Here is a 45856-nt window from a genome sequence, read left to right as displayed (position 1 = left end):
TCGATCCCGAACATCTGATCCTTTCCCGTGCTGTCCCGATTCGTGGACAAACAGCTACCGCAAATGCGGAGCGTGCGCACGGCGAAAATGCGGAGGCCGCGTGATGCTGACGCGCGCCATCCGTATTGCCAATGCCGCGCGTCGGGCCGCGCTTAGCGCAGCATGGCCAGCAGATCGTCTGTTGACGGGCCTGGTGGATTTTGAAGAAACTGCTCTGAAACGTATCGCAGAGCTTTGCGATACCCCATGCCTATCGCCGACTGACAGGTTTCGGCTTCGCCTATTGTGCTGGCTGACCGGAGAGCAAGAAACAGAATGCCCGCCAGATAGGCAGGCCGTATTTCTGACGGCAACGCGGACCAAGCCTGTTGGTACGCCTTTGGGGCGAGGCCGAGCATCCGCGTCAGATCATCGCGTTACGCCGCGTCGAGATGCGCGAGGCCAGCAAGCGGCCCATCTGCGCGAATTAGAGCAACGGCTGTTCGACGCGTCGCCCTGTCCGCATTGTGGAGCGCCTCTTCGGCAATCGCCCGAAACGCATGCTGATAATGGCCCAGGCTCATTCCCGCCTCCTGTTGCTTGTGACGAGAGCAGGATGACCGAAGCGCCCGGGGCGTCAAGCTCCGGGCGTGGAGGGGCCGCGTGATGGCCAGCAAAAGCAGCACCCCTGACACTGCCGAAGCCACAGCCCCCGACGTTGTCGGCCAGATCATCCTGCTGCGCCCCGACGAGATCGAAGCGGGCGAGCGGCTGCGGCCCGTCGACCCGGTGTGGGCAGAAGCGCTGGCCGGTATCCTGAAGGCCGAGGGGCAGAGGACGCCGATCGAAGTGTGCCGCCTGCCCGGAAAGTCACGCTACACACTTGTCACCGGCGCACACCGCCATGCCGCCGCAGCGAAAGCGGGGCTGTGGCTACGGGCGGAGGTCGTCACCAATGATGCCGCCGAACGGCGGCTGCGCGAGATCAGCGAGAATATGCATCGGCGCGACCTCGCGCCGCTCGACCGTGCAGCGATGCTGGCCGAGCTGGTCGCGGTGCACAAGGTGCGGGCGGGCCTCGACCCCAATGCCGACGGACGCACTGCATCTGTCAATGCGCGGTGGCAAAAAGCCCTGCAAAATGAGGCGGTTGATACAAACGACACGATGACGTTTGTATACGGCTGGTCGGAGCAAGTGGCCGACGAGCTGGGCTTCTCCAAGCGCACGATTGAGCGCGACCTCCTCCTCCATCGCCGCCTGCCCGCCATGGGCGTGGCGCAATTGCGCGAGGTCGCCCACCCGATCCTGAACAACGCGGCGCAGCTGCGCGCGCTGGCCAAGCTGGACGACGGCACGCAGCGCAAGGTGATCCGTCGGCTGGCCGACGGCGCGCGGACCATCGCCGAGGCGATCGACGCAAAGACCGCCCAGCCTGCCGACGCCAAAAGGTTGTCGGCGTTCATCGGCGCGTTCGGGCGCATGAGCCTGTCCGAAAAGAAGGGCGCGCTGGCCCAGTTGGCCGGCATGCTGCCCGCGGGCTGGTCGCTGACGGGACCGGAGGCGGGCCAATGAACAGCCGTCAACTCACCTACCGCATACGCATGTTGCCCGAGCAGCTGGCCCGCGCCCGCGCCCGCGTGCTGATGCTCGAACACGAGGCAGAGCGGCTCGGCTTCCACGACCTTCTCTCACCCCAGTTTCCGGCCAGCCCCCACGGCCGGAACGGCGCGGCGGATGCACCCACATCCCCCAAGGCCCTGTGTCCGCCGCGCCACCCGACACTTGCCACCCAATCCGACGACAAGGCCAACGCAGGAGAAGCATGAGATGGTCCACTGTCTGATCGAGGCCGCGTTCGGCGCCATCGGTATCGCTGCCCTCGGGTCTATCATCCGCGACCTGACGCGGTCGGTCCGTTGAGCAACGTCGTGCCTGGACCCAACTGGCTTGCCCCCGTGCGCGTCGACCGCCTGTTGCTCGCGATCGACACGGCCGACGAAAGCCGCCTGCTGCGAGACGCCGGCTTCACGGATGACGAGATTGCCCGATTGACCACATTGGGTCGGTCAATGCGGATTGGCCCGCTCTCCGCCGCGCGTGAGATTGTGCGCTGTTCACTCGCCGTCATGGAGGGCGAGTTTTCATGAGCGGGGATTGGTTCACCGCAGCCGAGTTGGCGGAATTGAAGCTCTCGGGCCTGTCGGGCGCGAAGCGCAAGATCAATGCGCTGGCGGACGAGGGGAATTGGGCGGTCGCATGCGGCCCGAATGGCGAACCGCTGGCGCGGCGGCGCGTCGGGCGCGGCGGCGGGTATGAATATCATGTGAGCCTGTTGCCTGCCGCAGCGCGCGCCGACCTTGCGCGACGTGGCCACGAGGTCGAGCCGGCGGCAGACGGTGGCCAGCCGGGCGACGCCGACAGCGGGCTTTGGCACTGGTTTGCCCAGCAGTCGGACGCGGTCAAAGGCGAAGCGAAGCGGCGCGTTGCCATCCTCGACCGGGTCGACGCGTTTGTCGATGCCGGTATGTCCGCCTCCACCGCAGTGCTGGCTGTTGCCGAAGCTGAAGCGGTCGCGTCATCGACCATCTGGAACTGGCGCAAGCTGGCCCACGGCGTCACCGCTGCGGACCGGCTGCCCGCGCTGGCCCCGCGCCGTCAAGGCGGCGGACGCGAGTTGGAGATCGATGCCGAGCTGTGGCGCGAGCTGCTGTCGGACTATCTGCGCCTGTCGCAACCGCGCTGGTCTGAATGTTGTCGCCGGATCGAGACGATCGCCAAAGCGCGCGGCCTTGCCGTGCCGCACTGGCGGACGCTGTGGCGCAAATTCGAGCGCGAAGTGCCCGCCCCCGTCGTGATCCTGCGGCGCAAGGGTGACGAGGCGCTGCGGCGCGCGATGCCAGCACAGACGCGGTCGGTGGCCGATCTTCACGCCATGGAGCTGGTCAACATCGACGGGCACACCTGCGACGTGTTCGTCAATTGGGGCAACGACCCCAAGGGCAACCCGATCATCGCCCGCCCGACGCTGATTGCCATCCAGGACGTCTATTCGCGCAAGTTCCTCGCGTGGCGCATCGCACGCAGCGAGGACATGGTGACCGCGCGCATGGTGTTCGCGGACCTGTTCCGCAGCTGGGGCATCCCCAAGGGGCTGCTCGCCGACAATGGTCGCGCTTTCGCCTCCAAGTGGCTGACGGGCGGGGCAGCGACGCGCTTCCGCTTCAAGGTGCGCGAGGAGGACCCGGTCGGCCTGCTCACGGCGCTGGGCATCAACATCCACTGGGCCAAGCCCTATCGCGGGCAGTCGAAGCCGATTGAACGCGGCTTCCGCGACCTCGCCAGCGCCATCGCCAAGCACCCTGCGTTCGAGGGCGCCTACACAGGCAACAACCCGCTCGCCAAGCCCGACAATTATGCCAGTCGCGCGGTCGATCTCGACGCCTTTCTGGCTGTGTGGAACGCGGGCATGGAGGCGCACAATAATCAGGCGAACCGCCGCAGCGAGATGGCGCGCGGTGCCCTGTCCTTCGATCAGGTGTTCGCCGCCAGCTATGCGATCGCGCCAATCGGCAAGGCGACCGACGAGCAGCTGCGCATGGCTCTGCTGGCATCGGACCAGCTGACCGCCGACCGGCGCACGGGCGCCATCCGCCTCGGCGGTAACAGCTACTGGTCTGACGAGCTGATCGAGCTGGCGGGGCAGGGCGTCGTCGTGCGCTTTGATCCCGAAAACCTGACGCTGCCGCTGCATGTCCACGACAAGCAAGGCCGCTTCCTGTGCATGGCGCCGCTGCATGAGGCGACAGGTTTCCTCGACATGGCGGCCGCAAAGGAACGCCAGCGAAAGGAACGGCGCTGGAAGAAGGCCGCGAAAGAGGCGGCGCACGCGCTCGACCTCCTCAGCGCCGCCGAGCTGGTCCAGCGGCTGCCCGACCACGACACGCCCGAACCGACGCCGCGCCCGCGTGTCGTCCGCGCCATCCAGACGCGCGGCAATGCGGCTGTCGCCATCACCGAAACACCTGACCCGTCCGCCAGCGGACCCCAGCCTCGTGCGCAGGACACCAGCATAGACCGCATCGCCCGCATCGCCGCCACGCATCTGCGGGCGGTCGACTGACGTCGAACAGGAGAGAGCCAAGTGAACGACCCCAAGGACATGCCGATCGACGTTGCCGAAGTCCGCGCGTGGATGGCCGCGCACAAGGATATGACCGGCGCGAGCTGGAAGGCGATCGCCGACGCGAGCGGCATCAAGCAGGGGACGCTCTCTGCCTGGATTTACGAGAGCTATCAGGGCAACGCCGAGAATGTCGCGCGGCTGGTGATCAAATATCGCCAGCTGGTCGAGAGCCAGCGCGAACAGGCCGCAGCCGAACAGAAGGCGGGCCTGCGTGCCGAGCCGCCCTATCTCGAAACGCCGACGGCATTGCGGGTGCGCGCGCTGCTGACCATTGCACATCGCGGCGCAATGACACTGGCGGCGATGGGTCCGGGCACGAGCAAGACAGCAACGGCGCTCAATTATTCGGCCTGCATCGCCAATGTGCTGATGATCACGATCCGCCCGACGAAGAACAGCGTCGCGGCAATGGTCGCCGACGTCGTGCGGGCGATGGGTGGCAAAGCCGGGTCAGGCTGGGTGCGGCAATTGTCCGACCAGGTGATCGACCATGTCCGCGGCCGCAACATGCTGCTGATCGTCGACGAAGCGAACCATCTGGAAACCGCCGCGCTCGAAGAGCTGCGCGCATGGCATGACATCGCCGGTCTTGGCATCTGCCTGCTCGGCAATGAGGAGCTGCTTGCGCGCATCCGCAGCGGCGGACATTCGCGCCACGCCTTTGCGCGTCTCAACAGCCGCATCGCCATGAGCCACATTCAGGACCTGCCTCAGGACGAGGACGTCGACATGTATCTCGACGGCTGGGGCATCGCCAATGCCGAGCAGCGCGACCGGCTGCGGCGCATTGCGATGACGCCCGGCGCAGGCGGGCTGCGCGAGATCAAGCAGATCGTCTCCCACGCATCGATGCTGGCGCTCGACGACGGCGTTGCGCTGGCGCTCACGCACATCCGCGAAGCGATGGGCACCCGCGCGACCAGCCGCCTGCGGATCGTGAGCTGAGCCGCGGCTCCACCCATTCCCCCAAGAGCAAAGGAAACGACCATGACAGACGACATTGACACCAGCGGCTATGCCGATGACGGCATCACGCTGACACAGCCGGGCGCGATCGACGTTAACGGCCAGCCCTATATGCGCGACGCCAAGGGCAGCCTTGTGCCGCTCGAAGCGGTCAAGCCGACCGACCTCCTCATGGATGAGACGGTGCGCAAGATCGTCGATTTTGCGCGCGACCTGTCGGACCAGATCGCCCGCTTCCGCGGCCACACGTTCGAGGACGTCAACGCATTCCAGGCGCTGATCGCGCAGGAATATGGCGCCAGCGTCGGCGGCGCCAAGGGCAATATCACGCTCACCACATTCGACGGGCTGCAGAAGGTCCAGGTGCAGGTCGCCGACCTGATCGAGTTCGGGCCGGAGCTGCAGGCGGCGAAGGGCATCATCGACGAGTGCCTGACTGAATGGGCGTCGGACAGCCGCACCGAGCTGCGCGCGCTCGTCAACCGGGTGTTCTCGGTCGACAAGACCGGCCAGATCAACCGGGCCGAGCTGTTCATGCTGCTGCGCGTCGAGATCGACGATCAGCGCTGGCAGCAGGCGATGGCGGCGATCCGCGACAGCATCCGCATCATTGGATCGAAGACCTATGTCCGCTTCTATGAGCGCGATGCGGCCGATGCGAAGTGGCGCGCCATCACCATCGATCTGGCGGCCGCGTGATGGGCGCGCCCTTCCCGCCGCAACCGCTGGCAAAATGGACAGTGTCACCGGCTGACGATCTGGACGGCATGCGGCTGGTGACCCTCACGCTTGAGGGTGGCAACGGAACGCCGCGCTTCGCCGTCGAATTCTCGGGTGCCGAAGCAGAGCGGCTCGGCCACACCCTGCTGTCTGCCGCCACGGATCCCGAACTTCGGGTCCGCCACATGGCGTCCGTCGACTGATGGCGCGCCGTGTTGCCCTGTCGCTGGTGCTGGCGAGCGGCCTCGTGCCGTCGCCGGACCCCGTGCCGAGCTATGGTGCGCGCGCACGCTCCGACCGGCCAGCGCCGCCGCTCTATCATCCCGGCGAGGTCAACCACTGCCCGACCTGCGGCCAGACAGGTTGGCTGGTCGGTCGTGTGACGGCCGAGTGCAATGGGTGCGGCATGCCGCTTGCCGTCGCCCCGAGGGCCAGCCCCCGCCCGACACCCTGACATCATTGGAAAGGCCCCCATCCATGACCATCCACATCGACACGCTCGACGCCGGCCACATCGGGCTGCGCCTGCAGCTCGCCAACGGCTGGACCGTCACCATCCCGATCCCGGCGGAGGGGGAGGGGATCATGCCCCGCTGCTGGGCCAGCCACGACCATCATCCGCGCCCCGGCATCCTCAAGGCCTCGGCTGCGGATCCGATGACCGGCGACGAGCTGGTCGAGTTCATTGCGACCGTCGCTACCAACCCGCGCGTTGTGCAGCGGGCAGAGCAGGGAGAGGCGGCATGAAATTCCGTATCGATCTGCTTGGCGAGCTCCGCAACATCGCTGACCTGCTGGAAACAGGAAATGCAAAGGACCTCAAATTCTATCGCAAAATGTATGCCTTTGCTCTCCGTGAGGCGGCAGCGAACATCGAGGCATTGTTCCGCAATCGCGACCTCCTTGACCAGTTCGCCGATGTTTATTGTCTGACCCCCGACGATCTGGGTGCCGCCTCGACAGGGGCGCCGCAATGACCAACTCACCCCCTCGCAACGTCCTCGAGGTCGCCGATCTGGTCGAGCGGCTGATCGAGGAGGCTGACCAGAAGGTCGGCAAATACCACGACGCGCCGGACACCTGGCACGCTCGCCACAATCGCGCGATGGTCGACATCGCCGATCAACTGACCGGTGGTTACGCCGCCATTATCCGTCCCAGCTGGGACGGTGCACGGGTCAGGATGCTGGGCATTGCCGCCAGCAGCACATCGGGCGTGCGGCAGGCTCTGCGCAACTGGGTTGCTGCCGCCCGGCGGCGGGAGGGCGGGCAATGACCGCCGCTGCCATCATCGCGCTGGTCGTGTGCAGCGTCATCAACCGCACGCTCGGGATGCGGGTGACCGAAGTTCTGCCGCACCACAGCCTCGCCGACGATCTGGCGGTCGAAAGCATCGATCTCGTCACGATCGCCATGGAGGTCGAGGATCTGTTCGGCATCGAGGTGACCGACGACGAGGTCCCGGCCCTCGCCACCGTGGCCGACTGGATCGCGCTCGTCGAGCGCAAGACGGCGGAGCGCATCGCATGAGCGCGCGGCGGCGGAAGGGCGATGCCCACGGCCTGACCGCGCGCGAGGCCGAGGTGATGGACCGGTTCGACGGCGGTGAGGCTTGCACGGCGATCGCACGCAAGATGGGCTTGCCGCTGATCGACGTGAGCAAGATCGTCGGCCGCTATTACGAGGGCGACGAAACACGGCTCGCCCATGCCGCCATCGCCGACGCCAGCAATAGGCTTGGTGCCGCCATAACGGCGATGCTCCGGAGTGCGCCGGCATGACGCGCGCAGAGGTTCTCGCCAAAATCCGCAAGTGCCTCGCGCTGGCGGCCAGCGCGAACGAGCATGAGGCGGCGGCCGCGCTCGCCAAAGCGCGCGAGCTGATGGACGCCCATGGCGTTTCGGAGAGCGACGTTGCCCTGGCCTATGTGGTCGAGGAGCGGGTGCGTCGCGCCACCGCTGCCCAACGACCGCCCCAGTGGGAGGTCAACCTGATCCACGTCATCTGCGGCACATTCGGCGTTGCGCCGATGCTGGCCGGCCCAGAGGTGGTCTTCGCCGGTACCGGCGCAGCGCCGACAGTCGCCACCTACGCCTTCGCCATGGTCCGGCGCATCCTCTCGGGCAAACGCAAGGCCTATATCGCGACCGAACTGCGCCGCTGCAAACTGGCGACCAAACGCGCCCGGGCGGACCATTATTGTCGCGGCTTTGTGCGCGGCATCGAAATCGAAATGGCGACGCTGATGTCTGGGCCACTGCAGTGCCCGCTGGGCGAGCAATGGCTGGCAGAAAAATACAACGGGGTGACCGTGCGAGCACGCGCTCCAGCGGCCACACGCTCCAGCCGCATTCACAACGACTTTATGACGGGTTTCGACGCTGGGTCAGAGGTGAAGCTGCATCAGGGGCTGGGAGGCCGCCCAGCACCCGAACCGTCGCTGCTGGAACAGGGAGGCGCGGCATGAAGCCGAACCCTGGGCATTTGCCCGACGACGCGATCGGCAAGCGCGTGATCGTCGGGCTGCGCAACGGCAGCGTCTGCGGCCGGGTGCCGGTCACTGCGACAGCGCCGCTCGGGTGGGACGCCAAGCAGGCCCGATGGTCGCTGACCGGCCAGCCCCACGACATTGCTCAATATGAGGTGATCCCATGACACCCAAACAGCTCGAGCTGCTGCGCTTCATCCGGACCTTCATCGATGGACAGGGGTATCCGCCCACCTTCCTCGAAATGGCCACTGCGCTCGACCGCAAGAGCCGCGGCAGCCTGCACACCACATGCAGACTGCTGATCGAGCAAGGCCATCTGGCACCGACGCTGGGCAGTCATCGGCAACGCAATCTGGAACTGACGGCGAAGGGGCGCGCGGCCACAGATGATGTCCCGGTCCCGGATGCTGCGCTTCGGCGCGTCGGCACGGTCGTGCTGGTCGACGAGCTGCGGCGGCGCGGGTGCGGCCCGTCTGTCTTTGGCGATGTGCCGGCGAGGGCGTCATGAGCGCATTGAAGATGATGCATGTCGCCCGCCGCGACCTGGGCCTTGACGAGGATGATTATCGCGCGGTGCTCGAACGCGTGACGGGCAAGCGCAGCGCGGCGGTGATGACCAACGGCGAGCGCCAGGCCTGCGTCGATGAGTTCAAACGGCTCGGCTTCGCTGCCACGCAGAAAGCTTCCAGGACCCGACTGGACGGCCCCTATGCGGGCAAGCTGCGCGCGCTTTGGCTGTCGGCATGGCACCTGGGCATCGCCCGCGACCGGCGCGACAGCGCGCTGACGGCCTTCGTCGAGCGGCAGACGGGCATCGCCAGCACGCGCTGGCTGCGCAACGCCTATGACGCACAAGCCGCGATCGAGGGGCTAAAGGCGTGGATCGCGCGCGAAGGCGGGGTCGAGTGGCCGGCGACCGGCGGGCCGAAAGCGCAAAAGCTGGCGGTGATCGATGCTCAAATGCAGAAGTTGGGCAGCGGCGATGTGGCCGCACTGGCCGCGACGTCGGCGACCGGACTGGATGCCATCATCGCCGATCTGGGCGCGCAGATCAGGGCCGCAGCGTGATGGGTACGCAGCGCAGCCCCCGCGAGACGCCGGCGGAGCGGATGCGCAAGCACCGCGAGGTGATGGACTATGCGCTGCGCCACGGCCTGTCGCTGCGCGACGCCGAGCGGCGCATGGCGCGAGAGCGGCATCTGGCGGCTGAAGCCAGGCTCGCCGCCCGAGCGACACCCGCATCGCCGCCCGCTGCTCCCGAACATGCGCCCTGGATGCTGAGGGACTGATGTCACTCCGCGTGACCGACCATGCGCTGATGCGCTTTGTCGAGCGGGCCAGCGATGCCACGCTGGAGGCGCTGCGTGCGCAGATCGAGACGTCGCTGACCCGGGCGGCCGAGGCGGCGGCATCGATCGGCGCTACCGACTATCTGATCGTTCGTGATGATCTGACCTATGTCGTGCGCGGTTCGGCCGTCGTGACGATCCTGACGAAGACATCGCCTGCCGATCGAGCCCATGCATTGCGTCGCGGCGGCACTGGATGAGCGGCTTTCGCAAAGGCAACGCACTAAAGGCGCACCTCCTCGCAGTGCTGGGCGAGGATCTGTTCATCCGCCTTTGCCAGGAGCTTGGCGGCACGCGCCGCTACATTGCCTCTAACCCACGCGCCGATGGCGAATTGATCGATGCTTTGGGCGACGAGGGGGCCGCGCGGCTGTCAGAGGCGTTGGCGCCGGCCACCATTCGCATCCCGCTGGCGCGGCGCGAGCGTGCCCTGTTCTATCGCGCCCAGGGCCTGTCCGACGGTCGCATAGCGCGCCGTCTCGGCATGACCGAAACAGGCGTTTCCAAATTGTTTGCCCGAGAGGGGGGCTTGCCAGCGCGTCCTGCCAACACGCATAAGGGACCCCGCCAACTGCCCCTGCTGTGATTTCCAGCCCGCCACGGCGGGCATAGATGCCGGCCCCTGCACCCGCCAATCTCACCTCGTTTCCCGAATGGGCGGCGACGCTGCAACGCGCCGCCGCCCCTTTGTCAGGCGAGGAAAGATGGCCGATTTCAATCATGGTGCGTTTGTCGCCGCTTTGCGCAATCGACGCGGTGTCATTCCTGCTGATCTCTACGCTGATCTGATGGCGGCCCTCGACGCGGGCACTGGCGCTCAGCCGGTCAGGCTGGAAGTCGCGCGCACCGAGGCGGCGGCTGCGGCCGGTACCGGTGATCCGCCTTGGCTGACTGAGGCGCGGCGCAACATGGGGCTGCGCGAAGTGCCGGGTCCGCGCCATGAAGGGCGCATCGTTGCATTCTTCAGATCGGCGTTGGCAGGCTGGTTTGCCGACGATGAAACGCCATGGTGCGGCGCGTTCGCCGCCTATTGCATGGTGCGCGCCGGTCTGCCGATCCCGCCAAAGGGTGAAGCCGTCCGGGCGTTGGCATGGGCAAAGTGGGGCGTTTCGACTGCTCCGCGCGTCGGAGCGGTCGCGGTGTTCGGCCGTCAGGGCGGCGGGCATGTCGGCTTCGTCGTCGGCGAGAGTGCGGACAATCTCTATATCCTCGGCGGAAACCAGTCGAACCAGGTCAATATCACGCCGATCGCCAAGACGCGTCTGGTCGCGCTGCGCTGGCCGTCCGGTGTGCCGCTGTCCGAAACCCGTTTGCCACCCATGCGTGGGGGCACTGTGTCCCGCAACGAGGCCTGAGCCATGGGGTTCCTGGGCTTCCTCTTTGCGCGGCGGCTGAGCTTTCAGCGGTTGGCACACTGGGCCGCTCTCGGCCTGTTCGCCGGCCTGGTCGCTTCGGTCAACATCCTGCGCGACCAGCGCGATGATGCGCGGCGTTCCGTCACGGTCGAACAGGCTGCCCATGCCCAGACGCGTGCCAACTATCGTGTTGCCGCGTCCATGGCGAGACGGTTGGCCGAGGAAAGGGCCGACCGGGTTGAACGCGCCGCCGTCCAGATCAATCAGGAGATTGCCGATGCCTATTCGCGCCGCATTGCCGCCGCTCGCTCTCGGGCTACTGCCCCTGCTGTCGTTCGCGCTGATCGGATGCGCCGCAACGCCGCGACCGGAACCGTTGGAAGTGACGCCGGCGGCGCCCGTCTGCCCGGTGTTCCCGACGCCGCCAGAGGCGCTGATGCAGCGGCCTGTGAAGCAGGACTTCCTGCCGCAGATGCCTTGATCGCGACAGAGCAAGCCATCCAGCTCGACGCGCTGATCGACTGGATAGAGGCCCAACAGCAAAGCCATAGAAGGGAATTGGACAATGAACGGGCCGAGTAAATCTTGGAGCCGAAGCCGCACAATCTGGGGCGCGGCGGGTGCCGCACTGGTTGCGCTCACGGGTACGGTCAGCGATCTTGCCGGCACCGCCGAACAGATTGAACGACTGGCGACGGTTCTGCTGTCGCTCTACGCGATATGGGGCCGAGTGCAGGCCGAACAGCGGATCGGGCCGACCGATGGGAAGTGACCGCGTCGAGCAGGTGCTGGGCCTGCTGGACCAGGCTGTTGCGGCGCTGACCTATGACAGCGTCGAAGTGCTCGATGCCAAGTCGCTCGATGTGGTCGCACGCGACGAGCAGGTGCCGCTTCAACAGCGCAGCATCGGCCAGGACCTGGCGCAGATGGAACGCTGGCTCGGCATCGAAGCGCGGGACCGCACCATGTTGAGCGCGATCGCCGCATCAATCCGTATTGCCCTGTCGGCGGTCGACGAAGCCCGCATGTTGATCAGGTCCGACGGCGCGCGATGATGCAAGGATCGGAAAGACTGCTGGAGGCGGCCGAGCACAGCGTGGCGCTGGAGCGGGATGCGCGTCTGGCCGCGATCCGGGCAAACCTGCGCGAGCAGGGCGAAGATGTGTGCGTCACCTGTGACGAGCCGATTGAAGCAGAGCGCCGTGCGGCCATGCCGTCTGCCGCGCGCTGTGTCGAATGCCAACGAGCATATGAAAGGATGCAGCAACGTGCCCGGAACGATTAACGAATGGCTGGCGGCTGCCGCCCTGATTTTCAGCCTGCTCAACACATTGTGGATGTGGATCAGCAGGCCGGCGCGCGACGTCGGCGACAGGCTCCAGACCCTCAAGAGCGAAGGCGACCTCCGCTGGACCCAGACCATGGATAATCTGAAGGAGCATGATCGCCGGATCCAGCGTGTCGAGGATGGCGTGCAGCATCTGCCGACCAAGGATGATCTCCACGAGGTTGCCGACCAGGTCACACGGCTGGGCACGGAACTGGAGGGCATCAGCCGGGTCGTCACGCGGATCGATGACTTTCTGCGTCAGGGAGGCAAACGGTGAGCGGCTATGAAGAGCGGTGCCGGGCTGACGCGCGCCTGGCAATCCTGGCGGAGCTGGCGCGGCAGAGCGATGCGACGCTCAGCAGCCGCTCGCTCGCGCCGTTCATCGAACAGATCGTGCCGCGCCGTCCGAGCGAGTGGCTGGATGCGCAATTGGTCTGGCTGGCCGAGATGGGGGCCGTCAACATCAGCCGGTCGAGCATCGCTGGCCTTGGCAATGTCATCATCGCCACGTTGACAGCAATGGGCCGCAACCATGTCGAACGGCGTGCGCCCATTCCGGGAGTGTCAATGCCGGTCGACGAGGCCTGACATGGCCGGGACTGGCAATGACGCCGTCGGGCAGGAGCCCCGGGCGCGGCGCGAGGGCCGCGGACGGTTGTCGTCGATCGACATGCTGCCCGACGAATGCGACCCCGACATCAGCTGGGCCATCGAAGCGCTTGAACTGCGGGAAATGCCGCAGACCGAGATCCTGCGCGAATTCAACGCGCGGCTTGCCGACCGGGGGGTCCGGGGCGTCAGCAAGGGCGCGTTCAGCCGCTGGTCGCTGCGCAGGGCACAGGAATTGAAGCGGCAAGCCGGCGCGCGGATGCTGATGAACATCGTGAGCGAGCGGGTCGGACCCGCGGATCGCAGCTCGGAGATGATCGCCGCGATCGAACTGGTCAAATACCGCATCCTCGAAACCCTGACAGCAACCGGCGAACCCGACATCAAGCTGCTGACCAATGCAGCGCTGGCGCTGAACCGGCTCAGCAATATTGGCGCGCGCGAAGCCGAGGTGACGAGGCGCGAACGCCAGGAACAGCGCGAAGAGAAGGACCGCGAGGCCGAGCGGGCCAAGGCTGATGCCGCAAAGGCTGCCGAAGCCATTGCAGAGGCCGGGCGCACCGGCGTGCTGACACCTGAAACGCTGCAGGAGATCAGTCGACGTCTGGGTGCGGTGTGATGGACAAGGACCCTTCGGTTGCCCACTCAGCCAAGGTCGGCGGCAATGCGCGCATTGTCCCGAACGATCCGAACGCCATTTTCCTACCCTACCAGGCCCGCTGGATTGCTGACACCAGCCGGCTGAAGCTGATGCGCAAATCACGCCAGATCGGCATCAGCTGGTCGACTGCCTATGCCGCAGTGGCGCGCACCGGGGTCGACGGCGCGCGCCACGATCAATGGGTGTCGTCGCGCGATGACATCCAAGCACGGCTGTTCCTGGAGGATTGCAAGCTGTTTTCCGGGATCCTCGACCTTGCCGCGCGCGACCTGGGCGAGCAGCTGATCGATCCGAAGGAGAAGCAATCAGCTTATGTCCTGAAGTTCGCCAGTGGCCGGCGCATCCTGTCGATGAGCTCCAACCCTGATGCGCAGGCCGGCAAGAGGGGCGGGCGCATCCTCGACGAGTTCGCGCTGCACCCCGACCCGCGCAAACTTTGGGCGATCACCTATCCCGGCATCACCTGGGGCGGCCAGCTTGAGGTGATCTCCACATATCGCGGCACGAAGAATTATTTCAACACGCTGGTCGTCGAGGTGCTCGAACAGGGCAATCCCAAAAAGATGAGCCTGCACACGGTCACGCTACAGGATGCCCTCGACGACGGGTTTTTGTGGAAATTGCAGCGGTCCCTTCCTGCCGACGACGAACGGCAGGCGATGGACGAGGCGGCCTATTTCGACTGGGTCAAGGCGGGATGCGCCGACGAGGAGAGCTTCCTGCAGGAGTATATGTGCATCCCCGCCGACGACGATGTCGCATTTCTCGAATATGACCTGATCGGGGCCTGCGAATATGGAGCGGGCAGCGACTGGCAGGCTCGTGAAGGTGGCCAGCTCTATCTGGGTCTCGACATCGGCCGAAAGCACGACCTCACGGTCCTGTGGGTGGTCGAACAGCTCGGCGACGTCCTCTACACGCGCCACGTCGAGACGCTGCGCAACATGAGCAAACCCGACCAGGAGAAAATCATCTGGCCGTGGATCCAGCGCTGTGCCCGAACCTGCCTTGACTATACCGGCCTCGGCATAGGCTGGGGTGACGATGCACAGCGTAAATTCGGCACCTATGCCGTCGAGCTGGTGACCTTCACCCCCAAGGTTAAGGAGCAGCTGGCCTATCCGGTTCGTGCGCGGATGGAGGAGCGCCGCTTGCGCATCCCCTATGACAACAGCATCCGGGCGGACCTGAGGTCGGTGACCAAACAGGTGACCGCCGCGGGCAATATCCGCTTCACCGCCGAGCGAACACCGGATGGCCATGCCGACCGCTTCTGGGCGTTGGCCCTGGCCATTCATGCCGCGGGCAACGACGCGCCGGCCTATGGCTACGAACCCGTAAAACGGGGGCCGCGCGACCTGTGGAATGGCGATGATGACGAGCCGACCGGTCGCGACCCCTGGGCATCGCCGCTTGGCGCGCGCCTCAACGCAGGAGGAATTTAGACATGACCGGTTTGGTCGATCAACATGGCCGCCCGCTTCGCCCCGAGCTGCTGACCCGCGAGATCGCTGTTCCGACGCTGACCGGCGTTCGCTCGCCCCTGACTGGGTATCCTGCCGACGGGCTGACGCCCGACACGCTCGCCGACCTGTTGCGGGAAGCTGACCAGGGCGAGCCGTTGCGCTATTTCGAGCTGGCCGAGTTGATCGAGGAGCGCGACCTCCACTATGCCGGCGTGCTGGGCACCCGCAAGCGCAGCGTCGCGCAGATCGACATCACGGTCGAAGCGGCCAGCGACGATGCCGAGGACATTCGTCGCGCCGATATGGTGCGCGAGTGGCTGAAGCGAGACGAGCTGTCGGACGAGATGTTCGATATCCTCGACGCGATCGGCAAGGGGATCAGTTTTACCGAGATCCTGTGGGACCGTTCAGAAGGTCAATGGTGGCCGGCTCGCCTCGAATGGCGCGACCCGCGCTGGTTCACTTTTGACCGGCACAATTTGCGCAATCCATTGCTGCGTGGCGGCATCGATGGCGGGGCGGTGGCCGAGCCGCTGCCGCCGTTCAAGTTCATTGTCGCCCAGATCAAGGCCAAATCCGGCCTGCCGGTGCGGTCCGGCGTCGCTCGTCTTGCGGTCTGGAGCTGGATGTTCAAGGCGTTCACGCAACGCGACTGGGCCATTTTTACGCAGACCTATGGTCAGCCGGTCAGGATCGGCAAGTTCCATGGCGGCGCGACCAAGGAGGACCGGGCGACCCTGTTCCGCGCCGTCGCCAACATCGCGGGCGACTGTGCAGCCATCATCCCGAACTCGATGGAGATCGAGTTCGTCGAGGCGAAGAATGTCACAGCGGGTGCCGAACTGTATGAAAAGCGCGCCGACTGGCTCGACCGTCAGGTGTCCAAGGCTGTTCTCGGTCAGACCACCACAACCGACGCAGTATCGGGCGGGCACGCTGTGGCGCAGGAGCACCGGCAGGTTCAGGCCGACATCGAGACCGCCGACTGCAAGTCTGCCGCCGCTGTGCTCAACCGCGATCTGGTCCGCCCCTGGTTCGACCTCCAATATGGCCCGTCCAAACGCTATCCGCGCCTGATCATCGCGCGCCCGCAGAAGGAAGACCTCAAGCAGCTGACCGACAGTCTGGCGCAACTGGTGCCACTCGGCCTCAGGGTCGAGCAGAGCGAGGTCCGCGACAAGCTTGGTCTGTCCGACCCGGCAAGCGACGCCGAATTGCTCAGGTCTGCCTCGCGGGAAGCCATCAGCTCGCCGAGCCTCGCACCGGTCCCAGCGACGCAGCCGACGTCAGCGCGCCCGGCACTGCATGCGGTCGAAGCTGGTCACCATCCGGCAGAGCAATTGGCCGATGCGATGTTGCCCGACGCCGCAGCCGCGATGGAGGATGCTGCCGCCACCATCGAGACCATGCTGGATCGGGCCAGCGACCTTGGCGAGTTCCGCGCCATGATGTCGGCGGCGTTCGGTGCACTCGCCCGCGACGATCTGGGCCGGGTTCTGGCTGCCGGGCTGGCCGCCGCTCACGCGGCGGGCAGGAGTGACCTGGTCGACGAAAGCGAGGATGACGAAACAGCGGCCAACGGGGCATGACGCTGGCGAAAAAACATCGCGTCAAAATCGGCCTGCGACCGGCCGGGGCGAGTGTGTGCCCACGCTCGCCCGCCACCTGCCTTCTAAGCGGGTTCTATGCCTTCTAAATCGGCAAATCGGAGGCAGGGTTGACCCACCCATCTGCAGCTGGCCGCGTGGCGGGGCGACCGTTCACCGAGCAGGTCGCCTTTTTCCGGCGCAAGCTCGGCAATCTCGTGCCGACACGGGCGTGGGACGACATGCTCGGCGCGGCGCACGACGACGGCTTTATGGTGGCGGGGGCCATGCAGGCCGACTTGCTGGCCGATCTTGCCGCGGCGGTCGACAAGGCGATTGCCGAGGGACTGGGCATCGATGCCTTCCGCCGCGATTTTCGCGCCATCGTCGCGCGTCATGGCTGGACCGGCTGGACTGGCCAAGGGACGACCGGCGGCGAAGCGTGGCGGGTCAAAACGATCCTGCGCGCCAATGCCTATACCAGCTACTCGGCAGGTCGGCGGGCGCAGCTCGACCAGGGCGACTTTCCTTGGTGGGTCTACCGCCACGGTGGCAGCCTGGAACCGCGGCCCATCCACCTGTCATGGGATGGCATTGCGCTCGCGCCTGACCATGCCTTTTGGGCTACCCACTATCCGCCGTCGGACTGGGGCTGCAGCTGTTACGTGCTGGGCGCGCGATCCGAAGCCGGCGTCCGTCGGTTGGGCGGCGACCCCGACAAGCAGCTGCCACCCGGGTGGGATGCCATCGACCCCAAGACAGGCGCTCCGAAGGGCGTTGGCAGGGGGTGGGCCTATGCGCCCGGCGCCAGCGTCTCCCCAACAGTGCAGGCGATGGCAGGCAAGGTCGGCAGCTGGGACCATGGCGTTGCGCGCACCTTCATGGCCGGCCTGCCGGTCCAGCGGCAAGACGAGCTGTCAAGCGCTTATCGCACCTTGCCCTCAACCGCCGATGATGCGAGGCGTTTTGCCAGTGCGATTGCCGATGGAAGGATCAGTGCTGCCCAGCCGGCCATTGTCCGTTCACTCGGCATGGTACCGATCAGCCAACAGCAACAGATCTCGGCGTTGTTGGGTGGTAGAGAGATGCGGCGATCAGATTTCCGCTTAACCAGCGACTTTGTCCGGCATGCCCTTCGCCAACATGGTGACCGAGTGACCGAGCAATCGCGGGGCCAGCGGGCGATCGATACAACCGACTTTGCCCGGCTCCCCATTCTCCTGGAGAGCCCCGACCAGATCATTCCAGGCGAACGCACGGGTGCCGGAGAGGCCGCGGTGATCTATCGCAAGAGGATCGGTGATGAGGTCTTCAATGCGGTCGTCGTGATCAATCGACGGCAGCACACAGCCGCGCTGAAGACTTTCTATGTCGGCGGGTAGTTGGCGCCCCCGAGCTTTACGTCCAGAACGGGCTGCCCCTCGTGGGCAGCGCCCGATGTTGCGCCGGCTGCCTAAATAGCGATGATCACCATCGATCTCAAGATGGCCGACGTGCAAGCATCCGTCCGACGGGCGATGCAACTGCTCGACAATATGACGCCCGTCTACACCGGCATTGGCGAATATATGGTCGAAGCGACGCGCGCGCGGTTCCGCTCCGGCATCGCGCCGGACGGGACGCGCTGGCCGGCCAAGAGCCAGGCGACGCTCGATCGATACAAGGCGATGGGGTACGGCAACCTCAACCGCGTGCTGATCGGACCCAGTCGCCGCCTGTCACGGGAGGTGCAACGGTTCGTCAGCCGCGATGGCGTGGTCATCGGTTCCAGCCTGATCTACGCCGGCGTCATGCAGCGCGGTGCCGCAAAGGGCGCCTTTGGCCGCGACAGCCGCGGCCGACCCATTCCCTGGGGCCGCATCCCGGCCCGTGTCTGGCTCGGTCTATCACAGGAGGATGTGCGCTCGATCGAAGCGATTGTCGAAGAGCATATCGCCGAGGCGCTCAACCAATCCGGCTAGTGCCATGGCGAGCATCATGCCGGGTCAGTGATCGAAACATAGGCATCGACAAAGCCGCCAGACACTAGCGGAAAGGCGTACTCTACCCTGCGGACCATGCGCCTCAATCCGGATTCCACAATTGGATCACGCCTCTGAGCGTGGAGCCAACGCTGGGCAGCGGTAACCAAAGCGTGGCAACATTGAGCAATGTCCATGTGGAGGACCGTTATCGCACCGGAAACAACCGACACACCATGGACGCTGATCCTGCTGTCCGGTGTCGAGAACACAATCTGCTGATAACCTTTCAAGCGCAGGGTAGCCTCGTGCACGGCGCCGTTGCGCAGGTCCCAGCACAGCTCCGGATCAAGGGACGCGCTCTCATCCAAATTGTCACTACACCATTGCTTGTATAGCTGGGAGACCTTGCCAGCCTTCACAGTCGGACCGTCTGGGCCGCTGCCTAGGCTTACGCATACGTCGGGTAACGTGAGCGCCAAGGTCAGCGCCGCAAAATAGTGGCCTGAGGTTAGGCAACCGTCGATTTCGGATAGGATCGGCAACATTCCCCGAAACTCGTCCGGCGCAACCGAGTCGGTCAAGTCCATAACAAGGGCAATTGAAGCGGGCAGTTGATTTTGTCTTTCGTCGCGCACAGACACGAGGTGCGTGATCTCGCGCGGCAGCGCTTTCCCGCCCGCCGTGGCGGGCATAGTTTTGCCATGGCGGCGCGGGCACATCAGCCCCAATGCCCCGCCCCACACCCTTGATTGCCACATGCTCTGCGCTTGCCCTGACGGCAGGTGCCGATGTGCCCGACTGGATCCATCTGCTGCCGGCAGGGCCGATCACGACGCACGACGGCCGTGGCCCCTATCACGTCCCGTCAATGCATGCGCTGATCGAACAGTCGATGCCCAGCGGTGCGCTGCGGCTGCCGATCGATGAATGCCATGCGACCGACAAGGCCGCGCCACTCGGCCTGCCGGCGCCGGCACGTGGCTGGATCGTCGCGCTCGAAGCGCGCGCCGACGGCCTGTGGGGTCAGGTCGAATGGACCGGCGAGGGCCGGCGCCTGATGGAGGACGGTGCCTACGCCGGCATCAGCCCGGCCGTGCTGCACAGCAAATCGGGCGAGGTGCGGCAGTTGTTGCGCGCCAGCCTGACCAACACCCCCAATCTTCGCGGGCTGACGGCCCTGCACTCGGAGGAAGACGCAATGGACTGGAAGGCGACATTGATCGAGCTGCTCGGCCTGGAAGGCGGTGTCGACGACGCCGCGATCGAGGCGGCGCTGAAAACCAAACTGGCCGGCGATGCCGTGTCGACCCATGCGGTGCTGGAGCATCCGACGGTGCTGGCGCTGCAGTCAAGCGTTGCCAGCCTGACCGAAGAGCTGGAGGCGCAGCGCGCCGACGCCAAGCGCCGGCAGGCCGAAACCTTTGTCGACGGCGCGATTGCCCAGGGGCGTGTCGGCGTCACCCCGCTGCGCGACGACTATGTCGCGCTGCACATGGAAAATCCGACGCGTGCCGAGGCGCTGATCAATGCAATGCCTGTCGTGAAGGCGGGCGCCGTGATCGAAGGCGATGCGCCTGCTCAGGCCCGCGACGGCGGCGCGTTGACCGCCAGCCAGCGCGACGTCGTCGCGCTGATGGGTCTCAACGAGGATGATTACAAGGCCACCGTCGCGGCGGCCGGAGCCAAGAAGGAGACGCTCTGATGGTTGCCCTTGCCGGTGCCCGCAACACGCCCGAGGTGATCGGGCCAATCCGCAACTTCCCGATCGCGGCTGCGACCACGATTTATGCTGGTGCGCTTGTTCAGCTGAACGCTGCAGGCTTTCTGGTGCCTGCAAGTGCGACCGCCGCGAATATCGCCGTCGGCCGGGCCGATGAAACGGTGGTCAACGCCGGTGAAGCTGGCGCAGCGTCGGTCGACGTGCGGCGCGGCATTTTCCGCTTTGCCAACTCGGCGGCCGGCGACCTGATCGCCCGGTCCGAGATCGGCAAGACCGTCTATGTCGTCGACGACCAGACCGTCGCCAAGACCAACAACGCCGGCGCGCGCCCTGCAGCCGGCATCTGCTTCGACGTGGACGCCCAGGGCGTCTGGGTCGAGTTCTGACGGAGCGAAGCCGATGATCCTGAACGCTGAAAATCTCAATGCCCTGCGCCTCGGCAATTCGACTGCGATGCGCAAGGGTGCAGGCGGCGCGCCTGCGCCGCTGTCGCCGCGCATCGCCAGCACGGTACCCTCAAGCCAGAAAGAGCAACGCTACGGCTGGCTCGGCAAGATGCCGCGTATCCGCGAATGGGTTGGCGGGCGTGTCGTGCAGAACATCTCCGAAGGCGATTATGCCATCAAGGAGAAGAAGTTCGAGCTGACGATCGGCGTCGACCGCGACGATATCGAGACCGACAATCTCGGCCACTATGCGCTGCTGTTCGAGGGCATCGGCGAAGCAACCGTGCTCGACCCCGAACAGCTGATCTGGGACCTGCTGAAGGCCGGCTTCACGACCCCCTGCTATGACGGCCAGTATTTCTTCGATACCGATCACCCTGTGCTCGATGCGAACGGGGCGGTCACTTCGGTCGCAAACACCGATGGCGGCGCCGGTACGCCCTGGTTCCTGCTCGACGTGTCGCGCGCGCTCAAGCCGCTGATCAAGCAGGTTCGCCGCGATTTCGGCGATCTGGTCGCCCGCGACAAGGTGACCGACGACAATGTCTTCGACTTCAACGAATTCCGTTATGGCGTCGATGCCCGAATGAACTTCGGCTACGGGTTCTGGCAGCAGGCGTGGGGGTCGAAACAGGCGCTCAACGCGGCCAACTATGGTGCAGCGCGCGCTGCGATGGGGTCGATGAAGGGCGACTATGGCCGGCCTCTCGGCATCAAGCCGAACCTGCTGGTCGTGCCGCCCTCGCTCGAAAGCGCTGGCCTCAAGCTGCTCAACAGCGAATATGCTGCCGGCGGCGAGACCAATGAATGGAAAGGCACGGCCGAGCTGCTCGTCGTGCCGTGGCTGGCATGATGGCGGTGCGGCGCAAAGCGGCCGCCCCGCCGACGGCAGAGGTTGCTGCTGCCCCCGCTTCGGCGGGGGCAGCCAATCCTGCTGCGCCCGCCCGCACGCTGATCGTTCCAGCCGAAGCAATCAACGGCGCGGCTACGACGACTGTGTCACCGCTGGTGATCGACAGTGGCGACGACCGCGATCTGGCGGGCAAGGTGCTTGTCGTTCGAACGGCGTCCGGCCGGACATTCCGCCGCGCCGGCTATGCGTTCGGCACCGTGCCGTTGCCGTTGCCGGTCGACGAGATCGGCGTTGAGGCGGCGCGGGCGATCCTGGCCGAGGATGCCCTGATCGTCGAACTCGCATCACCCGACGCGCCGGCAGGCTGACGGGGGCGACCGGTGAGTTACGCCACGCTCGACATGCTGACGGCCCGCTATGGGGAGCGGCTGTTGCTGCAGTTGACCGATCGCGCGACACCGCCTGCCGGCGCGGTCGACAGCGCGATCGTCGATGCCGCGTTGGGTGATACCGATGCAGTCATTGATGGCTACCTCGCCGGTCGTTACGCCTTGCCGCTGTCCTCCACGCCGCCGCTGCTCGCCGACCTTGCCCAGGCGATCGCGATCTACAAACTGCATCCGTTCATGCCCGATCCCAAGATCGAGCAGGACTATAAAGATGCAATGACGCAGCTGGACCGGATCAGCCGCGGCACGGTGCGCTTGCCGCTCGAGGGGGTTGAGCCTGCCGGAACCGATCTGTCGGGCGTTGTAACGACCGACAGGGACCGACCGTTCACTGCCGAAAATCTGACAGGCTTCATATGAACAGGGGCGAAGCGATCCGCGCGCGCATCGAGGCGCGCGTGCCGGCGCTGGCCGGCAGGCTGGAGAGCGCGGCCGAATTTGGCCAGCTGGTCGAGAACAACCGCCTGCCGCAGCACACTCCCGCGGGATTTGTACTGCCCGGCGCTCTGGTCGGCGGCATCGCCAATGCGGCAGCCGGTCTGTTCACGCAGAGCGTGGCCGAAACCGCCATCGTGGTTCTTGTCGTTCGGCAGGTGCGCGATGCCCTGGGCGGCGCGGCCGTGGCAGAGGCCGCGCCGATCGTCGTCGACGTGATCAAGGCCGTTGCCGGTTGGGGGCCGGATGATGCGCCCGGAGTTTTCACCCTGGGCCGCGCCGAGCTGGTCGGATCGCAGGACCAGGCTCTCGTCTACCAAATCGACTTCACTCTCGACGACCAACTGAGGATCACCCCATGACCCGCAAAGCCAAGCCCGCAGCCGACGAGGTGACCGAGTTCAGTCACATGCCGGTCTATCCCGAGGCTGCCTACGCCGCACTGACAGCTGGGGCTGCAGGCGGGGAGCAATCTTCGTCGCTGCAGGGGGCAGCAGGCGAGGCCGCGCCCGCAGCTGCGCCCCGAGCCTTCGACGCCGACGGGCCGATGCCCGCGACCGGCGGTCGTTTCATGCGCATGCCCGACGGGTCGCTCCAGCGCATCGAGGAGGATGACTGATGCCCTATTTCTGGAAAACCAAGACGCTGCTGGTGAAGATCGAGGGCGGCGGCTACGGCGTCGATCCTGTGCCGACGGGCGCGGCAAACGCTGTCCTCGCCATCGATGTCACGCTGTCCCCGATGGAAGGCGAGGATGTCGATCGCAATCTGGAGCAGCCCAAGATGGGCGCGTCGCCGTCGATGCCGGCGGGCGTCTATGCGAAGTTGACCTTCTCGGTCGAGGCGGCCTCGTCGGGCGCGCTTGGCACTGCCCCTGCCTATGGGCCGTTGCTGCGGATGTGCAGCGTGGCGGAGACCGTGACTGCGGCAACCAAGGTCGAATATACGCCTGTCACCGGCGGGCCGGAGAGCGGGGCGATTTACTTCGCCATCGGTGACGGGCTCGGCAATGCGGTCCGTCACGTCATCCTGGGTGCGCGGGGTACCTGTGTCTTCCGCCTGAATGCTCAAGGCATTCCGATGTGGATGTTCACAATCTCGGGCCTGTTCACGATCCCGACCACGGTTGCGGCAGTGTCACCCACGCTGACGGGGTTCAAGGCCCCGATGATTGCGAGCAAGGCCAATACGCCTACCTTCACGATCGGCGGCACGGGTTTCACGCTGCGCGATTTCGAATTCGACATGGGCGTCGATGTGCAGATGCGCATGCTGGTCGGCCAGGAAGTGGCGATGGTCGTCGACAAGAAGGAGAGCCTGAAGGCGACGGTCGAGGCCGTCGCTCTGGCCACCTATGATCCGTTCACGTCGGCGACGGCGCAGACGCAACGGGCGATCCAGTTGGTCCATGGCGTCGGCGCGGGCAAGGTGCTCCAGCTCGATTTTCCCGTGACCACCCAGAAGAGGCTGACGGGATACCAGCAGCCCCAGAACATTGTCGAATGGCCACTGGAATTCGTGCCGCTGCAAAACGCCGGCGACGACCAGTGGAAACTGACCATCCGTTAACCTGTCTCGGGCGGCCCATGAACGGCCGCCCGTCACCCCACGATGAAGGAACCCCCATGTTCAAGATCGTTGCCGAACCCACCTTCACCCACACCATCACTGTCTTGGTGCCCGCCGACGGTGGCCATGAGAAGGAAACACTCGACGTCACGTTCCGCGTGCTGTCGCTCGACGAGGTCGCGAAACTCGACCTCGCCAGCGAAGAAGATTCGCGGCGTTTCCTGCAGCGGGTGATCGTCTCACTCGGCGATCTGGCCGACGGCGAGGGCAATGCCCTGCCCTATTCCGACAAGGTGCGCGACCAGGTGCTGGCCCTGCCCTATGCCCGCAATGCCATTGCCGCCGGCTATTTCGAAGCGGTCGGGAAGGCGCGTCAGGGAAACTGATGTTGCTCGCCCGGGCCTGGGCGGGCGAGGCTCCGACAGGGTTGGCCGAAGCGGCCGAGGAAGCGCGCCTGCTGGGCGTTCCGACCGAAGCCGTCGATGCCATGTTGGCCACCCGCCAGGACATCGGCGTGTGGCCGGAGAATTATGCCGTGCTTGAGGCATTCCTGACGGTCGCGTCGCAATGGCGCACGGTGCCGTTGCAGGACGGGCGCGTCCATTATGTCGGGCTCGACCATGGCGCCTGTCGTGCCTCGCTCGACCTGTCGGGGCTGTCCGTGACGCCCGAGGTCTGGGCCGGAGTGCGTGTGATGGAAGGGGCAGCGAAAAACGTTCTTAACGGCGTCGCCGGGAGGGGCGGATGACGTTGCGTGTCGGCCTGACGATCGGTGGAGACAGTGCGCAGGCGCAGCAGGCGCTGCGCGACATCTCCGGCGCCCTGTCGATCCTCCAACAGTATAGCGATGGCGCGACCCGATCGACGCGGGCGGCGGCTGCCGCGCAGGACGAGCATGCCGCCGCGATGCGTCGGGCCTCCGGCAATCTGGCCGACCTCAGAGCGCAGTTCAACCCGACCTTTGCCGTCATCCGCAACTATCGGTCGACGTTGGAGGCAGTGCGCGCCGCGCACACAGCCGGGGCCATCTCCGCGCGCGAGATGGCAGATGCCATCAGCCGGGAGCGGCGCGAAGCGCTGTCGTCGATCGCCGCCCTCAAAGGGCGCACGACCGAGCTGCACCGGATGACGAGTGCGTCCAACGGTGCGCGCATCGGCTTTCAGCAGCTCGGGTTCCAGGCGGGCGACTTTTTCACGCAGCTGTCCATGGGCAGCAACCCGTTCGTTGCCTTCACGGTCCAGGCTCAGCAAGCTGTCGGCGTTATCCAGATGATGCATTCGACCGGAGGCCTGGCGACCGGCACATTGTCGCGGATGGCCACTGTGCTTTCCGGCCCTGTCGGCATCGGCCTGGGCGTGGTGCTGCCGCTGGTCGGTATATTGGCCACCAAGCTGTTTGAGACCAGCTCGGCGGCAGACGAGGCCCGGGCCTCGAGCATCGATTTCAGCTCAAGCCTGGTCGCGCAGACCGGCGTTGTCGGAGATCTGACTGCCGGCATTGACCAACTCAACTCGGCAACAAGGAACCTCATCAGCACACAGGCGCTGCTGATCGAAAATTCACGGGCGGCGGCACAAGCCACGGTGTCAACACTCGAAGGACAGTTAGGCGGTATTGATCGGGAACTGGCGCGCCTCCGTCCTCGCCAGCTCGGGCCCGTGGCTGATTTCTTTATCGGCGGTTTCACCACGAACGGCAGAGATCGGGCCAGGATCCGTGTTCTGGAAGAACAGCGGCAAACGCTGCTGGGTCAGATTGCGGATGCGCGCGGGTCAGTCGCCGATGCACAGACTGCTTATGAGGCCCGCACTGCTCGTGAACGTGCCGATCCTGAAGCCGGCACGCGTGCGCAGATCGAGCGCGAACGAGCGCGCCTTTTGGAACGTCGCCGCTACACGATCGAGCAGGGTGGCCGAACACCGATCGGCGGCAACTATGCACTCGATCTGATTGATGAGCGCGACTTCGCAAGCCGCATGCAGCAGTTGGAGCGGAGGGAACGCGCACTGTCGGAACGTCCGCGCCGCGACCGATCGGCGGCGGCCGCGGCGGCGCGTGCCGAGCGACTGAATGCCGGTGACCTGCGCTTCGCGGAGCAGATCGACAACCGGATCGCAGAGATCAACAATCGCTGGACGGTCCAGCCGACACTGATCCGTCAGGCCAATGGCGCGGTCGACGACCTCAACCGGATCATCGAAGCGGCACAGACCCGGCTTCGCCGCGGGGGGATCGGCGAACGCGAAGCCGCCGCGCTGCGCGAGCAGATGAGCGCGGCGCAAGGTGCGATCCAGACCGTCGCCGACGGCCTTAACCAGCCATTCCGTGATCTCATGGAGCAGCATGATCGCCAGATCGATCAGCTCAGCCTGATCCGCGCCGGTCGAGACGACGAGGCCGCGGCGCTAGCCATAATCTATCAGCAGCAGGACAAAGTTGGCACGGTCACGCGCGAGCAGCGCGAGGCGATCCTGGCCAATGTCGTGGCCGAGCGTCAGCTCAATGAGGAGATTGCGCGGCGCGGCGAGATTGTCGGCACCTACCAGCGGTCGATCGCCGATGTCCGGTCGGATCTGGAAGGACTGCTGAGCGGACAGGGCAATGGCAATTTCCTTGGAAATCTGCGGCGCAATTTCCAGCAGGTGCAGGGCCGCATCCTGACCGAGCAAATCTTTGGTCCGGCACTACGGGGGCTGGAACGGTATGTCCGTGAAGAAACGGGCATCGAGAGTGCTGTCGACATCATGACAGCCGGGACGACACGGGCGGGCAATGCGGCCGACACGCTGGCCACCACGTTCCTGCGGGTGTCCGACCGGATCGATCGTGCAACCTCGTCACCTGTGGTCGGCGGGATCAACAATGACGATCCGCTCGGTGCCATCGCCGCGTCAGTGGCCGCAGCGGCCACCGCAACGACAGCCGCCACCGGGGCGATTGCCGACGCGACCGCAGGTGCAGAGGAACGCGATATTGTCGTTCGCGGTAGTGTCATGGCGTTGCGGCCTGATGCCTTTTTCAACAGGCTGGTTAAGGACACCGTCGATCCGGCGTTGGCGGCACTCGACGACCTGCTGGGCGTGCGCTTTTTTACCGGGCTTAGCGGTGTGCTGTCCGGCGCAATCCAAGGCTATGTCACGGCGGGTCCGGTCGGCGCGGTGCTGGGCGCTGTGAATGGCATCAGGGGCCTTCCAGACGGTATCCAGAAGGGGCTTCAGCGGGGGCTGGCTGGTGCGCAGACGGGCACGCAGATCGCGGGCCTCGGCAAGTCACTGGGCCTCAAGACCAGCTCCACCGGCGGCGCGATCGGCGGGGCGATCGGCGGGGCAACCGGCATTCCGGGAATGGACATCGTCGGTTCGATCGTCGGTTCGCTGGTCGGCGGACTGTTCAAAAAGACGCCCTATGGCACGGCGGTGGTGTCGGGCGCCGGCGATGCCTCCGTCGCGGGCAACAAGAAGTCGGCACGGGCCGCCGCAGGCAGCCTTGCCGAGGCGGTACAGAATGGCATCGCGGGCATCGCCGAGCAGCTGGGCGGCGAAGTCGGCAGCTATTTGGTCTCCATCGGCACCTACAAGGACAAGGTGCGCGTGAGCGGGTCGGGCAAGACGGGCAAGCTCAAAGGCGGCGATGTCGTCGATTTCGGCAAGGACGGCCAGGAAGCAGGTGTCGCCTATGCCATCCAAAATGCCATCGCCGACGGCGGCATCAAGGGCCTGTCAGCGGCCGTGCAGCGGGCACTGGGGTCGACCAGCAATCTCGACAAGGCGGTCAAGGAAGCCCTTAAGGTGCAAGAGGTCGAGGTGGCTCTGGGCGGCATCGGTGCGATCATGGAGCGCGAATTCCGCACGTTCGAAGCACAGGCGCGGGAACGGGTGCGGGTCGCGCGCGACTATGGTTTCGACCTGGTTGCCATTGAAAAATATAATGCCGAGCAGCGCCAGGCACTGACAGAGAAGTTGCTGGACGCGCAGGTCGGGTCGCTCAAGCGGCTGGTCGACGAGATGACCAGCGGGTCGCTGTTCGAGGGATCTGCGCTCGATCGGCGCACCGCCCTTTTGGCCCAGATCGACAGCGCGCGGGGCGACCTGGCCGCCGGCAAAGAAGGGGCAGGCGACCGGCTGGCCAGTTTGTTCGAACAGCTCAACAGCCTGTCGAAGGAGATTTATGGCACGACGGGCGGTTTTGCGGCGGATCGTGCATCGATCCTCGACCAGGCGACGGCTGCCATTGCCAAGGCCAATGAGCGTATCGCCGCGGCGTCTGCGGCGTCTGACCCTGCCCTTGCGACAACCAATGCCGCGCTCGACGAAAACAACGACCAGAATGCACAGATGATTGCGCAACTCGGCCAGTTGGGCGAGCAGATGGACCTGCTGGTCTCGCTCAATGCCGGCTTCGGGTCCAGGCTGATCCAAGAGCGACTGTCAGGCCTGGCCACGACCAGCGTATGACCGCGCCCATCATCCTGATCGAGGCCCAGCCGGCCCGCGCCAATGACGGCGTTGGCCAGATTGTTCGTTTTGCCGGGGGCGGGGCGGACAAGCCCTACCGATACGACAACCAGGATTGGCGCGCCGGCATTGTGGCCCTGCCGACGATCATCGCGCAGCTCAACGTCGAGGAAGGCGATTATGGCACCGGCGCCGTGCCGAAGGCGTTGCAGATCGATTGGGCGCCGGCGCGTAACGCCGACCTCACCGCCATGGCAGCCTTTTTCTGGAAGGACGCGCCCGTCATAGTGCGGATCGGGCCGGAGGGGGCGCTGCCGGGCGTGACCGTGGTCGGCAAGGTGATCGACGACCAGGTTGAAAAGGGGGTGCTCCGGCTGGCTCTGGCCGACCCGGCCGCCGACCTCAAAAAACCGGTCCTGACGACGCGCTATGCCGGAACCGGCGATCTGGAAGGCCCGACCGAGTGGGCCGGCAAGATCAAGCCGCGCCTGTGGGGCCGGGTGTGGAACCGTGCCGTCGAGCCGATCGACAAGGCGAATAACATCTATGCCGTCGCCGATCCGTCGCGGCCGCTGCAGGCGATCGATGCGGTGCGGGACAAGGGCGCCGCTGCAGCCGCCATTTCCGGGCTGGGCTGGCAAGGATCGATGGCAGCGACACTGGCGGCGCTCCGGGCAGCGGCCGCCCCTGCGGGCGGGTGTGTCGTTGCCCCGTCGATTGCCTGCCTCAAATGGTGGACGCAGCCCGAATTGTTGCACGTCGATGTGCGCGGCGAGACAGCGGGCGGCTATGTCGAGACCGCCGCCTCGGTCGCTTCGCGTGTCGTCGCAGCGGTTGGCGGGCCGGCCTTCGTTGCGGGCACTGTCGCTGCGGCTGACGCGATCCGCACGGACCCGGTAGGGTGGCTGGTCGATGACGACAATATGACGGCGGCGCAGGCGATCGACGCGCTGCTGGGTGACGTCTCGCTGCTGTGGGTGCTCGATGCCACAGGTTCGATCATCATCCGGCCCTGGGTTTGGGGGGCGAGTGTTGCATCGGCCGTCAGTCAAGCGGTCGAGCGCAAGTCCGTGTTCCGGCCCGTGGCCACGACCAAAATCGGGTACAAGCGGAATGAGAGCCCGATCCCCCGTGGCAGCCTGGCCGCGATCGTGCTGGCCGGTGACGTCACCTATGCCGACGGCACGCCGGTGGAGGCGCTCAAGCCTGCAGAGGCCGGGGCAACGCTTGGCGCGCGGGCAGGCAGCAATCTGGTTGATAGTGGCGGCGCGTCGCTCGGCGACAATGCTATCAAGAACCTCGCGATCTCGATCAGCGCATCCGGCGCGCTGGCTGGCGCGGGCGGTGGGCAGGTGACGATCTCCGGCCTCGGCTATGTCGGCGATCTGGGCGCGACGTCGGGCGATAACATGATCCGCAACGCGACGCTGGCGAGCAATGCCACAGACTGGGTCGTGTCGTACGGTACCGCCGCGCGGCAGACGTCGACCACGGCAGGCGATCAGCCAGCCTTTTTCCGTTGCTCGGGCGTGGTCGGCGGATCGGGCGCTAACCTGATCGCCCTCAATGGCGGGGGGACGGGTGCCAGTGCTATCCCGATCCGACCAGGCGCGCGCCTGTTCTTCAGCTGGCTGGCGCGGGCCGACGTGCTCAACACGGGCGCGGGCGTCGACCGGCGATACTGCCTGCTGCGCCTCACTTACTACAGCGCATCCGGTGGCGGTCTGGGCACCTTCGACGTGTCCGACCAGAGCAAGGCGTCGGCCTTCGTCGAAGCTGGCGGGTGCGGCCCCAATTGGGACCTGCATCGCGCCTATCACGACGCACCGGCCAATGCAGTGGCAGTCAAGGTCGAGCTGTTTCCGATCATCGGCACACCCGCTGCGGGCCGCTACATCGACCTCGCCAAGCCCATCATGGGCCAGGCGCAGGCCGGGGCCGACCAGACGTACGATCAGCTGCTCTTCTACCAGGTGCAGCCGCGCGCAACGGTCGGCGAAAATCTGTGCCGCAACGGCGATTTTTCGAACGGCGCCGACGGCTGGTGGCTCAAAAACACGGGCGGCTGGGCGACGAGCGAGCTGGCCTGGCGCGCAGGGGCAGCTGAGGGTGTGCCGGGCTGGCTGCGGCACACACCGGCGGGCAACACCACGCGCGCAACCTATCACCCGACGCGTTATGACCGGGCCAGCCCCTTCCATGTGGACGATGGCATGCCGGTCATTCCCGGGCGCGAGGTCTATCTCCAGTTCGCCTATCGATCTGACGGCACCATCAATTTCGGGGTCGACGCCTGGTTCTATACCAGTGGCGGGACGGCCATATCAGTCGGCACGGCCTTCTCAGGCGGCGTCCTGAACGGCGGCGGCGCGTTCAGCGGCAACACCAGTGGAGCCGTCACGCGCAGCGGCATCTGCAAGGTCACCGTGCCAGCGGGCGCGAACCTGATGTTCCTGCGCATCACCATGGGGCGACCGGGCGGCAGCACAGCCACCTATGGCGAAATGGGCCTGTTCACGCTCAATGCCGCCGAGCCCGGCGCGACAGTCGGCGCGCGGGCAGGCTCCAATCTGGTCGACAGCGCTGGCGCGTCGCTCGGCGACAATGCGATTAAGAACCTTGCGATCTCGATCGGCGCCAATGGCGCATTGTCCGGCGCCGGCGGCGGGCAGGTGACGATCGGCGGGCTGGGCTATGGCGGCGCGCTCGATGCGACCCGGAACACAGTGACCTATGCCGCTGCCGCGCCCGGTTCGCCCGCCAACGGCGATGTCTGGGTCGATACCAGCGCTGCCACGCCAGTCGTGAAATTGCGCGCCAATGGCGTGTGGCAGACGGGTATCCAGACCGGGGCCGACATCACGTCGCTGGCACAGGTTGTGGTCTCGCCGCCGCCTGCCCAGACCATCTTTCGAGACTGGCAGGGCACACCGAAGAGCGGCCAGCTGCCGCGCACGATCACCCCTGGCGTGACGCGGGGCGGCGCGTCGATCCGCACCGACAATGCGACCAGCCATTCGATCACGACGACCGGCGTCACGGCGACGATCGAGAACACCAATGGATCGGCCGACAAGGGCCGCATCACCCTCACCGCGGGCGGTCCGGGCAGTATCAGTCATAGCTTCACGCACAATGGCGTCTCCTATGGGCCGTTCGTCATTGCCGTCGCAGTCGAGGACGACGCGCCACCTAGCAATGGCGGCGGCGGTGGCGGCAGCGACGCCACGCTGGAGGATGTGACCGGCACCGGGTTCACGCAGATGACCTCGGCCGACGCGGGCGAAACGATTTTCACTGCAACCATCACCGCGGGCCAGAGCCTCGTCGGCACTGCCCCGCTCACCTACAACTGGACCCACAACAGCGCATCGGGCGCGAACCAGCTGGCCGCCAAATGGCAATATCGCGTCGCAGGTAGCGGCGGTGCCTGGACCGATTTTGCCGCCGCGATCGTCGGCAGCGACGCGACCTGGAGCGCCATCGACCTTTCGGGCGAGGCCGGGTCAGTCAACGTCAATCAGACCAAGAGCGGCCTCGGCGCCGGCAGTTACGAGTGCCGCCTGGTGGGCGCGAAGAACAGCAGCAGCGGCAACGCCATCACCATAGCGACCGGTACTGCGACGCTGTCAGTTTCATAGGGAGGAAGGGACAATGGTTGACTATGTCGATGCAGGCGAGCTGGTCCGGCGCATCCGGGCCTATGCCTTTGGCGGCCATGCCCCCGAGGATGTTGCCGACCGGCTGCAGACGCTGCCCGGCGTGCCTGCCGATGTGATCTGTGCGGCGGGAGAGCTGCTCTACGCCCATTTTGACCTGCTCGACGACAGCGGCTGGATGTTGGTTGCCGAGATCTATCAGCACACGATCCAGCAGGGCTGGTCGGGCTTCAATCAGGGCGATCGCTCAGCCGTCATTCTGGCTCAACTGTCGGCTGTCATCGCGGACGACCACACCGACCCTGATGCATGGCCGGCACCCCATACAGGATTGCGCGATGGATTGGACTGGCGCGGGCCGCAGGCCGACATGCCGATCGATGCGGTCACGGCGGCTGACTGACAGCGATGGCAAGCGTCGACCCGGTCTTTGCCCAATGGTTGCAGGACGGCGGGCTGTGGCTCGCGTCGTCGGACGCGGTTCTGGTCGCGCGGTGGGGCGCGAAAGCCGTGACAGCCGAACGGATGACCTGTCTCGCCACGCTGGCAGGCGCGACGGCCGAACAGACGCGGCGGGCGGGGTTTTTCGGGGTCCCAATGGCCGTCGAGCAGCATCTGCTGACCGGTCAGTGGTTGGGGTTCATCGGGCAGGTGATCAGCATCAGTGGGCCGCAACTGGGCTATGGCGGCGGCGTCGACGTGTTCGTGATCGGCGCTGAAGATAATCGCGCGACCGGGCTGTCGAGCGTGACCGTGCTGCGGAGGTTGGCATGAGCAATATATTGATCCTGCAACCGACGGCCATCGCCGCGATCGCCGTCTCGCGCGGCACTGGCGGCGCCAACCTGTTGACGCCGGACCCCAAGGAAGTGTGGACCGACAGTGCCGTCGGATCGGCCGCTACCATCGATATCGACCTGGGCAGTGTGCAGACGATTGACACCATCGCGCTGATCTCTGTCATCCCGCCTGTTGCCGGCACGACCTGGTCGATCACCGGCGGTTCGGCCAGCTATACAACCAGCGTGATCAGGGCATCGACGGCTTTGCGCGCGGTCGATGCTACTGGCCAGGCGCAGCTGCGCAGTCACGCCCTGCACTTTGGCGCGACGTGGAATGTTCGCTATATTCGCGTAACGGTTACCCAACCTGCGGGCCTGGCAGTGCTGTCGATCGGCGTCTCGATCATCGGCAAGGCGTTTGTGCCTGTGTTCAACAATGAATGGGGCGCTGGTCGACGGGTGATTGACACGGGGACCTCGACCGCTCTGGCAGGGGGCGGCTTTGCCAATGTCGAGGGTGTGCGCAAGGGCAGCTATGCATTCACTCTGGGCGACCTTTCCAACGACGAGGTCGATGCGCTCTATGCCATCCAGCTCGCCGTCGGCGAGACATCCCCACTGCTGATCGTCGAGGACCCGGCCGTCACGGCCGGGCAATATCACCGCATCCATTATGGCCAGTTGCGTTCATTGCGCGCGTTCGACCGGCGCAGCCCGGGGCGGACGCGGTGGGAGCTGACGATCGACCAATGGGTGTGACACCCGTTCCCCCAGCCGACAGGCGAGGGGGAGGCTGGGGCGTTGGCGCGCCCCGAGCCGCAGGCACAGACCCTGCACCAGGCGCGATCGCGAGTCGCGCCAAGTTCCCCCACCGGGCGCACCGGCCGGGGGTTGGTAGGACGTCATCATGCAGGAGTCGATTCGTTGCGGCGGGTGCCGTGCGCTGTTGTTCAAGGCCTCGACGGGCGCTATCAGCGGCACTATAGAGATCAAGTGTCGGCGTTGCCGGCAGATCAATCACCTGAGGTCGACGAGCCCACCCGCGAGCGCCAGCTGAGCGTCTCCCGGAGACCAGCCTTGTGGCTTTTCGTTCCCCTATCACCGACCATGGCGGCCGCGACGATCTGCGCGGCCTCTCCCTGTGCGCCGGCTACGCCGGCCTCGACCTCGGCATCCACATCGCCGAGCCCCGATATCGCACTGTCTGTTACGTCGAGCGGGAAGCTCATGCAGCGGCCACTCTCGTGGCCAGGATGGAAGACCAGGCCCTGGCTCCGGCACCTGTCTGGGACGATCTCAAGTCCTTTGACGGCAAGCCTTGGTGCGGCCGCATACATATCCTCTCTGCCGGCTATCCCTGTCAGCCATTCAGCCTCGCCGGTAAAAGGCGCGGCAAGCGCGATCCGCGTCACCTATGGCCCGACGTCGAGCGCATCATCGACGAGGTCCGGCCGCGAGCGGTCTTTGCCGAAAATGTCGAAGGGCACATCGATCTGGGATTTGCCGAGGTCGCGGACAGCCTTCGCCGCCTGGGCTTTGTCGCAAAAGCGGGCCTGTTCACGGCGCGAGAAGCAGGCGCTCGCCATCGCCGACGACGGCTTTTCATCCTGGCCTACGCCGACGGCGACCGATGCGGGGTATATGCCCGACCTGATGGTGGGCGAGGGGACGATCCGGCCGACATCGCCCTACTCCACGGCGGCAACGAGCTCGGGGCAATTCAGCCTGAGCAATGCGGCGCGGGCGTGGACGCAGCTGTGGCAGACAATGCGTGCCATGGGCTGGGCGCCAGTGACGATGCCCCGCTCTTCGCACCGGGTCCGGGTGAGCTTCAGCTTTGGCGCGGGCTCCTCGATCGGCGACCTGATCTCCAACCCGCAATTCTTCGACCACGCGATGGGATGGCCGATCGGCTGGACCGCACCCGAGGAGCGGGCAACGGGGTTTGCAGCATGGCTGCAGCGCTCGCGTGGCGCACTCTCGACGCTGCCCATGCCGCTGATGGACGGAGGCCCTGGTGACGCTTGAGCCGGTCGATCCCGTCCGTCCGGTCGCAGCCTATATCGGCGGCAAGCGGTCCTTGTCGAAGCGTCTCGTCGAGCTGATCGCCGGCGTCCCGCACGATTGCTACGTTGAGCCATTTGTTGGCATGGGCGGCGTGTTTTTCCGGCGCGGGCTCCGACCGGGGCTGGAGGTGATCAACGACATCAGCCGGGACGTCGTGACGCTGTTCCGATTGTTGCAGCGCCACTATCCGCAGTTGCTCGACACGCTCAAATGGCAGCTGTCGAGCCGTGCCGAGTTCAACCGCCTGCTGAAGGTCGATCCCGACACGCTGACCGACCTCGAACGTGCGGGGCGCTTCCTGTATCTCCAGCGGCTCGCGTTCGGCGGCAAGGTCGAGAACCGCGCCTATGGCGTGATGACGACGGGGCCAGGTGCCCGCTTCAATCTGTCGAAACTGGAGCCGATGCTGGAGGATGTGCATGAGCGCCTCACGGCCGTGGTGATCGAGTGCTTGCCGTTCGGCCAGCTGATCGAGCGGTACGACCGCCCGCACACCTTGTTCTATTGCGATCCACCCTATTGGGGCAACGAACGCGACTATGGTGTCGGGGTGTTTTGCAGAGATGATTTCGAGCGCCTAAGCACCCTCTTAGAGGGTGTCGAGGGGCGTTTTATCCTGTCGATAAATGACCGGCCGGAAGTGCGCGAGCTGTTCGCCTGGGCCGACATCGAGGAGGTCGGATTGAATTATCGGATCAGCGGGACTGTGACGCCGGCGCGGGAGCTGATCGTGACACCTAGGCTGAAGTGCTCTATATGAGAGGAGGGCGTTGCAGCGCTTGGCGCGTTTTTGGGAGAAGCAGGTCGATGTCGGTTTTCATCTCTGATGCTGAGAAGCGCGCGATTGACACCTTCACGGATGAGATGTTGATCCGTGATGCAGGTTTCGGCGGCGTCAATGCCATCCGGCAGCATATCGTCGCCGCGCGCGCTCGAGCGATTGCTGAAGCTGACCAGCGCGGCATTCCGCGGCGCCCGCTTTCCGAGGTGGTCCGAACCCAAATCGAGGCGGACATTGCGCGTCTCCAAGGTCGCTGATCCCATTTTCGAGTGCTACAATATGTCTTGTCAAAGACTCTAAAAGCTCTTGTCTGTGCCGCGCCAATAAATGGTGTCGGGGATAAGCCGGGACATTCCGGCATTCGCACGGGATGAAAGTGGCAGAAAATTGGGCTTTTCGCGGGTTCGAAGCGGGATGCCGATGGTACCTGAATTTTTGGCGCGATTCGGATTTTGCGCGGCCATAGTGGGTGAATTCCCAGCCAAAAACCGCAGAAATGCGTCGGCGTTTCGCACTTCGTTCGAATTTATAGTGTGAACAGCGAAAGCCTTGGAAAACGGCCGAATTTTAAACCCACCGTGGTATTTTCGGTAGAATGAATTTCGCACCTGCTTTCGCACCTTCTTTCGCACCTTGTGTCCCACCTTTGCAACTGATCTGAAGGCCGATTTCATGGCGGCATAATGATGAGTTCACCGACGCGCTTTGCCCGATCCATGCCGCCGATCTGATAGACGGTCTCCACCTCCTCAATCGCGAATCCGGCAAAGATCGTCCGCACGTCCGGATGGTCGTTGAGCGAGAGAATGAACCGACCTTCAATAGACGCGAGCTGCTCGGCCATCTGTTCGAATTCTTCCCGCGAGAACAGGGGCTGTCCGGCGTCGTCGCCATAGTCACGCTCGCACCCATAATAGGGTGGGTCGAGATAGAAGAGCGTGCCAGGCCGATCATAACGAGAGATGAATTGTGACCACGGCAGGCGCTCTATGACGACGCTGGAAAGGCGCTCATGCGCAGCCTCCAACAGTGGCCCCAATTTGGTGATATCGAACCTGGCCGGCGTCGATGGCGACACCCCGAAACCGCGACCGACGACCTTGCCGCCGAAAGCCGTTCGCTGGAGGTAAAGGAACCGCGCCGCCCGCTCGATGTCGAGGAGGGTGGTCGGGTCTGTGCGCAACAGTTCCTCGAACCTCGTACGCGTGGTGAGCTGCCAGCGCAGAATGTCCATGAAGGGGACGTATAGCCGCTGCAGCACACGAAACAGGGTTGCAACGTCGCGCGACCAGTCGTTGATCACCTCTGCCTGCGGACGTGCCGTGCGACGGAAAAAGACGCCGCCCATGCCGACGAACACCTCGGCGTAAGTGGTGTGCGGCGTCGCCGCGATTCGTTCGACAAGGCGCCGCGCGAGGTTGCGCTTGCCGCCGATGTATCCGGCGACTGGGCGGGTTGGCATTACCGGAGAAAGGCCCTCCGGCAGGCTGAATTTGCGATTCGACACGGCCATATTTGTTCCCTATGTGTTCCCATAGTCCGGACGGACTGGCGGGACGGCCCTGATAGAGGCCCGTTGGGGTGTGGCGAGTGTCGATCGCCGGCTTGGAGCGCTGCCACGCTCCTGCCCCCGCCACCGGGGCGGATGCATTGAATGTTAAGGTCGCCAGTGCTAAGGGTGCCCCCGGTGCACGCGACGCGGTGAATCTTGCGGCCGCAGCACCGGGCGTCGCCCGGTAGCGCCATGCGGGGGAATGCAAGTCCCCGCCGTGCACCTAATTCCTCCGATCCACGATATCGACCGCGTCGCTGAACAACCGGTCGATGGTTCTGCTCGCCTGAACACGCACGCTCTTGATGAAGAGACCTTGCCCGGAGGCGGTACGCTGCACCACAACGCACAGATATCTGCCATCTTCGCGCATCATGGCGTAGAGCATCGTGTTGTCGCCTTCTCGCCCGCGAATAGTAAAATCGCGAACGATATCGACGATTGACCGATAGGTGCTGGGCAGTGCCCGGAAGGTGTCACCCTGTTCAGAGCGAACCCGTTGTTTAAGCGCATCGGAGTCGGAGAGCACGGCGACCCTAGTGCGGGCACCGATGAGACTTGCGTCGGCCTCCGGCATGATAGCCAGAGGAAAGCGCGGCTGCGGCAGAGCAAGAAACTGTTCAAAAGCCGGGTCATCAACGATTGACCGTAAAGATGCAGCCGCCGCGTCATCCAGACCGTTGGCCAATGCCCGCTCGATCGACGCTGTCATCCGCTCCGCCAGCACCTGCAGATGGGCTGTGCCGGGATTGTATCCGAAGCCTGGCTGAACATAGGTCGGGACGGCGACGGCCGTTCCATCCGCCCGGACAAATTCGGTGGTCGGCGGTGTCGCCAGTGCGTCGGCGCGATCGCTGACCACCCAGCCGTTGCGGCGCATCCGAGCTTCGCTCACCTGCTCGACGCGGCAGTTACAGCCCCAGCCGTTAGGTGGGAACATCCATTGCCAGGCCGGATGGTCGATGGGCAGGATGACGCCATGCAGCGCCTTGTGGTCGAGGCGCGGATGCTTTCGATAATGGTCGGACAGGTAGCGGAGGTAAGGGAATAGATCCTTTTCCCGCTGATACTTGCGCCATCGCCCCGCCGAAATGCTCATGCGCAGGTTGGTCCGGTAGATCGTCCGCAGCCGCCGATCATTGACCACGATAGAATCGTCCGTCCCGGTGAGGTCACGATTTTGCACGACGCCCCACCAGCCAGCTCTCTGCAGATTGGGCAGGATGTCAGCCTTCCACTGTTCGAACGTGCCGCCATCGCGCAGAACGCGGTCGAGCGATTCCCGCACCTGCGACAGGAGGTCAAGCTGCGCAATTTTCGCTACGGTGAAGGCTGCGGCATGCTCCTCGTGCATCATCTCCGACCAATTGACGGTCGGACGCAGCACGCCACGCTCTTGCCAGACGCGCAGAGCGTCATCGGGTTTCATGAAAATGGTGGAGGATCGATCAGGGCGGGTCATAGGCCGCTGCTCCAAACCTTGCCGCAGGTCATGCATTGGGCGACGTGGTGGACAGGCCTCATACTACCGCCTCAAACTTGTCGGTCTGGTTGCCCCAGCTGGTCCAGCCACTGCGCTGCTGGCGTGAGAAAAGGTCCAGGCGCGATGGCGTGGAACCGAACAGGCGCTCAATGCCAACATACACCTCGTCCGGCTTGCGGCTGTGTTCGCGAACGGGCGCGACGATGAGCTGCCGCACGCCGGCATCCGCCCGCCGCATGTGTCCGGTCATGCCGAGGAGGCATGTCTCGGGATTGGCGCGGGTATAATAGCCAGTGCCCATGTGCCAGCCGGTGTCGCGCCTGGATCGCTTTGCCCAGGTGAACGCCACGGTGGTATAGCGAAAGCCCCAGGCGCGCATCACCTGCAGCCCTTCTGGCAGCAGAGGATCCGTCACCCAGAGGAACAGTGCGCAGTCGCCCGCCGCGAGTTCGCCGACCGGCAATGCGGCAATGTCATCGATCGACATGGTGTCATAGTGCCGACACGCGTTCCGCCCTTCGCCCTCCTCGCTATAGTTCGAGAAGTGCCAGGGCGGATCCGCATGGATTACATTCCACGCGAACAGCGGCAGCGAACCGAACGGGCGCGAGAGTGTCACGAAATCCCCAGCGCGGCCCTATAGAGGTCCAGCATCGCGTCCATTTCCTTGCGGTCTTGGACGTTCATGCGTCGTAGCCGTACGATCTGGCGCATGATCTTCGCCTCATACCCTTGGCTCTTGGCCTCGGCGTAGACATCCCGGATGTCGTCGGCGAGACCCTTTTTCTCCTCCTCCAGCCGTTCGATGCGCTCGATGAAAAGGCGCAGTTGCTGGTCGGTGGGAATGACATGGGCAGACATGTTTAATTCTCCTCTTCAAGACGGGTGGCGACGCTCGCGTTTTCAATGACCTGTGTCATCGCAGCAGGATCGCCCGGCGCTGCATTGAGCAGCGCGCGCAGTTCCGCTTCGCTATCAGCCGCGCGCACAGCCCCGAGAATGGGGTCTGTTAGTGCTTTGGCTGCGCGGTAACCGGCCTCCGCCACCAGCTGATCGGCGAGGGCGTCATCGGGGTCATCGACGGTCACAGCCTCGCTGCTGCTCGACGGTGCAGGCCCTGCCGGCGCAGCGAAGCTCGCCTCTCGCACTTGGGCCTGCCAATCTTCCTCCAGTGGCTCAAAAATCTCCGGCCCGAAGCGCAGTTCCCCTTTGAACGGCGTGACCTGAGCCAGATCAACATCACCGGCATCGTAGGTGATGGTGACGTGAGGGAAATAACTCTCAAAATCCCAGCTGCATCCCTTGTCGCGCAGGTCGCGCCACCGGTTTTCCAGTGCGCCAGCATAGAAGACGAGGACGACGGCCGAGTCCCCGAACCGCTCGATCAGGCGCGGGCCACCAGCACCGACATTCAAGCCAGTCTTTTCATCGGGCCAGCCCCAATATGCGCCGCACTGCATCCAGTTGACCGGCCGTTTCGAATAGGCCTGAGTAACGTGGAGATCTGCTGCCGGCAGCGTCGTCCGGAACCCCTGCGCTTGTGCCCAGGCGATCAGCTCGTCGGCATTAAGCAGCCGCCGATAGACATAGAGTGGGCGGGGATCATCGGCGGCGAAGCTGGCTGGGCTCTTGGGATCCGTGGTGTCGTTGGCATCGCCCGGATAGGCACCCTCTTCATCAGCCTGATCTCTGCGCTGAACGGCGGCATCGGGCGACGGGAGAGTGGCGGGTGCGACCTTGGCGTATCCTTCGCCATATTTGTCGCGGAACGCTTCTTCGGTCAGCTCCCAGCCCAGCCCCTTGATAGCGCCGTCGGTCTCTGCCTCAACCTTGGCATCGATCTCCTCCCCGACGACGCGCCGCACGATCGGCGCGGCGACGTCGGTGCCGAAATTGATGTCGGTCCACCACCGCACAGGTCCGTCCTGACCAGCGAAACTGTCCGAGAGCAGGTCGGCGTCGGAGCGGACCACCTCTTCCTTCACGCCGGCGTGCACTTGCGCCTGGCTGAGCGAGGCACCGTCCTGTGTGGTCATGGTCTGCGACAAGATAACCTTTGCAATCGCCTCATCCATGTAGCGGCAGAGCGCAGCAAAATCGGCCGTACCGGATCGCGCGACCTGGAGCAGTTCGATCGCCATCCCTTCGGGCACGGCGATGCCGCTGTCCGTCGCGATCGCGCCCAAGGCGCCGAGGAGCTTGTCGATATCGGCGCGCGGTGTGCCGGGCCGGTACTTGCCCAGCGCGGTAGGCGAGCCGAACTTGTCGAGGAACGTGTTCCAGAAGCGGAGGCCGTTCTTTTTGAACAGGACCGGCCAGTAGAGCCATTCAGCGAGGCCTCGGCCGTAAAGTTCATCGTCATCGCTACCACCGGCGATGAAGGTCCAGAATTTGCGGGGCTCCAACGGCTTGCCCTGCGGCGCTGCCCGCGTGATCAGCTTGAGTTCGCCAGCATCATCAAAGCGGAAGCGACGCGCATGGCGAACATGGATCGATGCAAAATCGATCAAGCCGGCGCGCTGTTCCCACATAATCTCCGCAATAGCGATGCCATGGAAGACGGCGAAGAGCATCTTATCGGTAACGCGGTCCCAACCAATCCGCTTTAGCGTCACCGAAAAGGCGTCTGCCGCGGCCACCGATCGCGGATCATCCTGATCACCCGCGACACAGGTCCAGTCGCACGACACGACGGCGGTGCGGCGTTGCTGCAGGGTTGAGAAGACCTGATCATCCTGGAGGATGCGGTCATAGACGCCCCAGTCAACCGACCCCCGCAGACGCGGATCGCGCGGCTCTTGCAACCCGCTAACAAACGGGCGGGTGATGTCCATCCCGTCGCGGGTGGTCGCAATTTCGGTCGTCAGGGCAGCCACAGCGCCAGAGGTTCGCCCGCGCAGGTTGAGCCTGGTTGCATAGGGTTTGGGCATTATAGGCCTCCGTCGCGGCGGCGTACGGTGCCAAAGCCGGTCGACGAGATGATTTGCTCATCTCCTCCCGACTGGCGCTCGCCATTGGTGTGAAATTCGGTGTCGCCTGGGTCTGCGGCTGCAGCGGCGACGAGATGCATATCGGCGATCGCGTTGTCGCCATGGCGGCGGACGACCTTGCCGTCCTCCTTCACATTAGCTGCCCGATCGGGAATTTTCGGGACGCCACGTACCAGTTTGACCATGCGCAGATCGTCGAGTTCGCCCTCGTCATGGGGTAAGATGATGGTTCGGTCCTCGATCGCGGCCTTGAGCAGCGGCATGTAGGCCAGATAGGTCTTGTCGCTGGCCATGACGGCCTCGATCACGTCGAAGCCGAATTTCTGCTGCATCTTTTCAGCCAGGGCCGAGCCATTGCCGCGAGCGTCCATCTTGCCACCGGCAAAGTGGGGGACGCGCCGGATGAGCCATTCCAGAACATATTCCTGATCGGAAAAGGGGACGTTCCTCATTTCGAGCGTCAGGCGACAGACCAGCCGCATGTTGGCGTCGTGCTGTCCAAACTTCACAGGCGAGTTGTCGCCGGTGCGTGCAAAGTCCTGCCCCATGAAGGTACGACGATGCGGGTTGAATGCGTCGATCCATGGCCGGACCTCCGCTGTCAGGAATTCGTCGAGCCAGTCGCGCCGCCACGCTTCATCGCGGCGCTCGAAACCGTCCGGGCATCGCAGTTTAACAACCGGCAGTTCCTTAGACATTGCGGCGAGGATGGTCGCGCGCGCCAAGTAGATACCGGTGCCGCGCGCCGGGATGACGTCGAGCTCCTCGTCGGCCGCATCGCCGTACGTCTTGCGCAGGTTAGCTTCCCACGCCTGCTCCTTTGTGAGTGACCACTCCTGACCGGCGACGAGGCAGATGCGTTTGTAGAGCCCGGCACCCATAGCATCTTTGAGCGTGATGCGCATGACATGGCCGGCACGCTTGCCCGCCCGAATTTCCTCGATCAGCGTGTTGAAGAAATTGTCGGCACCGTCATGGGTTGAAATGAGAACAACTCTGCCGCCCCACATCAGCGCCGCGAGGACCGCCTTGATCAGCTCTTCGAGATTGTCGTGAAATGCCGCTTCATCAATGATAAAGAAACCCTGTTTGCCGCGTACGGAACGCGGGCTGGACGGCAGAGCAGCGATACTTCGGCCAGACGGATAGTCGATCCGGTAAGCCTTGATCGTTCGCCCGGCGTCACCCCGGATCAGAAAGCCGTCGGTGCCGACGTCGACTATATCGCCGTCGTCAATGTAGCCGACCTGTTCAACCGCGACCCCCTTGTCGTCACGCAGCTGACCACCCTCATCGCGGAGGAAGGCGCGACGGGTGTGTTCGAGCATGGGAGCAATCTCATGCACCTGTTCGAACGCCTTGGTGAAGTCGGCACAGTAGGTGATGAATTCCCGTGCCATGTCGAGGTTGTAGCCGACGTACCACACGTTTTCCGGGCTGTCGGCGGCGCTGGCAGCGAGCACCGCCATGGGAGAAAATCCATAGGACATGCCGACGCGACGGCTCTTCTCGATGATCAAGAACTGGTGCTCTTCCGCCAAGCGGATCGCCTCACTCTGATACGAGAGAAGGGCATATTGTGCTTCGTCATTCACGCGGCGAACCTCGCAATTCGGTCGGCAACCTCAGACGCGTCATGAACCGGGTCGTGCCACGGGAATTCGCCAATCGCGATTAGATCTATTGTGCGGCAGGCGCTGATAAAGCCTGCATCTCCGCCAGGCGTAACAAAGTCGAAATGAGGCCAATGATGCGGCGCCTCGTTAGGACGAAAATGATCGGATACTCTGATGATCCAACACCGACCACGAGCATCCTTGAGGTAGATGTACGCCGACTGGCTGCGCCGAATAAGCGTCCGCCTTAGCCGCACCAACGTCATCCCCCGCGACTGTGCATGACCAGTTAGCCGAAGCGCGAGGCGCATAATCGCACCGCGTTCAGGGGCGCCACGCGGCATAGTTAGGCGCCCTATCATGCGGCACCCATCAAGATGTCTTTGCGGATTGTCGCGATCACCTCCGCCGAAGCACCGGCTCGCTGTGCTGCGCGCTCGGCCGCCTCGACCGTCTTCTTGCGCTCGTCCTCGCGAACCTCGCGCTCAAAGCTCCTTTTGTGACGCATCGTCTCCACCAGCGCCTTCAGTGCACGGACGGCCGCGGCGACTTCTTTTGGACTGGCGGCAGTGTCATCTTCACCCATGCCATCAAAAGTACGCAGAACCTCCGCCTGCGCACGGTAGAGTGCGACATCGACCAGCGCGGTATCGACGCCATCCGGCAAATGCTTTCGCAGCGCCTGGCGAATGGCGTTATCGCGTTGAATTCCTTCGACCATCGGGCGATATCGGCGGGCGTAGCGGCCAACGGCCGAACGGCTGATACCAAAGTCAGCAACAGCAACAGCGATATCGTCAATTGAAGCGCCCTCCGCGACCAATTGATCGACAGCGGCTTGGATGTCAGGATTTCGGGTGATGGAAGATCGGCCCGACATGGCTCACTCGCCCGTCTTATGACGTGAAACGCCCTCAACCCGCAGCAGACCGTTCGCCACATCACGACCAGCCTGAGTCGATCGGACAATCAGAAATTCTGCGGCAGTTTCCATGCGAACGAGCCCCAGCTGGTGCAGCCAGGCAATTTCTTTACGCGCGACCGATCGCGCGACGCGGTGACCAAGCTCGTTGAGCATGAGCGTAATCACTTCGTCGTTGAGCTCCCCGCCGGTGTCTTCAACGAGATCGAGTATGGCACGACGGATCAGTGCAGAAAGCAGAGCATTGGTCATGAATGGTCACCCTGAACCGCGCGCTCGACAAGCGTGTGCAAATATTGGTTGAGTGTGCGCATCTGCGCCTCGAGCGCGGTGAAGTGCCGCTCGACCGTTCGCCGGTCGGATTCGATAGTAGCCTCAAGGCCAGCCAGTCTAGACGAAAGGCCGGCCATCTCCTCCATCAGTGTCAATCGCGTCGGCGGCTGGTTGTCGTCCGCCTCCAGATGGCTGAGCCGCGTTTCGATGGCGGTCGCACGATCCGCGACGCCGGTGATCGACGCGGAGAGTCGTTCGAAATCCTGACGTGACGGATAATTTGCTCTCAGCCAGAGCGTGCCAACCGCTATCGCTATCGGGATCGCCACGACGGAGAGCTGGTAGACAACGGTGAACCAGGAGAACCAGTTATCTTGCACGCGCATCCCTCATCGCCGGTGTGACAATGAAGCAGCTCTAGGTGGTGCATGAACGCCAAAAGGGGGTGCGCGGCCAGACCCTAGCCAGCGGATGGGAACATATCGAGTTGTCGAGGGTCGGGAGCTCGCGCCCTAATTCTGGTTGGCTCCCATGCCCGGTCTCTTTTACCCTCTTCAGTGTGATTCACCAGAAACGAAACATACCGCGTCGACGTGCGCAATATCGGTGCAGCTTCGGCTATCGTCAATCGCTTCTCTCGGATCGCCGCAATCACCGCCCCCCGTCGTGCTTCATTCAGAGCGGCACGTGCTACCGGGATGAGCAGCTCATTGGCGCCATATACACGGCTGAGAACGGCAGCTGCCTCATCACCGACGACCTGGCGCAGCCGATTGCGCGCCGGATCCATTGGGACGGTAATTTTTTGTCCCCCAACGCGATCGACAAGCAGAAGTGTAGCATAAGGCCCGATGTGCGCCGCCAGCTCAAGCATCTGTTCGGTCCATTTTTTTGTTGGGCCGGCGTCCTGCGGGATCGGAAGTTCCTCTATACGGGCGAGCGGATCGAGCTTCATTAATGCTGATCCCCATCGCCGCTATCCAACCGCCCGGCATCTATGTGATGACGCCACGCCTTGGCGACATATTTCGCGCTGGTTTCAGCTTTGCCCGCCTGTCGCGCGGTGGTTTTGGCGACAACCTCACCACCGGTGATGAAAATTATAACAAGGATATTTGGGCTGCACGCGGCACGCTCGAACT

Annotated in this window: 62 protein-coding genes; 49 read left to right on the top strand and 13 right to left on the bottom strand. The window is 64.6% G+C overall.

Annotated features, from left to right (window positions below):
- Positions 1-645 precede the first annotated feature (645 nt).
- The 30 genes from IT472_RS09015 (at position 646) to IT472_RS08865 (ending at position 18659) form a co-directional block, all read left to right on the top strand.
- Entirely contained in the window at positions 646-1554 is a 909-nt protein-coding gene (locus tag IT472_RS09015; protein ID WP_297181045.1) for a ParB N-terminal domain-containing protein, read from the top strand.
- Positions 1551-1808 carry a hypothetical protein gene (locus IT472_RS09010; RefSeq protein ID WP_297181043.1) on the top strand — a complete coding sequence of 86 codons (258 nt, stop codon included), beginning with the start codon at positions 1551-1553 and terminating at the stop codon, positions 1806-1808. Before IT472_RS09015 ends, IT472_RS09010 begins: the two co-directional genes overlap by 4 nt.
- 129 nt (positions 1809-1937) lie before the next feature.
- A complete protein-coding gene (locus tag IT472_RS09005; RefSeq protein WP_297181041.1) occupies positions 1938-2129 on the top strand; it encodes a hypothetical protein in 192 nt (63 codons plus the stop codon).
- Entirely contained in the window at positions 2126-4102 is a 1977-nt protein-coding gene (locus IT472_RS09000) for a transposase domain-containing protein (protein ID WP_297181039.1), read from the top strand. The genes IT472_RS09005 and IT472_RS09000 overlap by 4 nt, the downstream gene beginning before the upstream one ends.
- A gap of 21 nt (positions 4103-4123) precedes the next feature.
- Positions 4124-5110 (top strand): AAA family ATPase, encoded by a 987-nt coding sequence (locus IT472_RS08995; protein ID WP_297181037.1) that lies wholly within the window; start codon positions 4124-4126, stop codon positions 5108-5110.
- Between the two features lie 42 nt (positions 5111-5152).
- The gene (locus IT472_RS08990) at positions 5153-5830 is read left to right on the top strand and encodes a DUF3164 family protein (protein WP_297181035.1); all 678 of its coding nucleotides are present in this window, start codon (positions 5153-5155) and stop codon (positions 5828-5830) included.
- Positions 5830-6054 (top strand): hypothetical protein, encoded by a 225-nt coding sequence (locus IT472_RS08985; protein ID WP_297181033.1) that lies wholly within the window; start codon positions 5830-5832, stop codon positions 6052-6054. The genes IT472_RS08990 and IT472_RS08985 overlap by 1 nt, the downstream gene beginning before the upstream one ends.
- A gap of 274 nt (positions 6055-6328) precedes the next feature.
- The gene (locus IT472_RS08980) at positions 6329-6598 is read left to right on the top strand and encodes a hypothetical protein (protein WP_297181030.1); all 270 of its coding nucleotides are present in this window, start codon (positions 6329-6331) and stop codon (positions 6596-6598) included.
- The gene (locus IT472_RS08975) at positions 6595-6828 is read left to right on the top strand and encodes a hypothetical protein (RefSeq protein ID WP_297181029.1); all 234 of its coding nucleotides are present in this window, start codon (positions 6595-6597) and stop codon (positions 6826-6828) included. The genes IT472_RS08980 and IT472_RS08975 overlap by 4 nt, the downstream gene beginning before the upstream one ends.
- Positions 6825-7127: a hypothetical protein gene (locus IT472_RS08970; RefSeq protein ID WP_297181027.1), complete on the top strand. Its 303-nt coding sequence runs from the start codon at positions 6825-6827 to the stop codon at positions 7125-7127. The genes IT472_RS08975 and IT472_RS08970 overlap by 4 nt, the downstream gene beginning before the upstream one ends.
- Positions 7124-7381 carry a phosphopantetheine-binding protein gene (locus IT472_RS08965; protein WP_297181025.1) on the top strand — a complete coding sequence of 86 codons (258 nt, stop codon included), beginning with the start codon at positions 7124-7126 and terminating at the stop codon, positions 7379-7381. The genes IT472_RS08970 and IT472_RS08965 overlap by 4 nt, the downstream gene beginning before the upstream one ends.
- Positions 7378-7632: a hypothetical protein gene (locus tag IT472_RS08960; protein WP_297181023.1), complete on the top strand. Its 255-nt coding sequence runs from the start codon at positions 7378-7380 to the stop codon at positions 7630-7632. The genes IT472_RS08965 and IT472_RS08960 overlap by 4 nt, the downstream gene beginning before the upstream one ends.
- Entirely contained in the window at positions 7629-8318 is a 690-nt protein-coding gene (locus IT472_RS08955) for a DUF2786 domain-containing protein (RefSeq protein ID WP_297181020.1), read from the top strand. The genes IT472_RS08960 and IT472_RS08955 overlap by 4 nt, the downstream gene beginning before the upstream one ends.
- Positions 8315-8506 (top strand): hypothetical protein, encoded by a 192-nt coding sequence (locus IT472_RS08950; protein WP_297181017.1) that lies wholly within the window; start codon positions 8315-8317, stop codon positions 8504-8506. Before IT472_RS08955 ends, IT472_RS08950 begins: the two co-directional genes overlap by 4 nt.
- The gene (locus IT472_RS08945; protein ID WP_297181016.1) at positions 8503-8850 is read left to right on the top strand and encodes a hypothetical protein; all 348 of its coding nucleotides are present in this window, start codon (positions 8503-8505) and stop codon (positions 8848-8850) included. The genes IT472_RS08950 and IT472_RS08945 overlap by 4 nt, the downstream gene beginning before the upstream one ends.
- Positions 8847-9410, top strand: coding sequence for a regulatory protein GemA (locus IT472_RS08940; protein WP_297181014.1), 564 nt, complete (start codon positions 8847-8849; stop codon positions 9408-9410). Before IT472_RS08945 ends, IT472_RS08940 begins: the two co-directional genes overlap by 4 nt.
- Positions 9411-9451: 41 nt before the next feature.
- The gene (locus IT472_RS08935; RefSeq protein WP_297181012.1) at positions 9452-9631 is read left to right on the top strand and encodes a hypothetical protein; all 180 of its coding nucleotides are present in this window, start codon (positions 9452-9454) and stop codon (positions 9629-9631) included.
- Between the two features lie 11 nt (positions 9632-9642).
- Positions 9643-9891, top strand: coding sequence for a hypothetical protein (locus tag IT472_RS08930; protein ID WP_297181010.1), 249 nt, complete (start codon positions 9643-9645; stop codon positions 9889-9891).
- Positions 9888-10277: a hypothetical protein gene (locus IT472_RS08925; RefSeq protein WP_297181009.1), complete on the top strand. Its 390-nt coding sequence runs from the start codon at positions 9888-9890 to the stop codon at positions 10275-10277. The genes IT472_RS08930 and IT472_RS08925 overlap by 4 nt, the downstream gene beginning before the upstream one ends.
- Positions 10278-10395: 118 nt before the next feature.
- Positions 10396-11046 carry a TIGR02594 family protein gene (locus tag IT472_RS08920; RefSeq protein ID WP_297181007.1) on the top strand — a complete coding sequence of 217 codons (651 nt, stop codon included), beginning with the start codon at positions 10396-10398 and terminating at the stop codon, positions 11044-11046.
- A gap of 3 nt (positions 11047-11049) precedes the next feature.
- Entirely contained in the window at positions 11050-11628 is a 579-nt protein-coding gene (locus IT472_RS08915) for a hypothetical protein (RefSeq protein ID WP_297181005.1), read from the top strand.
- Positions 11612-11818, top strand: a complete 207-nt coding sequence (locus IT472_RS08910; RefSeq protein ID WP_297181003.1) for a hypothetical protein — start codon at positions 11612-11614, stop codon at positions 11816-11818. The genes IT472_RS08915 and IT472_RS08910 overlap by 17 nt, the downstream gene beginning before the upstream one ends.
- Positions 11819-11831: 13 nt before the next feature.
- The gene (locus tag IT472_RS08905; protein WP_297181000.1) at positions 11832-12101 is read left to right on the top strand and encodes a hypothetical protein; all 270 of its coding nucleotides are present in this window, start codon (positions 11832-11834) and stop codon (positions 12099-12101) included.
- Between the two features lie 132 nt (positions 12102-12233).
- Complete coding sequence (locus IT472_RS08895; RefSeq protein WP_297180997.1) at positions 12234-12653, top strand: DUF2730 family protein; 420 nt, start codon at positions 12234-12236, stop codon at positions 12651-12653.
- Complete coding sequence (locus tag IT472_RS08890) at positions 12650-12964, top strand: hypothetical protein (RefSeq protein WP_297180994.1); 315 nt, start codon at positions 12650-12652, stop codon at positions 12962-12964. Before IT472_RS08895 ends, IT472_RS08890 begins: the two co-directional genes overlap by 4 nt.
- Positions 12909-13604: a phage protein Gp27 family protein gene (locus tag IT472_RS08885; RefSeq protein WP_297180992.1), complete on the top strand. Its 696-nt coding sequence runs from the start codon at positions 12909-12911 to the stop codon at positions 13602-13604. The genes IT472_RS08890 and IT472_RS08885 overlap by 56 nt, the downstream gene beginning before the upstream one ends.
- Positions 13604-15091: a terminase family protein gene (locus tag IT472_RS08880; RefSeq protein WP_297180990.1), complete on the top strand. Its 1488-nt coding sequence runs from the start codon at positions 13604-13606 to the stop codon at positions 15089-15091. The genes IT472_RS08885 and IT472_RS08880 overlap by 1 nt, the downstream gene beginning before the upstream one ends.
- A 2-nt stretch (positions 15092-15093) precedes the next feature.
- A complete protein-coding gene (locus IT472_RS08875) occupies positions 15094-16701 on the top strand; it encodes a DUF935 domain-containing protein (RefSeq protein ID WP_297180988.1) in 1608 nt (535 codons plus the stop codon).
- A gap of 128 nt (positions 16702-16829) precedes the next feature.
- Positions 16830-18080, top strand: a complete 1251-nt coding sequence (locus IT472_RS08870; RefSeq protein WP_297180986.1) for a phage minor head protein — start codon at positions 16830-16832, stop codon at positions 18078-18080.
- A gap of 81 nt (positions 18081-18161) precedes the next feature.
- Positions 18162-18659: a phage virion morphogenesis protein gene (locus IT472_RS08865; protein WP_297180984.1), complete on the top strand. Its 498-nt coding sequence runs from the start codon at positions 18162-18164 to the stop codon at positions 18657-18659.
- Positions 18660-18673: 14 nt separating this feature from the next.
- On the opposite strand, the gene IT472_RS08860 is transcribed toward IT472_RS08865, so the two are convergent.
- Positions 18674-19381 carry a hypothetical protein gene (locus tag IT472_RS08860; protein ID WP_297180982.1) on the bottom strand — a complete coding sequence of 236 codons (708 nt, stop codon included), beginning with the start codon at positions 19379-19381 and terminating at the stop codon, positions 18674-18676.
- Positions 19382-19452: 71 nt separating this feature from the next.
- Here IT472_RS08860 and IT472_RS08855 point away from each other — a divergent pair, with 71 nt between their 5' ends.
- The 15 genes from IT472_RS08855 to IT472_RS08785 are packed head-to-tail and all read left to right on the top strand — an operon-like array spanning position 19453 to position 33789.
- Positions 19453-20364 (top strand): phage protease, encoded by a 912-nt coding sequence (locus IT472_RS08855; protein ID WP_297180980.1) that lies wholly within the window; start codon positions 19453-19455, stop codon positions 20362-20364.
- Positions 20364-20768, top strand: coding sequence for a hypothetical protein (locus tag IT472_RS08850; protein ID WP_297180978.1), 405 nt, complete (start codon positions 20364-20366; stop codon positions 20766-20768). Before IT472_RS08855 ends, IT472_RS08850 begins: the two co-directional genes overlap by 1 nt.
- Positions 20769-20781: 13 nt before the next feature.
- A complete protein-coding gene (locus IT472_RS08845) occupies positions 20782-21681 on the top strand; it encodes a Mu-like prophage major head subunit gpT family protein (RefSeq protein ID WP_297180976.1) in 900 nt (299 codons plus the stop codon).
- A 5-nt stretch (positions 21682-21686) separates the two neighbouring features.
- Positions 21687-22049, top strand: coding sequence for a hypothetical protein (locus tag IT472_RS08840; protein WP_297180974.1), 363 nt, complete (start codon positions 21687-21689; stop codon positions 22047-22049).
- A gap of 12 nt (positions 22050-22061) precedes the next feature.
- Positions 22062-22490 carry a DUF1320 domain-containing protein gene (locus IT472_RS08835; protein ID WP_297180971.1) on the top strand — a complete coding sequence of 143 codons (429 nt, stop codon included), beginning with the start codon at positions 22062-22064 and terminating at the stop codon, positions 22488-22490.
- Positions 22487-22927, top strand: a complete 441-nt coding sequence (locus tag IT472_RS08830; protein WP_297180969.1) for a hypothetical protein — start codon at positions 22487-22489, stop codon at positions 22925-22927. Before IT472_RS08835 ends, IT472_RS08830 begins: the two co-directional genes overlap by 4 nt.
- Positions 22924-23184, top strand: a complete 261-nt coding sequence (locus IT472_RS08825) for a hypothetical protein (protein ID WP_297180967.1) — start codon at positions 22924-22926, stop codon at positions 23182-23184. The genes IT472_RS08830 and IT472_RS08825 overlap by 4 nt, the downstream gene beginning before the upstream one ends.
- Positions 23184-24134, top strand: a complete 951-nt coding sequence (locus IT472_RS08820; protein ID WP_297180966.1) for a hypothetical protein — start codon at positions 23184-23186, stop codon at positions 24132-24134. The genes IT472_RS08825 and IT472_RS08820 overlap by 1 nt, the downstream gene beginning before the upstream one ends.
- Positions 24135-24190: 56 nt before the next feature.
- The gene (locus tag IT472_RS08815) at positions 24191-24520 is read left to right on the top strand and encodes a hypothetical protein (RefSeq protein WP_297180964.1); all 330 of its coding nucleotides are present in this window, start codon (positions 24191-24193) and stop codon (positions 24518-24520) included.
- A complete protein-coding gene (locus tag IT472_RS08810) occupies positions 24520-24882 on the top strand; it encodes a DUF1799 domain-containing protein (protein ID WP_297180962.1) in 363 nt (120 codons plus the stop codon). Before IT472_RS08815 ends, IT472_RS08810 begins: the two co-directional genes overlap by 1 nt.
- Positions 24879-28589 (top strand): hypothetical protein, encoded by a 3711-nt coding sequence (locus IT472_RS08805; protein WP_297180960.1) that lies wholly within the window; start codon positions 24879-24881, stop codon positions 28587-28589. Before IT472_RS08810 ends, IT472_RS08805 begins: the two co-directional genes overlap by 4 nt.
- Positions 28586-32230 carry a hypothetical protein gene (locus IT472_RS08800; protein ID WP_297180959.1) on the top strand — a complete coding sequence of 1215 codons (3645 nt, stop codon included), beginning with the start codon at positions 28586-28588 and terminating at the stop codon, positions 32228-32230. The genes IT472_RS08805 and IT472_RS08800 overlap by 4 nt, the downstream gene beginning before the upstream one ends.
- A 13-nt stretch (positions 32231-32243) precedes the next feature.
- Positions 32244-32651, top strand: a complete 408-nt coding sequence (locus tag IT472_RS08795) for a hypothetical protein (RefSeq protein WP_297180957.1) — start codon at positions 32244-32246, stop codon at positions 32649-32651.
- Positions 32652-32656: 5 nt separating this feature from the next.
- Positions 32657-33022, top strand: a complete 366-nt coding sequence (locus IT472_RS08790; RefSeq protein WP_297180956.1) for a hypothetical protein — start codon at positions 32657-32659, stop codon at positions 33020-33022.
- On the top strand, positions 33019-33789 hold the full coding sequence (locus IT472_RS08785) for a hypothetical protein (RefSeq protein WP_297180954.1): 771 nt from the start codon (positions 33019-33021) through the stop codon (positions 33787-33789). Before IT472_RS08790 ends, IT472_RS08785 begins: the two co-directional genes overlap by 4 nt.
- A gap of 254 nt (positions 33790-34043) precedes the next feature.
- Here the strand turns inward: IT472_RS08785 and IT472_RS08780 are convergent, their stop codons facing one another.
- Positions 34044-34259 carry a hypothetical protein gene (locus IT472_RS08780; RefSeq protein WP_297180952.1) on the bottom strand — a complete coding sequence of 72 codons (216 nt, stop codon included), beginning with the start codon at positions 34257-34259 and terminating at the stop codon, positions 34044-34046.
- A gap of 244 nt (positions 34260-34503) precedes the next feature.
- On the opposite strand from IT472_RS08780, the gene IT472_RS08775 reads away from it, so the two are divergent.
- From IT472_RS08775 to IT472_RS08765, 3 genes are read left to right on the top strand one after another with little or no spacing between them, the layout of a single operon-like run.
- On the top strand, positions 34504-35058 hold the full coding sequence (locus IT472_RS08775) for a hypothetical protein (protein WP_297180950.1): 555 nt from the start codon (positions 34504-34506) through the stop codon (positions 35056-35058).
- Positions 35048-35857, top strand: a complete 810-nt coding sequence (locus IT472_RS08770; RefSeq protein WP_297180948.1) for a DNA adenine methylase — start codon at positions 35048-35050, stop codon at positions 35855-35857. The genes IT472_RS08775 and IT472_RS08770 overlap by 11 nt, the downstream gene beginning before the upstream one ends.
- 47 nt (positions 35858-35904) lie before the next feature.
- Positions 35905-36135 (top strand): hypothetical protein, encoded by a 231-nt coding sequence (locus IT472_RS08765; protein WP_297180946.1) that lies wholly within the window; start codon positions 35905-35907, stop codon positions 36133-36135.
- A 39-nt stretch (positions 36136-36174) separates the two neighbouring features.
- Here IT472_RS08765 and IT472_RS08760 read toward each other — a convergent pair whose 3' ends face one another.
- The 11 genes from IT472_RS08760 to IT472_RS08710 all read right to left on the bottom strand — a co-directional run bounded on the left by IT472_RS08760 (position 36175) and on the right by IT472_RS08710 (position 45669).
- Complete coding sequence (locus IT472_RS08760) at positions 36175-36552, bottom strand: hypothetical protein (protein ID WP_297180944.1); 378 nt, start codon at positions 36550-36552, stop codon at positions 36175-36177.
- Positions 36549-37391: a DNA adenine methylase gene (locus tag IT472_RS08755; RefSeq protein ID WP_297180943.1), complete on the bottom strand. Its 843-nt coding sequence runs from the start codon at positions 37389-37391 to the stop codon at positions 36549-36551. Before IT472_RS08755 ends, IT472_RS08760 begins: the two co-directional genes overlap by 4 nt.
- 262 nt (positions 37392-37653) lie before the next feature.
- Complete coding sequence (locus IT472_RS08750; RefSeq protein WP_297180941.1) at positions 37654-38859, bottom strand: phage minor head protein; 1206 nt, start codon at positions 38857-38859, stop codon at positions 37654-37656.
- Positions 38860-38950: 91 nt separating this feature from the next.
- Positions 38951-39532 carry an MT-A70 family methyltransferase gene (locus tag IT472_RS08745; RefSeq protein WP_297180939.1) on the bottom strand — a complete coding sequence of 194 codons (582 nt, stop codon included), beginning with the start codon at positions 39530-39532 and terminating at the stop codon, positions 38951-38953.
- On the bottom strand, positions 39529-39774 hold the full coding sequence (locus IT472_RS08740; RefSeq protein ID WP_297180937.1) for a DUF2312 domain-containing protein: 246 nt from the start codon (positions 39772-39774) through the stop codon (positions 39529-39531). The genes IT472_RS08745 and IT472_RS08740 overlap by 4 nt, the downstream gene beginning before the upstream one ends.
- A gap of 2 nt (positions 39775-39776) precedes the next feature.
- On the bottom strand, positions 39777-41843 hold the full coding sequence (locus tag IT472_RS08735) for a DUF935 family protein (protein ID WP_297180935.1): 2067 nt from the start codon (positions 41841-41843) through the stop codon (positions 39777-39779).
- Complete coding sequence (locus IT472_RS08730; protein ID WP_297180934.1) at positions 41843-43498, bottom strand: hypothetical protein; 1656 nt, start codon at positions 43496-43498, stop codon at positions 41843-41845. The genes IT472_RS08735 and IT472_RS08730 overlap by 1 nt, the downstream gene beginning before the upstream one ends.
- Positions 43499-43877: 379 nt before the next feature.
- Positions 43878-44399, bottom strand: a complete 522-nt coding sequence (locus tag IT472_RS08725) for a phage protein Gp27 family protein (protein ID WP_297180932.1) — start codon at positions 44397-44399, stop codon at positions 43878-43880.
- 3 nt (positions 44400-44402) lie between these two features.
- Positions 44403-44693, bottom strand: a complete 291-nt coding sequence (locus IT472_RS08720; RefSeq protein ID WP_297180930.1) for a hypothetical protein — start codon at positions 44691-44693, stop codon at positions 44403-44405.
- A complete protein-coding gene (locus IT472_RS08715) occupies positions 44690-45094 on the bottom strand; it encodes a hypothetical protein (RefSeq protein ID WP_297180928.1) in 405 nt (134 codons plus the stop codon). The genes IT472_RS08720 and IT472_RS08715 overlap by 4 nt, the downstream gene beginning before the upstream one ends.
- An 80-nt stretch (positions 45095-45174) precedes the next feature.
- Positions 45175-45669: a hypothetical protein gene (locus tag IT472_RS08710; protein WP_297180926.1), complete on the bottom strand. Its 495-nt coding sequence runs from the start codon at positions 45667-45669 to the stop codon at positions 45175-45177.
- A gap of 2 nt (positions 45670-45671) precedes the next feature.
- Between IT472_RS08710 and IT472_RS08705 the strand changes: the two genes are divergently transcribed.
- On the top strand, positions 45672-45856 hold a 185-nt coding region (locus IT472_RS08705; protein ID WP_297180924.1), incomplete at its 3' end, for a hypothetical protein.

It is taken from the genome of Thermomonas sp., assembly GCF_020850895.1.
Lineage (GTDB): Bacteria > Pseudomonadota > Gammaproteobacteria > Xanthomonadales > Xanthomonadaceae > Thermomonas.
The sequence above is the reverse complement of the archived record's forward strand: the minus strand, read 5'-3'. Positions and strand labels throughout refer to the sequence as shown.

Bases quoted from the DNA above. Each gene is read 5' to 3' on its own strand.
- IT472_RS09015 (WP_297181045.1), top strand. From the start codon at position 646: ATGGCCAGCAAAAGCAGCACCCCTGACACTGCCGAAGCCACAGCCCCC.
- IT472_RS09010 (WP_297181043.1), top strand. From the start codon at position 1,551: ATGAACAGCCGTCAACTCACCTACCGCATACGCATGTTGCCCGAGCAG.
- IT472_RS09000 (WP_297181039.1), top strand. From the start codon at position 2,126: ATGAGCGGGGATTGGTTCACCGCAGCCGAGTTGGCGGAATTGAAGCTC.
- IT472_RS08990 (WP_297181035.1), top strand. From the start codon at position 5,153: ATGACAGACGACATTGACACCAGCGGCTATGCCGATGACGGCATCACG.
- IT472_RS08985 (WP_297181033.1), top strand. From the start codon at position 5,830: ATGGGCGCGCCCTTCCCGCCGCAACCGCTGGCAAAATGGACAGTGTCA.
- IT472_RS08980 (WP_297181030.1), top strand. From the start codon at position 6,329: ATGACCATCCACATCGACACGCTCGACGCCGGCCACATCGGGCTGCGC.
- IT472_RS08975 (WP_297181029.1), top strand. From the start codon at position 6,595: ATGAAATTCCGTATCGATCTGCTTGGCGAGCTCCGCAACATCGCTGAC.
- IT472_RS08970 (WP_297181027.1), top strand. From the start codon at position 6,825: ATGACCAACTCACCCCCTCGCAACGTCCTCGAGGTCGCCGATCTGGTC.
- IT472_RS08965 (WP_297181025.1), top strand. From the start codon at position 7,124: ATGACCGCCGCTGCCATCATCGCGCTGGTCGTGTGCAGCGTCATCAAC.
- IT472_RS08960 (WP_297181023.1), top strand. From the start codon at position 7,378: ATGAGCGCGCGGCGGCGGAAGGGCGATGCCCACGGCCTGACCGCGCGC.
- IT472_RS08955 (WP_297181020.1), top strand. From the start codon at position 7,629: ATGACGCGCGCAGAGGTTCTCGCCAAAATCCGCAAGTGCCTCGCGCTG.
- IT472_RS08950 (WP_297181017.1), top strand. From the start codon at position 8,315: ATGAAGCCGAACCCTGGGCATTTGCCCGACGACGCGATCGGCAAGCGC.
- IT472_RS08945 (WP_297181016.1), top strand. From the start codon at position 8,503: ATGACACCCAAACAGCTCGAGCTGCTGCGCTTCATCCGGACCTTCATC.
- IT472_RS08940 (WP_297181014.1), top strand. From the start codon at position 8,847: ATGAGCGCATTGAAGATGATGCATGTCGCCCGCCGCGACCTGGGCCTT.
- IT472_RS08935 (WP_297181012.1), top strand. From the start codon at position 9,452: ATGCGCAAGCACCGCGAGGTGATGGACTATGCGCTGCGCCACGGCCTG.
- IT472_RS08925 (WP_297181009.1), top strand. From the start codon at position 9,888: ATGAGCGGCTTTCGCAAAGGCAACGCACTAAAGGCGCACCTCCTCGCA.
- IT472_RS08920 (WP_297181007.1), top strand. From the start codon at position 10,396: ATGGCCGATTTCAATCATGGTGCGTTTGTCGCCGCTTTGCGCAATCGA.
- IT472_RS08915 (WP_297181005.1), top strand. From the start codon at position 11,050: ATGGGGTTCCTGGGCTTCCTCTTTGCGCGGCGGCTGAGCTTTCAGCGG.
- IT472_RS08910 (WP_297181003.1), top strand. From the start codon at position 11,612: ATGAACGGGCCGAGTAAATCTTGGAGCCGAAGCCGCACAATCTGGGGC.
- IT472_RS08885 (WP_297180992.1), top strand. From the start codon at position 12,909: ATGTCGAACGGCGTGCGCCCATTCCGGGAGTGTCAATGCCGGTCGACG.
- IT472_RS08880 (WP_297180990.1), top strand. From the start codon at position 13,604: ATGGACAAGGACCCTTCGGTTGCCCACTCAGCCAAGGTCGGCGGCAAT.
- IT472_RS08875 (WP_297180988.1), top strand. From the start codon at position 15,094: ATGACCGGTTTGGTCGATCAACATGGCCGCCCGCTTCGCCCCGAGCTG.
- IT472_RS08865 (WP_297180984.1), top strand. From the start codon at position 18,162: ATGATCACCATCGATCTCAAGATGGCCGACGTGCAAGCATCCGTCCGA.
- IT472_RS08860 (WP_297180982.1), bottom strand. From the start codon at position 19,381: ATGTGCCCGCGCCGCCATGGCAAAACTATGCCCGCCACGGCGGGCGGG.
- IT472_RS08850 (WP_297180978.1), top strand. From the start codon at position 20,364: ATGGTTGCCCTTGCCGGTGCCCGCAACACGCCCGAGGTGATCGGGCCA.
- IT472_RS08845 (WP_297180976.1), top strand. From the start codon at position 20,782: ATGATCCTGAACGCTGAAAATCTCAATGCCCTGCGCCTCGGCAATTCG.
- IT472_RS08830 (WP_297180969.1), top strand. From the start codon at position 22,487: ATGAACAGGGGCGAAGCGATCCGCGCGCGCATCGAGGCGCGCGTGCCG.
- IT472_RS08825 (WP_297180967.1), top strand. From the start codon at position 22,924: ATGACCCGCAAAGCCAAGCCCGCAGCCGACGAGGTGACCGAGTTCAGT.
- IT472_RS08820 (WP_297180966.1), top strand. From the start codon at position 23,184: ATGCCCTATTTCTGGAAAACCAAGACGCTGCTGGTGAAGATCGAGGGC.
- IT472_RS08815 (WP_297180964.1), top strand. From the start codon at position 24,191: ATGTTCAAGATCGTTGCCGAACCCACCTTCACCCACACCATCACTGTC.
- IT472_RS08810 (WP_297180962.1), top strand. From the start codon at position 24,520: ATGTTGCTCGCCCGGGCCTGGGCGGGCGAGGCTCCGACAGGGTTGGCC.
- IT472_RS08805 (WP_297180960.1), top strand. From the start codon at position 24,879: ATGACGTTGCGTGTCGGCCTGACGATCGGTGGAGACAGTGCGCAGGCG.
- IT472_RS08800 (WP_297180959.1), top strand. From the start codon at position 28,586: ATGACCGCGCCCATCATCCTGATCGAGGCCCAGCCGGCCCGCGCCAAT.
- IT472_RS08795 (WP_297180957.1), top strand. From the start codon at position 32,244: ATGGTTGACTATGTCGATGCAGGCGAGCTGGTCCGGCGCATCCGGGCC.
- IT472_RS08790 (WP_297180956.1), top strand. From the start codon at position 32,657: ATGGCAAGCGTCGACCCGGTCTTTGCCCAATGGTTGCAGGACGGCGGG.
- IT472_RS08785 (WP_297180954.1), top strand. From the start codon at position 33,019: ATGAGCAATATATTGATCCTGCAACCGACGGCCATCGCCGCGATCGCC.
- IT472_RS08780 (WP_297180952.1), bottom strand. From the start codon at position 34,259: ATGAGCTTCCCGCTCGACGTAACAGACAGTGCGATATCGGGGCTCGGC.
- IT472_RS08775 (WP_297180950.1), top strand. From the start codon at position 34,504: ATGTCGAAGGGCACATCGATCTGGGATTTGCCGAGGTCGCGGACAGCC.
- IT472_RS08765 (WP_297180946.1), top strand. From the start codon at position 35,905: ATGTCGGTTTTCATCTCTGATGCTGAGAAGCGCGCGATTGACACCTTC.
- IT472_RS08760 (WP_297180944.1), bottom strand. From the start codon at position 36,552: ATGAAATCGGCCTTCAGATCAGTTGCAAAGGTGGGACACAAGGTGCGA.
- IT472_RS08755 (WP_297180943.1), bottom strand. From the start codon at position 37,391: ATGGCCGTGTCGAATCGCAAATTCAGCCTGCCGGAGGGCCTTTCTCCG.
- IT472_RS08750 (WP_297180941.1), bottom strand. From the start codon at position 38,859: ATGAAACCCGATGACGCTCTGCGCGTCTGGCAAGAGCGTGGCGTGCTG.
- IT472_RS08740 (WP_297180937.1), bottom strand. From the start codon at position 39,774: ATGTCTGCCCATGTCATTCCCACCGACCAGCAACTGCGCCTTTTCATC.
- IT472_RS08735 (WP_297180935.1), bottom strand. From the start codon at position 41,843: ATGCCCAAACCCTATGCAACCAGGCTCAACCTGCGCGGGCGAACCTCT.
- IT472_RS08725 (WP_297180932.1), bottom strand. From the start codon at position 44,399: ATGTCGGGCCGATCTTCCATCACCCGAAATCCTGACATCCAAGCCGCT.
- IT472_RS08720 (WP_297180930.1), bottom strand. From the start codon at position 44,693: ATGACCAATGCTCTGCTTTCTGCACTGATCCGTCGTGCCATACTCGAT.
- IT472_RS08710 (WP_297180926.1), bottom strand. From the start codon at position 45,669: ATGAAGCTCGATCCGCTCGCCCGTATAGAGGAACTTCCGATCCCGCAG.